The 57671-nt window shown below is 59.0% G+C and carries 45 protein-coding genes and 1 pseudogene (1 of these 46 running past the window's edge); 29 read left to right on the forward strand and 17 right to left on the reverse strand.

The features are described 5' to 3' along the window. Positions 1–96 precede the first annotated feature (96 nt). The 6 genes from recC (at position 97) to ACM6JQ_RS06600 (ending at position 11800) form a co-directional block, all read left to right on the forward strand. Complete coding sequence (recC, locus tag ACM6JQ_RS06575; RefSeq protein ID WP_414893420.1) at positions 97–3549, forward strand: exodeoxyribonuclease V subunit gamma; 3453 nt, start codon at positions 97–99, stop codon at positions 3547–3549. Continuing rightward, positions 3546–7235, forward strand: coding sequence for an exodeoxyribonuclease V subunit beta (gene recB, locus ACM6JQ_RS06580; RefSeq protein ID WP_414893422.1), 3690 nt, complete (start codon positions 3546–3548; stop codon positions 7233–7235). Before recC ends, recB begins: the two co-directional genes overlap by 4 nt. Beyond that, positions 7232–9340, forward strand: a complete 2109-nt coding sequence (gene recD, locus ACM6JQ_RS06585; RefSeq protein ID WP_414893423.1) for an exodeoxyribonuclease V subunit alpha — start codon at positions 7232–7234, stop codon at positions 9338–9340. Before recB ends, recD begins: the two co-directional genes overlap by 4 nt. A 119-nt stretch (positions 9341–9459) precedes the next feature. Continuing rightward, complete coding sequence (locus ACM6JQ_RS06590) at positions 9460–10035, forward strand: YfiR family protein (protein WP_007911622.1); 576 nt, start codon at positions 9460–9462, stop codon at positions 10033–10035. Next, complete coding sequence (locus ACM6JQ_RS06595; RefSeq protein ID WP_123375823.1) at positions 10032–11300, forward strand: diguanylate cyclase domain-containing protein; 1269 nt, start codon at positions 10032–10034, stop codon at positions 11298–11300. Before ACM6JQ_RS06590 ends, ACM6JQ_RS06595 begins: the two co-directional genes overlap by 4 nt. A gap of 47 nt (positions 11301–11347) precedes the next feature. Then, on the forward strand, positions 11348–11800 hold the full coding sequence (locus ACM6JQ_RS06600) for an OmpA family protein (RefSeq protein WP_414893478.1): 453 nt from the start codon (positions 11348–11350) through the stop codon (positions 11798–11800). Here ACM6JQ_RS06600 and ACM6JQ_RS06605 read toward each other — a convergent pair. After that, the gene (locus tag ACM6JQ_RS06605; RefSeq protein WP_095114176.1) at positions 11797–12744 is read right to left on the reverse strand and encodes a LysR family transcriptional regulator; all 948 of its coding nucleotides are present in this window, start codon (positions 12742–12744) and stop codon (positions 11797–11799) included. The genes ACM6JQ_RS06600 and ACM6JQ_RS06605 overlap by 4 nt on opposite strands. A gap of 149 nt (positions 12745–12893) precedes the next feature. Between ACM6JQ_RS06605 and ACM6JQ_RS06610 the strand changes: the two genes are divergently transcribed. Together ACM6JQ_RS06610 and mmsB are read left to right on the forward strand one after the other, a co-directional pair. Next, positions 12894–14420 (forward strand): CoA-acylating methylmalonate-semialdehyde dehydrogenase, encoded by a 1527-nt coding sequence (locus ACM6JQ_RS06610; RefSeq protein WP_095114177.1) that lies wholly within the window; start codon positions 12894–12896, stop codon positions 14418–14420. Between the two features lie 9 nt (positions 14421–14429). Next, the gene (gene mmsB, locus ACM6JQ_RS06615; RefSeq protein WP_007911617.1) at positions 14430–15332 is read left to right on the forward strand and encodes a 3-hydroxyisobutyrate dehydrogenase; all 903 of its coding nucleotides are present in this window, start codon (positions 14430–14432) and stop codon (positions 15330–15332) included. 161 nt (positions 15333–15493) lie between these two features. Here the strand turns inward: mmsB and ACM6JQ_RS06620 are convergent, their stop codons facing one another. The 4 genes from ACM6JQ_RS06620 to ACM6JQ_RS06635 all read right to left on the reverse strand — a co-directional run bounded on the left by ACM6JQ_RS06620 (position 15494) and on the right by ACM6JQ_RS06635 (position 17872). Then, positions 15494–15844, reverse strand: coding sequence for a cupin domain-containing protein (locus tag ACM6JQ_RS06620; protein WP_414893424.1), 351 nt, complete (start codon positions 15842–15844; stop codon positions 15494–15496). A 107-nt stretch (positions 15845–15951) separates the two neighbouring features. Further along, complete coding sequence (locus tag ACM6JQ_RS06625; RefSeq protein ID WP_038357439.1) at positions 15952–16323, reverse strand: MerR family transcriptional regulator; 372 nt, start codon at positions 16321–16323, stop codon at positions 15952–15954. 47 nt (positions 16324–16370) lie between these two features. Next, positions 16371–16946 (reverse strand): NAD(P)H-dependent oxidoreductase, encoded by a 576-nt coding sequence (locus tag ACM6JQ_RS06630; protein WP_414893425.1) that lies wholly within the window; start codon positions 16944–16946, stop codon positions 16371–16373. A 44-nt stretch (positions 16947–16990) separates the two neighbouring features. Continuing rightward, on the reverse strand, positions 16991–17872 hold the full coding sequence (locus tag ACM6JQ_RS06635) for a LysR substrate-binding domain-containing protein (protein ID WP_414893426.1): 882 nt from the start codon (positions 17870–17872) through the stop codon (positions 16991–16993). A gap of 233 nt (positions 17873–18105) precedes the next feature. Here ACM6JQ_RS06635 and ACM6JQ_RS06640 point away from each other — a divergent pair, with 233 nt between their 5' ends. Further along, a complete protein-coding gene (locus ACM6JQ_RS06640; RefSeq protein WP_414893427.1) occupies positions 18106–18870 on the forward strand; it encodes a sulfite exporter TauE/SafE family protein in 765 nt (254 codons plus the stop codon). Here the strand turns inward: ACM6JQ_RS06640 and ACM6JQ_RS06645 are convergent. Beyond that, positions 18860–19174 carry a putative quinol monooxygenase gene (locus tag ACM6JQ_RS06645; protein ID WP_414893428.1) on the reverse strand — a complete coding sequence of 105 codons (315 nt, stop codon included), beginning with the start codon at positions 19172–19174 and terminating at the stop codon, positions 18860–18862. The two genes, ACM6JQ_RS06640 and ACM6JQ_RS06645, sit on opposite strands and share 11 nt — an antisense overlap. 184 nt (positions 19175–19358) lie before the next feature. Here ACM6JQ_RS06645 and ACM6JQ_RS06650 point away from each other — a divergent pair, with 184 nt between their 5' ends. The 9 genes from ACM6JQ_RS06650 (at position 19359) to ACM6JQ_RS06690 (ending at position 28834) form a co-directional block, all read left to right on the forward strand. After that, a complete protein-coding gene (locus tag ACM6JQ_RS06650) occupies positions 19359–19949 on the forward strand; it encodes an NAD(P)H-dependent oxidoreductase (RefSeq protein WP_095114183.1) in 591 nt (196 codons plus the stop codon). Between the two features lie 108 nt (positions 19950–20057). Next, positions 20058–20969: a LysR family transcriptional regulator gene (locus ACM6JQ_RS06655; protein WP_095114184.1), complete on the forward strand. Its 912-nt coding sequence runs from the start codon at positions 20058–20060 to the stop codon at positions 20967–20969. A gap of 103 nt (positions 20970–21072) precedes the next feature. Beyond that, on the forward strand, positions 21073–21966 hold the full coding sequence (locus ACM6JQ_RS06660; RefSeq protein WP_414893429.1) for an NAD-dependent epimerase/dehydratase family protein: 894 nt from the start codon (positions 21073–21075) through the stop codon (positions 21964–21966). Between the two features lie 543 nt (positions 21967–22509). Continuing rightward, on the forward strand, positions 22510–24231 hold the full coding sequence (locus ACM6JQ_RS06665) for a carbamoyltransferase (RefSeq protein WP_414893430.1): 1722 nt from the start codon (positions 22510–22512) through the stop codon (positions 24229–24231). A 65-nt stretch (positions 24232–24296) separates the two neighbouring features. Beyond that, positions 24297–25472 carry an MFS transporter gene (locus tag ACM6JQ_RS06670; protein ID WP_095114187.1) on the forward strand — a complete coding sequence of 392 codons (1176 nt, stop codon included), beginning with the start codon at positions 24297–24299 and terminating at the stop codon, positions 25470–25472. Then, positions 25438–26148 carry an HAD family hydrolase gene (locus tag ACM6JQ_RS06675; protein ID WP_414893431.1) on the forward strand — a complete coding sequence of 237 codons (711 nt, stop codon included), beginning with the start codon at positions 25438–25440 and terminating at the stop codon, positions 26146–26148. Before ACM6JQ_RS06670 ends, ACM6JQ_RS06675 begins: the two co-directional genes overlap by 35 nt. Then, entirely contained in the window at positions 26145–26783 is a 639-nt protein-coding gene (locus ACM6JQ_RS06680; RefSeq protein WP_414893432.1) for a YdcF family protein, read from the forward strand. Before ACM6JQ_RS06675 ends, ACM6JQ_RS06680 begins: the two co-directional genes overlap by 4 nt. Before the next feature lie 26 nt (positions 26784–26809). Further along, the gene (locus ACM6JQ_RS06685) at positions 26810–28267 is read left to right on the forward strand and encodes an N-acyl-D-amino-acid deacylase family protein (protein ID WP_414893433.1); all 1458 of its coding nucleotides are present in this window, start codon (positions 26810–26812) and stop codon (positions 28265–28267) included. Positions 28268–28465: 198 nt separating this feature from the next. Next, on the forward strand, positions 28466–28834 hold the full coding sequence (locus ACM6JQ_RS06690) for a glyoxalase superfamily protein (protein WP_007911550.1): 369 nt from the start codon (positions 28466–28468) through the stop codon (positions 28832–28834). A gap of 401 nt (positions 28835–29235) precedes the next feature. Here ACM6JQ_RS06690 and ACM6JQ_RS06695 read toward each other — a convergent pair whose 3' ends face one another. Both ACM6JQ_RS06695 and ACM6JQ_RS06700 read right to left on the reverse strand, forming a co-directional pair. After that, positions 29236–29601 carry a DUF6124 family protein gene (locus tag ACM6JQ_RS06695; RefSeq protein ID WP_414893434.1) on the reverse strand — a complete coding sequence of 122 codons (366 nt, stop codon included), beginning with the start codon at positions 29599–29601 and terminating at the stop codon, positions 29236–29238. Between the two features lie 514 nt (positions 29602–30115). After that, entirely contained in the window at positions 30116–31132 is a 1017-nt protein-coding gene (locus tag ACM6JQ_RS06700; protein ID WP_095114193.1) for an AraC family transcriptional regulator, read from the reverse strand. A 207-nt stretch (positions 31133–31339) separates the two neighbouring features. Here ACM6JQ_RS06700 and ACM6JQ_RS06705 point away from each other — a divergent pair, with 207 nt between their 5' ends. The 8 genes from ACM6JQ_RS06705 to ACM6JQ_RS06740 all read left to right on the forward strand — a co-directional run bounded on the left by ACM6JQ_RS06705 (position 31340) and on the right by ACM6JQ_RS06740 (position 42222). Next, complete coding sequence (locus ACM6JQ_RS06705) at positions 31340–32935, forward strand: FAD-binding oxidoreductase (protein ID WP_414893436.1); 1596 nt, start codon at positions 31340–31342, stop codon at positions 32933–32935. Between the two features lie 5 nt (positions 32936–32940). After that, positions 32941–34533 carry a glycerol-3-phosphate dehydrogenase/oxidase gene (locus tag ACM6JQ_RS06710; protein WP_414893437.1) on the forward strand — a complete coding sequence of 531 codons (1593 nt, stop codon included), beginning with the start codon at positions 32941–32943 and terminating at the stop codon, positions 34531–34533. Between the two features lie 20 nt (positions 34534–34553). Then, complete coding sequence (locus tag ACM6JQ_RS06715; protein ID WP_414893438.1) at positions 34554–36122, forward strand: FGGY-family carbohydrate kinase; 1569 nt, start codon at positions 34554–34556, stop codon at positions 36120–36122. Positions 36123–36350: 228 nt separating this feature from the next. After that, entirely contained in the window at positions 36351–37640 is a 1290-nt protein-coding gene (locus ACM6JQ_RS06720) for a phospholipase (RefSeq protein ID WP_095114197.1), read from the forward strand. Positions 37641–37686: 46 nt separating this feature from the next. Then, positions 37687–39645 carry a DUF1302 domain-containing protein gene (locus ACM6JQ_RS06725; protein ID WP_414893439.1) on the forward strand — a complete coding sequence of 653 codons (1959 nt, stop codon included), beginning with the start codon at positions 37687–37689 and terminating at the stop codon, positions 39643–39645. A 163-nt stretch (positions 39646–39808) separates the two neighbouring features. Then, positions 39809–41182: a DUF1329 domain-containing protein gene (locus ACM6JQ_RS06730; RefSeq protein ID WP_414893441.1), complete on the forward strand. Its 1374-nt coding sequence runs from the start codon at positions 39809–39811 to the stop codon at positions 41180–41182. A gap of 159 nt (positions 41183–41341) precedes the next feature. Next, positions 41342–41695, forward strand: coding sequence for a type II toxin-antitoxin system HigB family toxin (locus ACM6JQ_RS06735; protein ID WP_228759094.1), 354 nt, complete (start codon positions 41342–41344; stop codon positions 41693–41695). A 53-nt stretch (positions 41696–41748) separates the two neighbouring features. Further along, on the forward strand, positions 41749–42222 hold the full coding sequence (locus tag ACM6JQ_RS06740; RefSeq protein ID WP_007911534.1) for a helix-turn-helix domain-containing protein: 474 nt from the start codon (positions 41749–41751) through the stop codon (positions 42220–42222). A gap of 147 nt (positions 42223–42369) precedes the next feature. Here the strand turns inward: ACM6JQ_RS06740 and ACM6JQ_RS06745 are convergent, their stop codons facing one another. Both ACM6JQ_RS06745 and ACM6JQ_RS06750 read right to left on the reverse strand, forming a co-directional pair. Beyond that, the gene (locus ACM6JQ_RS06745) at positions 42370–43233 is read right to left on the reverse strand and encodes a methyl-accepting chemotaxis protein (protein WP_371748303.1); all 864 of its coding nucleotides are present in this window, start codon (positions 43231–43233) and stop codon (positions 42370–42372) included. Continuing rightward, positions 43228–44289, reverse strand: a pseudogene (locus tag ACM6JQ_RS06750) (methyl-accepting chemotaxis protein); the annotation flags it as partial. The pseudogene ACM6JQ_RS06750 and the gene ACM6JQ_RS06745, both read right to left, overlap by 6 nt. A gap of 253 nt (positions 44290–44542) precedes the next feature. On the opposite strand from ACM6JQ_RS06750, the gene ACM6JQ_RS06755 reads away from it, so the two are divergent. Both ACM6JQ_RS06755 and ACM6JQ_RS06760 read left to right on the forward strand, forming a co-directional pair. Next, the gene (locus ACM6JQ_RS06755; protein ID WP_414893442.1) at positions 44543–45214 is read left to right on the forward strand and encodes a histidine phosphatase family protein; all 672 of its coding nucleotides are present in this window, start codon (positions 44543–44545) and stop codon (positions 45212–45214) included. Further along, positions 45211–46032, forward strand: coding sequence for a phosphatase PAP2 family protein (locus ACM6JQ_RS06760; RefSeq protein ID WP_414893443.1), 822 nt, complete (start codon positions 45211–45213; stop codon positions 46030–46032). The genes ACM6JQ_RS06755 and ACM6JQ_RS06760 overlap by 4 nt, the downstream gene beginning before the upstream one ends. Before the next feature lie 62 nt (positions 46033–46094). Here the strand turns inward: ACM6JQ_RS06760 and ACM6JQ_RS06765 are convergent, their stop codons facing one another. From ACM6JQ_RS06765 to ACM6JQ_RS06780, 4 genes are all read right to left on the reverse strand, one after another. Next, positions 46095–47534 (reverse strand): ArnT family glycosyltransferase, encoded by a 1440-nt coding sequence (locus tag ACM6JQ_RS06765; protein ID WP_414893444.1) that lies wholly within the window; start codon positions 47532–47534, stop codon positions 46095–46097. Positions 47535–47602: 68 nt separating this feature from the next. Beyond that, a complete protein-coding gene (gene rimJ, locus ACM6JQ_RS06770) occupies positions 47603–48190 on the reverse strand; it encodes a ribosomal protein S5-alanine N-acetyltransferase (protein WP_414893445.1) in 588 nt (195 codons plus the stop codon). A 248-nt stretch (positions 48191–48438) separates the two neighbouring features. After that, positions 48439–48813, reverse strand: coding sequence for a DUF6124 family protein (locus ACM6JQ_RS06775; RefSeq protein ID WP_414893446.1), 375 nt, complete (start codon positions 48811–48813; stop codon positions 48439–48441). A gap of 239 nt (positions 48814–49052) precedes the next feature. Continuing rightward, positions 49053–49976: a hypothetical protein gene (locus ACM6JQ_RS06780; RefSeq protein WP_414893447.1), complete on the reverse strand. Its 924-nt coding sequence runs from the start codon at positions 49974–49976 to the stop codon at positions 49053–49055. A gap of 216 nt (positions 49977–50192) precedes the next feature. Here ACM6JQ_RS06780 and ACM6JQ_RS06785 point away from each other — a divergent pair, with 216 nt between their 5' ends. Continuing rightward, on the forward strand, positions 50193–51233 hold the full coding sequence (locus ACM6JQ_RS06785) for an EamA family transporter (RefSeq protein ID WP_414893448.1): 1041 nt from the start codon (positions 50193–50195) through the stop codon (positions 51231–51233). 262 nt (positions 51234–51495) lie between these two features. Here the strand turns inward: ACM6JQ_RS06785 and ACM6JQ_RS06790 are convergent, their stop codons facing one another. From ACM6JQ_RS06790 to hsdR, 3 genes are all read right to left on the reverse strand, one after another. Beyond that, a complete protein-coding gene (locus ACM6JQ_RS06790) occupies positions 51496–53847 on the reverse strand; it encodes a restriction endonuclease subunit S (RefSeq protein WP_414893449.1) in 2352 nt (783 codons plus the stop codon). Beyond that, positions 53844–55313 (reverse strand): N-6 DNA methylase, encoded by a 1470-nt coding sequence (locus tag ACM6JQ_RS06795; protein ID WP_414893450.1) that lies wholly within the window; start codon positions 55311–55313, stop codon positions 53844–53846. Before ACM6JQ_RS06795 ends, ACM6JQ_RS06790 begins: the two co-directional genes overlap by 4 nt. Positions 55314–55401: 88 nt before the next feature. After that, a protein-coding gene (hsdR, locus tag ACM6JQ_RS06800; protein WP_414893451.1) for an EcoAI/FtnUII family type I restriction enzme subunit R crosses the window boundary here: on the reverse strand, positions 55402–57671 show its 3' portion. 97 nt of this gene lie beyond the right edge of the window; the window shows 2270 of its 2367 coding nt (coding positions 98–2367); the start codon falls outside the window, past its right edge — the gene reads right to left on this strand; its stop codon occupies positions 55402–55404.

A 57671-nucleotide genomic window follows, 5' to 3' on the forward strand; every position in this document is an offset into this window, starting at 1 on the left:
GTTCTTACAGCATTCACGGACGCCGTCCGGCTGTCATAGCCTGCCGACAATGCTAAGGTTCTGCCCTGGCTTTTGTACTTCTCCAAGGAAACCCTTATGCCGGACGCCCAGTCCCTCAACGCTGCATTCATGGTGGTCCAGAGCAATAGCCTGGACGAGCTGCGCAGCCTTGTGATCAGCATAATGCGGCGCTATCCACTGGCCCCGCTGGAAAACGAAATCGCTCTGGTGCAGAGCAACGGTATTGCCCAGTGGCTCAAATTGGCTTTGGCTGAAGATCCAGAGGACGACGATCTCGGAGGTTGCGGCATTGCGGCGGCGATTGATGTGCAACTGCCGGGCAGTTTCATGTGGCAGCTTTATCGCATGGTATTAGGCCGAGATGAGATTCCTCCCAAATCCCTGCTCGATAAGGCCCCGCTGACCTGGCGTCTCATGCGCCTCCTCCCACAGGTCATTGATCGCCCGCATTTCGAGCCATTGCAACGCTTCCTTACCCACGACGCCGACCTGCGCAAACGCTATCAATTGTCCGAACGCCTGGCGGATCTGTTCGACCAATATCAGGTGTACCGGGCCGACTGGCTTGAAGACTGGGCCGAAGGTCGGCATCAACTGCGCAACGTCAGGGGAGAAGTAAAGCCACTGCCCCCGACCAGTTGTTGGCAGGCAGAACTGTGGCGTGCGCTGCTGGATGACGTGGGCGAGCAAGGTATGGCGCAGAGTCGTGCCGGCGTTCATCAACGGTTTATCGAACGCATCAACAACCTCACCGAAGCGCCTGCGGGATTGCCATCGCGAGTGATCGTTTTCGGGATTTCTTCACTGCCAGCCCAAGTGCTTGAGGCGCTGGCCGGGCTTGCGCGTTTCAGTCAGGTCCTGCTGTGTGTACACAACCCCTGCCGGCACCACTGGGCCGATATTGTCGCCGACAAAGATCTGCTGCGGCATCAATACAAACGGCAATCGCGCAAGACTGGAATGCCCGCAGTGCTGGACCCTGAAACGCTGCATCAACACGCCCATCCACTGTTGGCTGCGTGGGGCAAACAAGGCCGGGACTACATAAACCTGCTCGACAGCTATGACGATCCCAATAGCTATCGGTCGGCTTTTCGCGATGGCCGCATAGACCTGTTCAGCGAAACTCAACCACACAATCTGCTCAATCAACTACAGGACGATATCCTGGAGTTGCGCCCACTCAACGAAACACGTGAACATTGGCCTGCTGTCGATCTGGCAAAGGACGAGTCGATCCGTTTTCACATTGCCCACAGCGCTCAACGTGAAGTTGAAATACTGCACGACCAGCTTCTCGCGCGCTTTAGTGCCAACCCGCATCTGCGTCCGCGCGATGTGATCGTGATGGTGCCTGACGTCGATAGCTACGCACCGCATATCCGCGCAGTATTTGGTCAGCTTGATCGCCATGATCCGCGATTCATACCCTTCACATTGGCCGATCAGGGGCAGCGCGGCCGCGATCCACTGCTGATCGCAGTCGAACACCTGCTCAAGCTTCCCGACAGTCGTTTCCCGGTCAGTGAAATCCTCGACCTGCTCGACGTTCCCGCACTTCGCGCGCGTTTTGGTGTGGAAGAGCGCGACCTGCCAACACTGCACCGCTGGATCGAAGGTGCGGGCGTGCGCTGGGGCATGAACGCCGAGCAACGCGCGGGCCTGGGGTTACCCGACGAACTAGAGCAAAACAGCTGGCATTTTGGTCTGCGCCGCATGCTTCTCGGTTACGCCGTCGGCAGTGCCAATGCGTGTGAAGGAATTGAACCCTACGATGAGGTCGGCGGACTCGACGCCGCACTCATCGGGCCGTTGGTGGCTCTGCTCGATGCCCTGGAACTTGCCCACCAACAGCTCACCCAACCCGCTCAACCCAAGGAGTGGGGATACCGTTTGCAGGCGCTGATGCAACTGTTCTTCAAGGCTAGTAACGAGCATGACGATTATTTGTTGACCCAACTCGAGGAACTGCGCGAAACCTGGCTGGAAACGTGTGAGGCCGTCGGTCTGACGGATGAGCTACCACTGACCGTGGTTCGTGAAGCCTGGCTCGCGGGGCTGGACCAAGGGCGATTGTCTCAGCGGTTTCTGGCTGGCGCCGTGAACTTCTGTACGCTGATGCCCATGCGTGCCATTCCGTTCAAACTGGTCTGCCTGCTGGGAATGAACGACGGCGACTATCCACGGGCGCAGCCGCCGCTGGACTTCGACCTCATGGGCAGCGACTACCGTCCGGGAGATCGTTCGCGGCGTGAAGATGACCGCTATCTTTTGCTCGAAGCACTTTTGTCAGCGCGCAATCAGCTGTACATCAGTTGGGTCGGCCGCAGCATTCGCGACAACAGTGAACGACCGGCTTCCGTGTTGATCGGCCAGTTGCGCGATCACCTCGCCAGCGGTTGGCGATTGCTCGACGAAAGCGGTGATCTGTTAAGTGCCATGACGCAAGAGCATCCGCTGCAACCGTTCAGTGCGCGCTATTTTCATGACGGCGATCAACTCTTCAGCTATGCCAGCGAATGGCAGGTTCTGCATCAACAGCATGAGCCTCAAAACGAAACTCAGCTACTTACCCCTTATGTGCAGGAGGAGCCGTTGAGCCTGGCTTTGTTGCAGGATTTTTTACGCAATCCGGTTCGGCATTTTTTCACCCAGCGCCTCAAGGTGTATTTCGAGGCTGCCGAAGCACCGCTGGCTGACGAAGAACCCTTCGTATTGGACGCATTGCAGCGCTATACGCTCAGCGACAGCCTGCTCGAAGCCGCTCTCAGGCAGCCGGACAATGTCGATCAGGCTTTGACTGCCCAGGCCCGCCGTCTGCAGAACAGCGGTCTGCTGCCAATGGCCGGGTTCGGCGAGTGCCTGCAACGAGAGCTGATCGAACCTTTGCCGGATTTGCTGCAGCGTTATCAACAATTGCTGACACTCTGGCCGACCCCTCTGAACAGTGCGATGCCGATCAATCTAGAGTTGCAGGGTTTGCGTCTTGAAGGCTGGCTTGCCGGTTTGCACCAGCGCACCGACGGTGGCCTGTTGTCGGTCACGACCATTCCCAACAACATTGGCTCGATCAAAAGCCGCAAATGGCATCGCCTGACCAAGCCTTGGATCAATCATCTGGTGGCCTGCGCCAGTGGACTTTCGCTGACGACAGCATTGGTCGCCAGCGACGATACCTTGCTGCTTGAACCCATGGAGCCAGCACGGGCGATACGTTTTCTTGGCGACTTGCTCCTCGCCTGGCAGGCAGGCATGCGACAGCCACTGCCAATCGCGGTAAAAACCGCTTTTGCGTGGCTTTCCCAGACCGACCCTCTGAAGGCCGAAGCCGTGGCACGTAAAGCGTATGAAGGTGACGGGCAGACCAGCGAAGGTGAGCGCCGCGAGAGCCCGGCGTTGTCCCGGCAATACGCCGACTTCGATGCATTGCTGGAGGACGAAACATTCTCCGGTTGGTGCGACGCGTTGTATCGCCCTCTGTTTGAAGCGCCTTGGCGTTCGCTGTCCACCGAAGGGACTCGCGCATGAGTACAAAGACACCCCTGGCACTGGCCTTTCCCCTACAGGGCAGCCAGTTGATCGAAGCCAGTGCCGGTACCGGTAAAACCTTTACCATCTCGGCTTTGTATCTGCGGCTTATCCTCGGGCATGGTGATGAGGCGAGTGGATTCGGCCGCGAATTGCTGCCACCACAGATTCTCGTGGTGACCTTCACCGATGCCGCGACCAAGGAGCTGCGTGAGCGCATACGTACGCGTTTGGCCGAGGCAGCTCGATTCTTTCGTGACGAAACGGCTGCGCCCGATGCATTGATCGCCGAATTGCGTGACCAATTCGACACCCAACAATGGCCCGGTTGTGCCAACCGCCTCGATGTCGCCGCGCAGTGGATGGACGAGGCCGCCGTCTCAACCATCCACAGTTGGTGTCAGCGCATGTTGCGTGAGCATGCGTTCGACAGCGGCAGCTTGTTCACCCAATCCCTGGAAACCGATCACAGCGACTTGCTCGGCGAAGTGCTGCGCGATTACTGGCGACTGTTCTGTTACCCGATGCAGGGCGATGCCTTGAATTGGGTTCGCAGCAATTGGGGGGGGCCGGCGGCGTTATTGCCTCGCGTGCGCGGGCTGTTCGCCAGTGAGCGTGACAGCGACGAGGGCAAGGCGCCTGCGGAGCTTATAGATGAGTGTCTGCAAGAACGCCGCGTGGCGTTGATCGAACTGAAAATGCCCTGGCGCCAGTGGGCAGACGAATTGCTCGCCATTTGCCAGCAAGGCGTCGCGAGCAAAACCGTCGACGGGCGCAAGATGCAGGCGCGTTACTTTGAGCCGTGGTTCGAAAAGCTCAAGGCATGGGCCGAAGACGAGACCTTGGAGCAACTGGATATCGGTACTGGTTTCACTCGACTGACCCCCGACGGGATGGCGGAAGCGTGGAAAGGCCAGGCTCCAGGTCACCCGGGTCTGGATGCCATGTCAAAGCTCAAGTCGAGCCTCGATGCATTGCCGACCCCCGATGCCGCTGTGTTGCAACATGCTGCCAAATGGGTCGGCGCACGCTTTGAAGAAGAGAAGCGGCGTCGCGCCGAGATGGGCTTTGACGACATGTTGTTGCGCCTTGATGCCGCTCTGCAATCCGACGGAGGCGAACGTCTTGCGACGTTGATTCGCGAGCAGTTCCCGGTCGCACTGATCGACGAATTCCAGGATACCGATCCGGTGCAGTATCGAATCTTCGAAAGCATCTATCGCATCGAAGACAACAGTCCCGAGACCGGCCTGTTCCTGATCGGTGACCCGAAGCAGGCGATCTACGCTTTCCGCGGTGCAGACATCTACACCTACCTGCGCGCGCGTCAGGCCACCACTGGCCGATTGCATACACTGGGCACCAACTTCCGCTCCAGCCATGGCATGGTCAACGCGGTCAATCATGTATTCGAGCGCGCCGAGTCCCGAGAGCAGGGACGCGGCGCGTTTTTGTTCCGCGAGAAAAACGGCGACAACCCTGTGCCGTTCCTCCCCGTCGAATCTCAAGGTCGCAAGGAACAGCTGCAAGTTGCCGGGCAAGCTGTTGCGGCGTTGAATGTCTGGCACTTGTCCAGCGACCAGCCACTGTCCGGCGTGGTCTATCGCCAGCAATTGGCAGCAGCGTGCGCCAGCGAAATCACCGCGCTGCTCAATGGCGGACAAAGCGCTGACGCGGGGTTTGTTCAGGACGGCAAAGACTTCAGAGGTCTGAGGCCGTCCGACATTGCGATTCTCGTGCGCGACGGCAAAGAAGCCCAGGCCGTTCGCGCTGAACTCGCCGCCCGAGGTGTGCGCAGCGTTTATCTGTCGGACAAGGATTCGGTATTCGCGGCTCAAGAAGCTCACGATCTGCTGTCCTGGCTCAAGGCCTGTGCCGAGCCGGATGTCGAGCGCTCCCTGAAAGCCGCATTGGCCTGTATCACCCTGAACCTGCCATTGGCCGAGCTGGAACGTCTGAACCAGGACGAACTGGTCTGGGAAACCCGGGTCATGCAGTTCCGTGGCTATCGCGAGCTATGGCGCAAGCAAGGTGTGCTGCCGATGTTGCGCCGCCTGCTGCACGACTTCCACCTGCCGCAAACCTTGATGAAACGCACCGATGGCGAGCGTGTACTGACCAACCTTTTGCACTTGTCGGAGTTGATGCAGCAAGCGGCTGCGGAACTGGACGGTGAACAAGCGCTGATTCGCCATCTGGCCGAATTGTTGGCAGTGTCCGGCCAGGCCGGCGAAGAGCAGATTCTGCGTCTGGAAAGTGATGAGCAGCTGGTCAAGGTCGTGACCATCCACAAGTCCAAAGGCCTGGAGTATCCATTGGTGTTCTTGCCGTTCATTTGCTCGGCAAAACCCGTGGATGGCAGTCGCTTGCCACTGCATTATCACGACGCCGAGGGCAGGGCTCAGGTGAGCCTGAAACCAACTGCCGAGTTGGTAGCGCAAGCGGACGATGAGCGTCTGGCCGAAGACTTGCGCTTGCTCTACGTTGCGTTGACTCGCGCACAACATGCCTGCTGGTTAGGCGTGACGGATCTCAAACGGGGCAATAACAACAGCTCGGTGCTGCACCTGTCGGCGCTGGGTTATCTGCTTGGTGGTGGCGCATCGCTTGGCGAGTCCAGCGAACTGAAACGCTGGCTGCAAGACCTGCAACAGGATTGCCCGGCTATCCATATCGATGAAATGCCCCAACCCACCGACGAGCATTACCAGCCCCCGCGCAACGATGCCGTGCTGAGTGCGACACTGCTGCCCAAGCGCAAAGCCAGCGAAAACTGGTGGATCGCCTCCTACAGCGCTCTGCGCATCAGCGATGTGTTGAGTATCGGCAGCGATGAAGCACCGGACAGCCCGCAAGCGCAAAAGCTGTTTGATGACGAACGCCTTGATCCCGACGCGCCGCGCGACATCATTGCCGGCGGTGCCGATATCCACCGCTTCCCGCGCGGTCCCAATCCGGGAACGTTTCTTCACGGATTGCTGGAATGGGCCGGTGACGACGGCTTCGCCGTTTCCCGCGAAGCGCTGGAAGATGCGATTGCCCGGCGCTGCAATTTGCGCGGCTGGGAGGGCTGGATCAATACTCTGAGTGACTGGCTGCAACATTTACTGCAGTCGCCATTGCCGATTGCAGGTGGGCAGCCGCCAGTTGTTCTGGAGCAACTGAAGCAGTATCGGGTCGAGATGGAATTCTGGTTCGCCAGCCATAAGGTCGATGTAGTCAAACTCGACGAACTGGTGCGGCAGCACACTCACAGGGGCGTGGCCCGTGTGGCGGCAGAACCGGTGCAACTCAACGGCATGTTCAAAGGTTTTATCGACCTGACCTTCGAACACAATGGCCGTTACTACGTGGCCGACTACAAATCCAACTGGCTCGGCGTGGACGACCTGGCCTACACCGAGCAGGCCATGGAACAGTCGATCCTCGACAACCGTTATGACCTGCAATACGTGCTGTACCTGTTGGCGTTGCATCGCCAGCTCAAGGCACGACTGCCTGATTACGATTACGACCGGCATGTCGGCGGCGCGTTGTATCTGTTCCTGCGTGGCACACGTGCTGACAGTCGCGGGGTGTATTTCGCCCGGCCGCCACGTGAGCTGATCGAACGTCTCGACCGAATGTTTCAAGGGAAACCTGAACCCAAGACCGAGCCCGCCTGGGAACAGGGAGTCCTGCTATGAGCCGCACCTTTGCCGATCTGCTCCCCACGCCGCTGGCAGCCGACAGCCTGTCGAGGCTTTCGCCGCTGACCAGCGCCGATGATCTGTTGATCTTGCTCACTCGTTGGGTCGAGCGTGGCTGGCTGCGTGCGCTGGACAAAGCATTCGTCGCGTTCCTTCACGAACTCGAGCGCGATACGGATCCGCTGGTGCTGCTCGCTGCCGCCCTGACCAGTCATCAACTTGGCCACGGTCATGTCTGTCTCGATCTGTATGAAACCCTGAAAGCTCCTGACTTCGCGCTGTCGCTGCCCCCCGAAGGAGACGTGCAAGGTGGTGTGTTGCTGCTGCCTTCGCAATTGCTCGAGGCGCTCGATGGCGCTCACTGGTGCAAGGTTCTGGCGAGCAGCTCCCTGGTCGCACTGGCGGCGGACACCCGTGATAGCGCAGAGCAACGCCCGCTGGTGCTGTCGGGCAAACGCCTGTATCTGCGACGCTACTGGACCTACGAACGGCGCATCGACACGGCGTTGCGCGAGCGTCTGCAACAAGTCGAGCCGACTCCGGACGATCTGCCGCAGCGGTTGAATGAGTTGTTCGGATCAGCGAGAACCGGTGAGGTGATCGACTGGCAGAAACTCGCCTGTGCCATCGCGACCCGTGGCGCCTTCAGCATCGTCACCGGCGGCCCGGGCACTGGCAAGACCACCACAGTGGTGCGGTTGCTGGCTCTGCTGCAAGCGCCGGCAGTCGCCACCGGTCATCCGCTGCGGATTCGTCTGGCGGCACCGACGGGAAAGGCTGCGGCGCGGCTGACCGAGTCCATCAGCCAACAAGTGCAGTCGCTGAAAGTCAGCGAAGAGGTGCGGGCGAAGATCCCTTGCGACGTCACCACCGTGCACCGTCTGCTGGGCAGTCGTCCCGGCACCCGGCACTTTCGGCATCATGCAGGCAATCGCCTGCCACTGGATGTGCTGGTGGTCGACGAAGCTTCGATGATCGACCTGGAAATGATGGCCAATCTGCTCGATGCCTTGCCAGCCCATGCACGACTGGTGTTGCTCGGTGACAAGGATCAATTGGCTTCTGTTGAGGCCGGCGCAGTGCTAGGCGATTTGTGCCGGGATGCCGAGGGTGGCTGGTACAACCCGCAGACCCGAAAGTGGCTGGAATCGGTCAGCGGTGAGTCGCTGCAGGACAGTGGCTTGCATGAAGACGTCGAGGGTGCTCACCCGCTGGCCCAGCAAGTGGTCATGCTGCGTCACTCCCGGCGTTTCGGCGAGGGCAGCGGGATCGGTCAGCTCGCGCGTCGGGTCAATCAGCAGCTGCCGGATGAAGCGCGTCAGTTGCTCGCGGCCGGGCACTATGACGATGTGTATTCGTTGCCGCTCAAGGGCGAACAGGATCATAAACTGGAGCGCCTGTTGCTGGAGGGGCACGGCGACGGCCCGCAGGGTTACCGCCATTATCTGAGTGTTCTGCGTGATCAGCGTCCACCGTCGGGCAGACCCCTCGAACATCCGGACTGGATTATTTGGGCCCGCGAAGTCTTGCAGGCGTTCGATACATTTCAGCTGTTGTGTGCAGTGCGCAAAGGGCCATGGGGCGTTGAAGGTCTGAATCAACGGATCACCGCCGCGCTGCTGAAGGCCCGTCTGATCGAAAGCGATCAGCAATGGTACGAAGGTCGGCCAGTCCTGATGACTCGCAACGATTACGGTCTGGGCTTGATGAACGGCGACATCGGGATCGCCCTCAAGCTGCCCGAGCGCGAAGGACCCGACGCGGGCAAACCGGTGTTACGCGTGGCGTTCCCGCGCAACGATGGCCAGGGCGGCGTGCGTTTCGTATTGCCCAGCCGGCTCAATGACGTCGAAACCGTCTACGCCATGACGGTGCACAAGTCTCAGGGCTCGGAGTTTGCCCACACCGCGCTGATCCTGCCCGACGCCTTGAACCCGGTGCTGACCAAAGAATTGATCTACACCGGCATCACCCGGGCCAAGCATTGGTTCACCCTGATTGAATCCCGGCCGGGGGTATTTGAGGAAGCGGTGCAGCGAAAGGTCAAACGCCTGAGCGGGCTGATGCTGGAACTGGAGGAAGGGGGCGTGCCCGCGAGGTGAGAATCCCGACGATGGGTGGCGATTACTGACCAACCGGTCAGTGGTCACTGTCTCGCTGGTGTTTCACTGCTGTGCTATCGTTGCGGCATCATTTCGCTACGATCCAAGAGAATCCCTGCATGAAGGTGTCTGTCTGGGCGACAGGGCGCGTAGTTGTCTGCAAGCACGCGTTGCTTGTCGGTCTGCTCTGGTTGTTGACGGGGGCGGCTGTCGCACAGTCGCAAGCGCCGACGGGCATGGCCGAACAACGGGCCAAATCTGTCACTCAGGTCGTTCTTGGCATTCTCAGCTACGCGCGCTGGCCGGTGGAGCCGGCGCAATTGCGCCTGTGCATCGTTGGCCCGACCGAATACACCGACGACTTGGTCAAAGGCACCACGCAAGCCACTGGCCGGCCGGTCACCGTACGTCGCCTGCTGGCCGACAACCCGGCCATCGTCAGCGAATGCGATGCGGTGTACATCGGCAAACTTACGGCGGATGAACGCACTCGCTTGTTCGCTTCGCTGATTGGTCATCCAGTACTGAGTATCAGCGAAGGTGGCGATCAATGCACGGTCGGTAGCCTGTTCTGTCTGCGCGTTGGCGATGAGCAAGTGTCCTTCGAGGTCAATCTCGACTCCGTTGCCCGCAGCGGCGTGCGCATTCACCCCAGCGTGCTGCAGCTGTCGCGTCGCAAACCGGCGGCACCATGAACCTGTTCAGATCGAATAGCCGCCCAACGCTGGGTTCGGTCATTGGCCGAGGGCATTTGACGGTCGCACTGGTGGGCGTGGCGATGGCCAGTGTTTCGCTGACGTTGCTCGGCGTACTGGCGTTACGGGTTTATGCCGATCACAACCTGCATTTGATCGCCCGTTCGATCAGCTACACCGTGGAAGCCGCAGTAGTGTTCAACGACAAGACGGCCGCCAACGAATCGCTGGCGCTGATTGCTTCTGCCGAAGAGGTCGCTGATGCCCAGGTCCTGGACAGCCAGGGACAACTGCTCGCGCATTGGCAACGTCCGGAAAACGGTTTGTTTTCTGAGCTGGAAATGCAGATCACCCGCGCCGTCCTGGAAAAACCCATCAGCCTGCCGATCGAGCATCAGGACCGTGAAATCGGTCGTGTACTGCTCACCGGTCATGGCGGCAGCCTGATGCGTTTTCTGCTCAGCGGTCTGGCAGGAATCATCCTCTGTACCGCGATCAGCGCCTGGGTCGCGCTCTACCTGGCGCGGCGCCAGTTACGCGGAATCACCGGCCCCTTGCGCAGCTTGGCCGCCGTGGCCCACGCCGCACGCAGCGAACGAGCGCTGGACCGCCGTGTACCACCGGCGCAGATCGCTGAGCTGGACAACCTCGGCAATGACTTCAACGCCTTGCTCGACGAACTGGAGTCGTGGCAAACCCATCTGCAAAACGAAAACGAAACCCTCGCTCACCAGGCCAGTCACGACAGCCTGACCGGTCTGCCAAACCGAGCGTTTTTCGAAGGACGCTTGATCCGCGCGTTGCGCAATGCCAGCAAACACGATGAGCGCGTTGCCGTGTTGTTTCTCGACAGCGACCGCTTCAAAGGCATCAATGACAACTTCGGCCACGCGGCCGGTGATGCGGTGCTGGTGGCGGTGGCCAATCGCGTTCGTGCGCAGTTGCGCGAAGAAGATCTGGTGGCGCGGCTGGGTGGCGACGAGTTCGCCGTGCTGCTCACGCCGCTGCACAAGGTCGAAGATGCCGAGCGTATTGCCGACAAGATCCTCGCCAGCATGGACATGCCCATCGCGCTGCCGGGCGACACCAGTGTGGTGACCTCGCTCAGTATCGGCATTGCGGTTTTTCCCGATCATGGCGCTACGCCCGGGGCCTTGCTCGATGCTGCCGATGCGGCGATGTATCAAGCCAAGCGCCTGTCGCGCGGCGCCCAATTCACGGCCGGGGCGGAGCACCCGGTCGATTCCGTTCAAACCAGGAGCTGACTCTCGTGTTCACACTGTCCATTCGATCTTTTTACGCCGTGTTGTTGATGGCCGTTCTGGCCCTGACTGGTTGCCAGACTGCGCCACAAAAAGGCCTGAGCCCGGCGCAAGTCGCGGTCCTCAAGCAACAGGGCTTTGAGCTGACCGACGAGGGCTGGGAGTTTGGCCTGTCCGGCAAAGTGCTGTTTGGCAGCGACGTCGAAAGCCTGAATACGCAAAGCACCGAGATCGTCGAACGCATCGGCAAGGCATTGCTGGGTGTCGGCATCGAGCGCGTGCGCGTCGATGGTCATACCGACGCATCAGGCAAGGAAACCTACAACCAGCAACTGTCGCTGCGCCGTGCCAAGAGTGTCGCCAGCGTGCTGGGCACGGTCGGCATGAAACAAGAGAACATCCAGTTGCAGGGCTTGGGCAGCAAAGAGCCGGTAGCGTCCAATGATACGGCGGCCGGTCGCACGGAAAATCGCCGGGTCTCGATTGTGGTCAGCGCCGACTAGTCGGCGAACTGCATTTCGCGCGTCTTGCCCATCAACAGATCCTGATTTCGCTCAGTCACCTCACGGATGTAGTCCCACAACAGGGTGATCCGTTTCAGCTTGCGCAGATCCTCCCGGCAGTACATCCAGAACTGCCGGGTGATGTCGATTTCCTCCGGCAGTACCGGCAGCAGGCGCGGATCCTGAGCGGCGAGGAAGCACGGCAGAATCGCTAGAGAACGCCCTTGCTGCGCGGCGACAAACTGTGCGATCACGCTGGTGCTGCGCAAGTTGGCGCTGGCACCGGGCAGCACATTCGCCAGGTAGAGCAGCTCCGAGCTGAACGCCAGGTCATCCACATAACTGATGAATTGATGCTTGCCCAAGTCTGCCGGGCGGCGGATCGGTGGGTGTTGGTCCAGATAGTCCTGGGTCGCGTAGAGCTGCAAACGGTAGTCGCAGAGTTTGCAGCACACGTACGGCCCATGCTCAGGGCGTTCCAGAGCAATGACGATATCGGCCTCGCGCTTGGACAGGCTGATGAAGTGCGGCAGCGGCAGGATGTCCACCGAGATGGCCGGATAGGCGTCGACGAAATGGCTCAGCTGCGGGGTGATGAAAAAGCTGCCGAAACCTTCGGTGCAGCCCATGCGCACATGTCCAGAGAGTGCCACACCGGAGCCGGAGACTTGCTCGCAGGCCATGTGCAATGTGCTTTCGATCGACTCGGCATAACCGAGCAAACGCTGGCCTTCGGTGGTCAGGACGAAGCCGCTGGTTCGCGACTTCTCGAACAGCAAAGTGCCCAATGCCGCTTCCAGCGAACTGATCCGCCGCGACACGGTGGTGTAGTCGACAGCCAGCCGTTTGGCGGCGGTACTGGCCTTGCGGGTGCGGGCGACTTCGAGGAAAAACTTGAGGTCGTCCCAGTTCAGCGAGCCTAGCGAGGTGATGTTTTTTTGCATGATGGACGGGCTTATATGTGCGTTCTTATTAGAAGTTTGCACATCTATACTCCAAAAACAGTCCGACAACCAATTCGTGACACACGCCTCATCTCAAGGCGAACCTTTCGCCTTGGCTCCTACGATAAAAACAAGTTTCGGAGACCAGCATGAACGCATCGCTTACGCCCAACGAAACCACGGTCCAGAAGGTCAAGCTGCTGATCAATGGCGAATGGGTCGAGTCGCAGACCACCGAGTGGCACGACATCGTCAACCCGGCGACCCAGCAAGTGCTGGCCAAAGTGCCGTTTGCCACTGCCGCAGAAGTGGATGCCGCCGTCAGCGCTGCACAGCGCGCCTTCCAGACCTGGAAACTGACCCCGATCGGCGCGCGGATGCGCATCATGCTCAAGCTGCAAGCGCTGATTCGCGAACACTCCAAACGCATTGCCGTGGTGCTCAGCGCCGAGCAGGGCAAAACCATTGCCGACGCCGAGGGCGATATTTTCCGTGGCCTGGAAGTGGTCGAGCACGCTTGCTCGATCGGCAGCCTGCAAATGGGCGAGTTCGCCGAGAACGTCGCCGGCGGTGTCGATACCTACACCCTGCGCCAGCCAATCGGCGTGTGCGCCGGCATCACGCCGTTCAACTTCCCGGCGATGATTCCGCTGTGGATGTTCCCGATGGCCATCGCTTGCGGCAACACCTTCGTCTTGAAGCCGTCCGAACAGGATCCGCTGTCGACCATGTTGTTGGTCGAGCTGGCGATTGAGGCCGGCGTTCCGGCGGGCGTGTTGAACGTGGTTCATGGCGGTAAAGATGTGGTCGATGGCCTGTGCACGCACAAGGACATCAAAGCCGTGTCCTTCGTCGGTTCGACCGCTGTCGGTACCCACGTTTACGACTTGGCCGGCAAGCACGGCAAACGCGTGCAATCGATGATGGGCGCGAAGAACCACGCCGTGGTGCTGGCCGACGCCAATCGCGAGCAAGCGCTGAATGCGCTGGTTGGCGCCGGTTTCGGTGCGGCCGGGCAACGTTGCATGGCCACCTCGGTGGTGGTGCTGGTCGGCGCGGCGAAACAATGGTTGCCGGATCTGAAAGCGCTGGCGCAGAAACTCACCGTCAACGCCGGCAGCGAGCCGGGCACCGATGTCGGTCCGGTGATCTCGAAAAAAGCCAAAGCGCGGATTCTCGACCTGATCGAAAGCGGCATCAAAGAAGGCGCCAAGCTGGAACTGGACGGTCGCGACATCAAGGTGCCGGGCTACGAGCAAGGCAACTTTGTCGGTCCGACCCTGTTCTCGGGCGTGACCACCGACATGCAGATCTACACCCAGGAAATCTTCGGCCCGGTGCTGGTGGTGCTGGAAGTCGACACCCTCGATCAGGCGATTGCGCTGGTCAACGCCAACCCGTTCGGCAATGGCACGGGTCTGTTCACCCAGAGCGGTGCGGCGGCGCGTAAATTCCAGACCGAAATCGACGTCGGTCAGGTCGGTATCAACATCCCGATTCCAGTGCCGGTGCCGTTCTTCAGCTTCACCGGTTCGCGCGGTTCGAAACTCGGCGACCTCGGCCCGTACGGCAAGCAAGTGGTGCAGTTCTACACGCAGACCAAAACGGTCACGGCGCGCTGGTTCGATGACGACAGCGTCAACGACGGCGTGAACACCACTATCAACCTGCGCTGAGGAACTGCCATGAAAATCGCATTTATCGGTCTGGGTAACATGGGCGCGCCAATGGCGCGCAACCTGATCAAGGCCGGCCATTCGCTGAGTCTGGTCGACCTGAACAAAACCGTGCTGGCGGAGCTGGAGCAACTGGGCGGCAGCATTCGTGCTTCGGCGCGTGAGGCTGCCGAGGATGCCGAACTGGTGATCACCATGCTGCCGGCCGCTGTGCATGTGCGCAGCGTCTGGCTCGGTGAGGACGGTGTGTTGGCTGGTATTCGCCAAGGTGTGCCGGCAGTGGATTGCAGCACCATTGATCCGCAGACGGCCCGCGATGTGGCAGCGGCTGCGGCGAAACAAGGCGTAGCCATGGCCGATGCGCCGGTGTCCGGTGGCACTGGCGGTGCAACGGCGGGGACGCTGACCTTCATGGTCGGCGCCACTCCGGAACTGTTCGCCACCCTGCAACCGGTGCTGGCGCAAATGGGCCGCAACATTGTGCATTGCGGTGAAGTCGGCACCGGGCAGATCGCCAAGATCTGCAACAACCTGCTGCTGGCCATCTCGATGGTTGGCGTCAGCGAGGCGATGGCGCTGGGCGATGCACTGGGCATCGACACGACTGTGCTGGCCGGGATTATCAACAGTTCAACCGGGCGCTGCTGGAGTTCGGAGATGTACAACCCGTGGCCGGGCATCGTCGAAACGGCACCGGCCTCGCGTGGTTATACCGGTGGGTTCGGTGCGGAACTGATGCTCAAGGATCTGGGGTTGGCGACCGAAGCGGCGCGTCAGGCGCACCAACCGGTGGTGCTCGGCGCGGTGGCGCAGCAGTTGTATCAGGCGATGAGTCAGCGCGGGGACGGCGGGAAGGATTTCTCGGCGATAATCAACAGCTATCGCAAGCCTGCAATAGAAGGACAGCGCTGAACAAACTGTGGGAGCTAGCCTGCTAGCGATGGCTGAGTGTCAGGCAACTCATTTTTGCCAGATTGATCGCAATCGCTAGCAGGCTAGCTCCCACAGGGATTTGAGTGAATCTGGGACATTTGCCGGGAAATCACGTCGGGTGATCTCCCGGCTTTTTTGCATCAGGCAAACACGAAATATTTGCGCACGGTCTCGACCACTTCCCACGTGCCTTTCATGCCCGGTTCAACCACAAAGATATCGCCAGCACGCAGGTGAATCGGCGCCATGCCGTCCGGGGTGATCACGCAGTAGCCTTCCTGGAAATGGCAGTACTCCCACTTCACATAATCAACGCGCCACTTGCCTGGTGTGCAGATCCACGTGCCCATGATCTTGCTGCCGTCTTCGCTGGTGTAGGCATTGAGGTTGACGGTGTGCGGGTCGCCTTCGAGTTTTTCCCATTTGCAGGCGTCGAGTATCGGCAGCGGGTGGGTGTCGCGCAGAACAGTGATAGGGGCGGTCGCGGTCATGAGGACTCCGGGCAGTGGGCTTGAGAAATGAACTCGCACCCTATAGCGCCCGGTCAGTGCTCAGTTGTCTGGGGTCGACATCGAACTGCTCAGAAACGCGCGCAGGCTCAGAGTTTTTCCAGCGGGCATTCGGCTCGGGCCTGTTCGAGGCTGGATTCGAATACCTCCAGTTGCGCGAATTGCCGGGTGAGTTCGGCCAGGGTGTTGCTGATTTCGCGTTTCTTCGCTTCGATGGCCTGCTGCGCACGTGCCCAAGGCATTGCCTCACCCTGATGGTCGGCGAAAATCACCTGCAGTTCCTTGAGACGAAAACCCATGTCTTTGGCGCATTTGATGAACACCAGCAACTCGACGGTCTGCTGATCGTAGAGGCGGTAATTGCCCTGCCGCCGGGGCTTGGGCAGCAGGCCGATCGATTCGTAATGCCGGATGCTTTTAATGGTGGTGCCGGAGCGTTGCGCGGCTTGGCCGATGTACATAAAAGTCCTTTTTCAGTGGGAAACAGCGCGCTGCATTATCAGCAGAGTCAGTGAGCGGCGATAGCCTGTGCCTGCCGTAGCCAGGCTTTTCGCTGGTGGTCACTTGAGCCAAGAACCGGGCCAAACGTCAGGGTGCGCAACGGTTTGATCCCGCAGAATTCCAGCGTGGTCTTGCGTACCTGATGCAGACCGGGCATGCGATAAAACCAGCGGTAGTACCAGGGCGGCGTGTCCATGGTCACCAGTAAATGCGCGGTGCGCCCCTTCAGCAGCTTATCGGGGAAGGCTTTGCCTTTACGGTATTTGAAGGCGAAACCGGGCAGGAACACTCGGTCAAAAAAGCCTTTGAGCAACGCCGGAATCCCACCCCACCAGATTGGGTAAACCAGCGTCAGGTGTTCGGCCCAAAGGATGTCGGACTGCGCCACGCTCAAGGCCTCTTCCAGCGCCTGGATCTGTCGATAACCTTCGCGCAGCACCGGGTCAAAATCCAGTTCGCCGAGGCGCAACTGACGAACTTCGTGGCCGGCGTCGATCGCTGACTGGACGTAACGCTCGGCCAGTGCGGCGCAGAAACTCGTGCCGGATGGATGGCCGAGAATCAGCAGAATGCGTTTGCCCATGTCGTTGTCCGTGCTGAAGAAAAGCCAAGGATGAAGTCTGCCCCTTAGGGGAGAGTCAAGGCGTGCAGCAGGGCTTTGGCGTAACCGGGCAGGGCGGTGAAATCCTTGGCGCACAGCATCAACGTGCGGCGCGCCCAGGGTTCGTTCAATGTCACGCTGTTGAATGAGCGCTGCCCCGCGCGTTCGACGGCGGCCAGCGGCACGATGGCCAGCCCGGCGCCACGGCCGACCATGCGCATTACCCCATCGAAACCGTCGGCACGGATACGCACCTGCATTCGCGCGCCGCTGTGCAGGGCTTGTTCCTCCAGGTAAATCGCCAGAGCGCTGTCGGCGCTGAGTCCTACGAAGTCATGGTGCAAAGCGTCGCTGAAACTGACCTCAGTGGCGTCAGACAATGGGTGGTCGAGAGGCAGAATCAGCACCAGCGGATCGTCGCGAAATGGCTGGGTCTGCAGGTCGCTGGTGTCCACTGCGTCGGACACAATCCCTAAATCCGCCGCACCCTGACGCAGGGCGTGGGTGATGCGCGCGCTGGGCAGTTCCTGCAAGTCGATGTCGAGATTGGGATGATCGCGCAGGAAGTCCGCGAGTACTTCCGGCAGGTATTCGGTGATCGCGGTCGTGTTGCACAGCAAGCGCACCTGACCTTTGACGCCTTGGGCATAGTCGGCCAGATCCTGCTGCAGGCGTTCGGCTTGTTGCAGAAGGGTGCGCGCATGCTGGGCGAGGGCTTTGCCGGCCGGTGTCGGCGTGACGCCACGGCGGCCGCGCTCGAGAAAATCGGTGCCGAGTGAGGCTTCCATGGCACGGATCCTGGCGCTGGCGGCGGCCAGGGATAAATGGCTGCGGGCGGCGCCGGCGGTGATGTTGCCGGTGTCGAGGATGTGCAGGTAGAGGCGCAGGTCGGTGAGGTCGAAGTGCATGATTGGCAGCCTCTGGTTTTTGTGGTGTCTGGGCTGGCCCCATCGCTGGCAAGCCAGCTCCCACAGGTTTCAGTGTTGATCTCAAAATGTGTGAACAACAAAAATACTGTGGGAGCTGGCTTGCCAGCGATGAGGCCAACAGCTTCAAAAAAATATCAGCCTCTTGTCCATTGAGAGGCACCCTCAGTATATGGCAGATTTTCAGCCAACCCCGACTGGCGCACAGTAGCGCCATGCACACACTCACAGATTTCTACCAACACCTCGGCCTAGCCCTGTCCCTGCTGGTCATCGTGACGTTCATGCTCGCCGGCCTGATCAAAGGCGTGATCGGCCTCGGCCTGCCCACCGTCGCCATGGGCTTGCTCGGTCTGGCTATGGCGCCGTCGCAGGCAGCCGCATTGCTGATCATCCCGGCAACCCTGACCAATGTCTGGCAACTGGCATTCGGCGGGTACTTGAAAGGATTGATCAAACACCTCTGGCCAATGCTGCTGATGATCTTCCTCGGCACCGGAATCGGCACCTTGTGGATCGGCATGGCTGGCGGGCATTGGGTGGTGCGCGGGCTCGGCGCGGCCCTGTTCCTCTATGCGTTGAGCGGTTTGTTTCTGCCAACGCTGAGCGTCAATCCACGCCATGAAGGTTGGCTGGGTCCGGCGTGTGGTTTGATCACCGGTGTCATCACCTCGGCCACCGGCGTCTTCGTGATTCCGGCGGTGCCGTACCTGCAAGCGCTGGGCTTGAATCGCGATCAACTGGTGCAGGCACTGGGCCTGTCATTCACCGTTTCGACGCTGGCATTGGCCGCTGGATTGCTCTGGCGTGGCGCCCTCGGTGGCGGCGAACTGAGTGCTTCGCTGCTGGCGCTGATCCCGGCCATTCTCGGTATGTTGCTGGGCCAATGGCTGCGCGAACGGATCAGCGCCGTGTTGTTCAAACGGGTGTTCTTTGTCGGTATGGGCGCGCTCGGCGCCCACTTGTTGATCAGCGGTTAGCCGAGGCTTCGCTGAGCATTTCGATCTGGCGGATATCGAAATCGCGCTCCAGATAGTCCATGCGCTGTTCAAAGAAAGCCTTCATGTGCGGCAAATTCGAATGCACGTCCAGGTGCGCCTGGGAGGCCCAGATCTCGTAGAAGATAAACAGCGTCGGATCTTCCTTATCACGCAGCATGTGGTACTCGATGCAACCTGGCTCGGCGCGGCTCGGTTCGACGTAGGCGCGAAACAGCGCTTCGAAAGCCTCGGCTTGTTCCGGGCGGGTCTTGGCGTGCAGGACAAAACCCAAGCGTTCACTCATCACAACGACTCCTCACATTCAGAATGCCGCGGATGTTATTGCAACAATCGGCGATTGATTCGTGCTTTTTGATCAAATGTATTTTGCGCAATCAGGCCTTATTCCGCGCGAGGCGGATCGTTAATCTGCCGCCATTCCAGTTTCCCTTCTCCATCCAGCCCAATGGCTGCGCCGAGGCTTTCTCATGAAAAAAGTGCTGTTGCTCAATGGCGGTAAAAAATTCGCTCACTCCGACGGTCGCTACAACACCACCCTGCACGAAGCTGCACTGAGCGTGCTGGATCGCGGCGGTGTCGACGTTAAAACCACCTTCATCGACGAGGGCTACGACGCTGCCGAAGAGGTGGCGAAATTTCTCTGGGCCGACGTGATCATTTATCAGATGCCAGGCTGGTGGATGGGCGCACCCTGGACGGTGAAAAAGTACCTCGACGAAGTCTTCACCGAAGGCCACGGCAGCCTCTACGCCAGCGATGGCCGCACCCGTTCCGACGCGTCGCAGAAGTACGGCAGTGGCGGTCTGATTCAGGGCAAGCAATACATGCTGTCGCTGACCTGGAACGCACCGCAGCAAGCCTTCGATGACCCGACTGATTTCTTTGAAGCCAAAGGCGTGGATGCGGTGTACTTCCCGTTTCACAAGGCCAATGAGTTTCTGGGCATGACCGGTTTGCCGACGTTCCTCTGTGTCGACGTGATGAAACGCCCGAACATCGAGGCTGATGTGGCGCGCTATGAACAGCATCTGACCGAGGTGTTTGGTCTCAAGGCCTGAATGGTTTCGGGCTACTATCGGTGGTAACAGCAAAAGATCGCAGCCTGCGGCAGCTCCTACAGCGCGTTGCAGTCATCTGCGATCTTGGCGATTTCAAAGAGGACACCCGTGAAAGCCAGATCCGATGAGTTGCAGATTTTCGTCTGCGTGATCGAATGCGGTTCGATTTCCGCCGCCGCCGAACAGGTCGGGCAGACGCCGTCGGCGGTCAGTCGCACGTTGTCGAAGCTGGAAGCCAAGCTCGATACCACGCTGATCAACCGCACCACGCGGCGCATGGACCTGACCGAGGAGGGCAAGTATTTCTTCGAGCAGGCCAAGCTGATTCTCGATCAAATGGATCAACTCGAAGAACGCCTGTCCTCGCGCCAGCAAACCCCGTCCGGGCGCTTGCGGATCAATGCCGCATCGCCGTTCATGCTCCACGCGGTGGTCCCGTATATCGACGAATTCCGCCGCCTCTATCCGGACATCCAGCTCGAACTCAACAGCAACGACCTGATCATTGACCTGCTGGAACAAAGCACCGACGTCGCCATCCGCATCGGCACTCTCGCCGATTCGACGCTGCACGCGCGCTCGCTCGGCTGCAGTCCGCTGCTGATCGTCGCCAGCCCGGCCTATCTGGAAAAGCACGGCGCGCCGCAGCAAGTCGCCGACCTGAGCGAACACACCTTGCTCGGCTTCACCCAGAACGAAGGCCTCAACCAATGGCCGCTGCGCTATGTCCACGGCGATCGCTGGCCGATCACCCCGGCAATCAGCGCCTCCAGCGGCGAGACCGTGCGCCACCTGGCGCTGGAAGGGCAGGGCATCGCCTGTCTGTCGCACTTCATGACCATCGACGACATCCGTGCCGGGCGCCTGAAAGTATTGCTTGGCGAATTCAACAGCGGTTATCGCCAGCCGATCAACGCCGTTTACTACCGTAACTCGCAACTGGCGTTGCGCATTCAATGCTTCCTCGATTTTATCCAGAGCAAACTCGCCGCCTACGCCAGCGCTGATTTCAAGGGCTGATTCGTGACCTCTGCGCAAGAGTGAATTGGGCGGGGGCGGGTTTTTCCCTTCGGCTCGCGGGCCGATACTCGTCCCATCACTTACTCACGCAGGGAGTTTCTCCATGAACGTATTCGTCACCGGCGCTGCCGGTTTTATCGGCGGCTCGATCGCTACCGGTCTGGTCAAGGCCGGGCACAAAGTCACAGGCCTGGTGCGCAGCGTCGAACAGGCTGAAGAACTGAAAGCGCTCGGCATGACTGCGGTCATCGGCACCCTTGATGACAAAGCCCTGCTCGCCGAACAGGCCCGCGCTGCCGATGCGGTGATCAACGCCGCCAGCAGCGATCATCGCGGCGCAGTCGAAGCGTTGCTCGATGCCTTGCGCGGTTCCAACAAAGTGTTCCTGCACACCAGCGGTTCGAGCATCGTTGGTGATGCGTCGGGCGGCAAATCCAGTGACGTCATCTACTACGAAGACAACCTGCCAGAGCCGACCGTCGACAAAGCCGCGCGTGTGGCCATCGACAACCTTATTCTCGCGGCGGCAAAGGACGGCGTGAATTCCGCCGTCATCTGCAACACGCTGATTTACGGCCACAGCCTGGGCGTCAATCGTGACAGCGTGCAATTACCGCGACTGCTCAAACAAGCACGCAAAAGCGGCGTAGTGCGCCACGTCGGCACCGGCCAGAACATCTGGTCCAACGTGCACATTGAAGACGTCGTCGCCCTGTACTTGCTGGCGCTGACCAAGAACGTCCCGGGCACTTTCTACTTCGTCGAGAGCGGCGAAGCGTCGTTTATCGACATGACCACCGCCATGGCCGAAGCCCTGAACCTGGGTCAACCACAAGACTGGCCGCTGAAAGACGCCGAAGCGGAGTGGGGCTACGAAATGGCCAACTACGGCCTAGGCTCCAACAGCCGAGTGCGCGGCAAACACGCCCGCGAACTGCTGGGTTGGGTGCCAAAGCGCACCTCGGTGGTTGAATGGATTCGTAACGAAATGGTGTGAGTTCACCCCTTCCGAGTGATCACCCCCGAAACCTGTGGGAGCTGGCTTGCCAGCGATAGCGGCCAACCATTCAACGCGCATGTTGAATCAAAAAACCGCTTCGCCAGCACGCTCGCTCCCGCAGGTTTTTTCAGGTCTACGGCTGTCCCGGAAAACCATGGCACGGCAGATCGCATTTAATTTTTAGGTCAACCTGAACCGTTTTAGCCGGAAATTTCCTATTAGGCTGTCATCCGGCTAAACAGCTCGGCGCCCCTCGCGTCGCCCTCTGGATAGCCACATCAACGGGCTGTAACGGCATGAAGCCGGTTCTGCAGCTCAATGCTTGTGGAGTTTTTATGCAAAAGGATTTTGCGATGACAGCACGCTACTGATGCCTTTTCGTAAAGGTGTATCCCGGGCCGACAGATTCACTTCGCCTTCTCGCGGTTAATGGCTGTCGACCATTGCTGCCGCACCTCCTTCAAACAGTCCCGCCTGCGCTTCGCGTGTTCAGGGCGTGGGTAACGTCATCACTGAAATTGGCAAAAACAAGGAATAGTTATGATCATTTTGGGTGTTACCAACAACGATTTATCGGGAGCTTGCCTGGTGCGCGACGGCCTGATTCTTTCAGCGGTCAGCGAGGAGCGCTTCACTCGTATCAAGGACCACAAGATCTGGCCCGCCCAGTCCATTGAGTTCGTCTTGAGCCATGCGGGTTTGTCTCTGGAAGATGTCGACTATGTCGCCTATGGATGGAACGCCGGATTCAGTGCCGACAAGCACCTTGAGTTGTATTTCGATCGCATTGTTGAGGAGGTCAGGACCAACCCTCAAGGCCTGATGCAATTCCGCCAACGGGTTACCGATGAGGTCAGGAACGATAAAGAGAAACGCGCCGAATTTGACCAGTTCATCGCGGCCAATGGTTTGCTGGGCAAGGCGTACTACATCGATCACCATGAATGCCATGCCCTCGGTGCCTACGTCTGTTCGCCGTTCGATGAAGCGCTGACGTTGACCTGTGACGGGCGCGGCGACTTCCAGTCGCTGACCGTGACCTGGTACAGCCCGACTGAAACCACCGTGTTGCAACGGGAGACCAGCATCGACAGCCTGGGATATTTTTACGGGCGGATCACCCATTTGCTCGGTTACAAGCCGAACCGCCATGAAGGCAAGGTCACGGGCCTGGCAGCCTTCGGCGATCCGCAGAAACTGCTGGGGGTGATGCAGCAGATGATCCGTTTCGAGGACGGGCGTATCAAAGCGTATTGCGGCGATCTGTTCCTGCCGTCCTACAACAATTACAGCGATCCGCTGCAAGCGCTGTTCGCTGAGGAAACCCCCGAGGACATCGCGGCCGCCGTACAACGGCATAGCGAAGACTTGCTGGTCGCGGTGGTCACCCATCATCTGGAACAACGCGGCAGTAGCAATCTGTGTCTGGCCGGCGGCGTGTTTGGCAACGTGAAGCTCAATCAGCGCCTGCGCGAGATTGCCAACGTCAAGAATGTCTATGTGTTGCCTTGCATGGGCGATGGTGGCCTGGCATTGGCGGCAGCGGTCGGTGCCGCTTATCTGCAAAACGGCACGCGTTTCAAGACCCCGACCATGGCGCTCGGTCCGGAGTCGCGCAGCGTTTCGCAGAACATCAATCTGATCCATCGCGACTACCCGGAACTGGGTTACCACACGCCTGCCAACCTCATCGAGGTGCTCACCGAGGCGCTGCTGGAAAATCAGGTGCTGGGTATGTTCAAAGGCAAGATGGAATTCGGTCCGCGCTCGCTGTGCAATCGCAGCATCGTCTATCACGCCCAGGATGCCGAGGTTAACGACTGGCTCAACAAACGCATGCACCGCACCGAGTTCATGCCCTTCGGGCCGGTCACTGCGATTGAACAGGCCGCCGCCTGCTACGTCGGTTGGGACGAGGAGCAAGTGGCGGCAGACACCATGACCATGACCTACGATTGTCATCCAGCGTTCATCGAGGCGAGCCCGGCGGTGGTGCACATCGATGGCACCGCACGGCCGCAGATCATTCGCCCGCAAGCCGACCCGTTCATGCACCGTCTGCTGAATGCCTGGCACGCGAGGACCGGTCAGGCAGCGTTGATCAACACCTCGTTCAACCGTCACGAAGAGCCCATCGTGTGTTCTTCTCAGGATGCCCTGGATGCCTTGAAAGAAGGCATGGTCGATCTGGTGGTCATGAGCGAATCGCTGATCGTCTGGCGCAAGGGCAAAAACAGCTTCACCCAAACACGCTTCGAGTAATGAAGTGATGTGGGGCAGGGCTCCGCTGGAGCCCTGTTTTGGCGTATCGAGCGTATGGATGTCGAATGTATCTAATCTTCTTCGGATTCTTTGCGGCAGAAGGGATCATCTATCCGTTCTGGCCAACCTGGCTTGATTCACTGGGCTTGAGCGCCAGTCAGATCGGCCTGCTGATTGCGGCGGCGTACTGGCCACAGGTGTTCAGCGGGGTGTTTATCACCTACGTGGCCGACTGGCGCGTAGACCAACTGCGTCTGGCGGCATTTCTCGGGTTCTCGGCGGCGTTGTGCACCGCACTGTTTTATTTCGTGCCGGTGCATTTGTGGCTGTTTGTCGGACTGAGCATTCTGTTTGGCGGGCTGTGGATGGTGGTGTTGCCCTTGTCCGAGGCCTATCTGCTCAAGCGCGATAAACAGGCGCTGCAGAACTATGGCTGGGTACGGGCGGTGGGGTCTTCCGCGTTTATTCTGACCTCGACCCTGGGCGGTTTTCTGTTTGCCCAGTACAGCCAGTCATGGGTGCCGATCGTGGTTGCCGCGTGCATGTTGTTTACCGCCATAGCCTGTCTGCGCTTGAAACACCAGGTCTCGCGCACGCAAGCGGAACCGCTCAGGCGCGCAATCAAACGGCCGGACTGGAAGGCGTTGCTGGCGCAAAAAAGTCTGTTGATCGCGATTGCCGCCGCCAGTTTCATTCAACTGAGTCACACTCTGTATTTCTCTACCGCGTCGATCGGCTGGGGCGTGAAGGGCTACTCTTCTTCGGCCATCGGGATGTTCTGGTCGGTGGCGGTCATTGCCGAAATCAGCTATTTCGCCCTGTCCAACAAAGTCCTGTCGTGGTGCTCGCCGTTATCCATCGTGATGTTTTCCAGCATCTGTGCCGCGGCGCGCTGGGCGCTGTTTTCCAATAGCGATGCGCTGCCAGTGATCGTGCTCGGGCAGTGCCTGCATGCGTTGAGTTTTGCCGCGTATCACGCGGCGATCATGCGCTTTATTCGCGATCACGCGCCGCAGGATATTCAGGTCTTTACTCAAGGCGTTTATTACTCCCTGGCGGTGGCCTTGCCTATGGGGCTGGCGACGCCCTTCGCCGGGTATTTGTACGAAACTCACCCGCAGTGGTCCTATTACGTGATGGCGCTGTTTGCCCTGGTGGGCACAATGCTGGCATTTCTCGCTCATTTGAAAATGCGAAGTTCAACTCATGACACAACGAACCTTTACCGCCGTCTGCTTTGATATGGACGGCGTGCTGATCCAGTCTCGCGAGGTCATTGAAGCGGCCTGGACCACAGTCGCGCGCCAGTACGGCATCAAAGTCGACCAGGCGTTCATCCACGAGCACATTCACGGGCGCCCGGGCGGCTACACGCTACAGGCCTTGTTCGGGCAGTTTGACGAGCAGGAACGGGTGGTAATCAAGCAAAAGGTCGATACCCTTGAAGAGCTTTCCGACTGTTCGCTGGTGCCGGGCGTCGCGGCATTTATCACGCTGCTCAAGGATTGCGCGGTGCCCCTGGCCCTGGTCACCAGCAGCTGGCGGGCACGTGTCGAGCATGTTCTGCAGCAACACCATCTGACGTCGGTCTTTGACTGCATCATTTGCCGAGACGACGTACGCAGTGGCAAACCGGCCCCCGATCCCTATCGCCTGGCGGCGGCTCAATTGGCGCGTCAGAGCGATGAATGTCTGGTCTTCGAGGACTCCGTCAGCGGCGTGCAATCGGCGATCAGCAGCGGCGCCTTGTGTATCGGCATTGGCGATGACCCAACCCTGACCGCGCACGGTGCGCTGTGTGCGTATTCCGATTTCACCGCACTCGCGATCTCGCGGACAGAGGCGGGGCCACACGCTTACACCGAGGGCGGCCTGCGCATCAGTGGACACATTGCACAGAGGTTCGCCCGACCATGACCCAGACCCTGCAACACGCTCGCGTTCTTTGGGAATTCCTTGGCGCCAGGCGCACGCACAATCAGTGTGAACTGATCGTGGTCTGCGGCTCCTACGACCTCAGAGTGTGCGATTACGCCTGTGAATTGCTGAGCAAAGGCATTGCTGAGCATCTGCTGTTCACCGGCAATACCGGCAACTGGACCAAGCATTTGTGGGACCGCAGCGAAGCCGATATTTTTGCCCAGAGGGCCATGGCGCTGGGCGTCAGGCCGGATAAGTTCACCCTGGAATCGCGCGCCACCAACTTTGCTGAAAACATTGCCTTTGCCAAGGCGCTGTTTCCCGACGTGCGTCGAGCGACCTTTCTGACCAAACCGAATTCGATCCGCCGCGTGGCATTGACCTTGCCCGTTCAATGGCCCGAAGTTGAAGCTTGGGTTGACGCGCCGTCGTTCAGTTTTCCTGACGAGATCAGCAATCTGATCGGGGTCTTGGGAGTGATCGACGAAATGGTCGGCGATGTGCACCGGATCATGGTTTACCCTTCGCTGGGTTTTCAGGCCCCGCAGGTGATTCCCGAAGCGGTTGAGGCGGCCTGGCGATACCTGATAGAACAAGGCTTCGATCACCATTTGATCAAGGGCAGACATTGATACCAGTCTGCCGCCGGGAGGCTGACATGCAGTACGACACGCTGATCCGCAATGCGCTCATCATTGATGGCAGCAACGTGGCCGGCTACCCCGCCGATGTGGCAATCCGCAAGGGTCGCATCGAGCGTATCGGCGACTTGCAGGATGCTCACGCAACAGAAGAAATCGATGCGGCGGGGCGGGTGCTGGCACCCGGTTTTATCGACGTGCACACCCACGACGACACCGTGGTCATTCGCCAACCCGAGATGCTGCCCAAGCTCAGCCAGGGCGTGACCACCGTGATTGTGGGCAACTGCGGGATCAGCGCCTCGCCAGTCAGTCTGAAAGGCAATCCACCGGACCCGATGAACCTGCTCGGCACCGCGGCGGCGTTTGTTTATCCACGCTTCAGCGATTACCGCGCGGCGGTCGAAGCGGCGAATACCACCCTGAACGTGGCGGCACTGATTGGCCATACGGCGCTGCGCAGCAATCATCTGGACGACCTGTTCCGCACCGCGACGCCGGATGAAATTGCCGCGATGCGTGAGCAGTTACGCGAAAGCCTTGAGGCCGGTGCATTGGGTTTATCCACAGGTCTGGCGTACGCCAGCGCCTACAACGCTTCCACCGATGAAGTGATGCAACTGACTGAAGAACTGACGGCGTTCGGCGCGGTGTACACCACGCATTTGCGCAGCGAATTCGAACCGGTTCTGGAAGCGATGGACGAGGCGTTTCAGATCGGTCGTCACGCCAAATCGCCAGTGATCATTTCCCACCTCAAATGTGCAGGCGTGGGTAACTGGGGGCGCAGTCCCGAGCTGCTCGCTTCATTGGAAGAGGCTGCGAAAACCCACCCGGTCGGCTGCGATTGCTACCCGTATGCGGCGAGTTCTTCGACGCTGGATTTGAAGCAAGTCACCGATGCGCATCGCATCACCATCACCTGGTCGACGCCGCACCCGGAAGTCAGCGGTCGCGACCTGATCGACATCGCCGCCGAATGGAATCTGCCGCTGCTCGATGCCGCCAAACGCCTGCAACCAGCCGGCGCGGTGTACTACGGCATGGATGAGGCCGATGTACGAAGAATCCTCGCCCATCCGTTATCGATGGTCGGTTCTGACGGACTGCCTGAAGACCCGTTCCCGCACCCACGCCTGTGGGGCGCTTTCCCACGGGTGCTCGGACATTTTAGTCGTGATGTCGGCCTGTTTCCGTTACACACCGCGGTGCACAAGATGACCGGTTTGTCGGCGGCGCGATTTGGGCTGAAAGAGCGCGGCGAAATTCGTGAAGGCTATTGGGCTGATCTGGTGTTGTTCAATCCGGCGACGGTGCGTGATGTGGCGGATTTCAATGATCCGCAACGGGCTGCGCAGGGGATTGACGGTGTGTGGATCAATGGAGTGTTGAGCTATCGCGATGGACAGGCAAACGGTCGCCGGGGAGGGCGCTTTCTCGCTCGCGATGGGAATTTACGCGACGGGTTTAAGTGATTCTGCTGACGTCAAAAGATCGCAGCCTTCGGCAGCTCCTACATGGGAATGCGATCTTCTGTAGGAGCTGCCGCAGGCTGCGATCTTTTGAACTGCGTCTCATAGTGGCACTGTGCAATTAAAGAAACGCCAGCCCAAGCCGAATTGCTGACATCCACCCCGTCTACACTGTGGGGCCAATCAGTCAGGGAGCACCCCATGAGCTTCGGCAAAACCACCCCGATCCTGCGGATCTTCGATGAAGCCAAAGCTGTCGAGTTCTACGTCGATTTTCTGGGTTTCAAGATCGACTGGCAGCATCGCTTCGAAGCGAATTTTCCGTTGTATCTGCAGGTGTCTCGCGGCGAGTGCGTGCTGCATTTGTCCGAGCATCATGGCGATGCGTGCCCGGGTTCGGCGCTGCGTATCGAGACGGATGAGTTGGAGGCGTTTCAGCAGCAGTTGGTGGCCAAGGATTACAAGTTTTCGCACCCGGGGATTCAGGCGATGCCTTGGGGGAGTCAGGACATGACCATCGTTGATCCGTTTGGTAATCGGTTGGTGTTTACCAATGCGATTTGTCTCTGAGCTGAAAAGCCCCTCACCCTAGCCCTCTCCCAGAGGGAGAGGGGACTGACCGAGGTGTCTGGCGCTATACATCGACCTGCAAGATCTGCAGCGATTAAGGATTCACGGCAGCACTTTCAGGTCGGTGTATTTAGCGAACATCTCACGGTCGTCCCTTCACCCTCACCCTAGCCCTCTCCCGGAGGGAGAGGGGACTGACCGAGGTGTCTGGCGCTATACATCGACCTGCAAGACCGAGTCGATTATGGATTCACAGCAGCACTTTCAGGTCGGCGTATCTAATCAATATCCCCCGTTCGGCCCCCTCTCCCTCCGGGAGAGGGCTGGGGTGAGGGTAAATGGCACACCGCAAAAAGAAGCCCGCCACCTAACCATCACAGTTGGGGTCGCGGGCTTTTTCGTTAGTCGGTCGGCACTAACCTGTCCAACACGCGATTGACGGCCATTTCCGCCACCATCACCACTTGCGCAATACCCTGCAAAGTCTTGCGGTGTGTGCCTTCAACCTGCGCGGCATGGTTGTTGAGCATGACCGTCGCCGAGCCCAGGGTTTCGCTGGCGTCGGCGAGCAGGGATTCGGTACCTGCCTCGGGGTTGGCCATGTACAGCGTGTTGGGGGTGTAGGGCGTGGCCATGAGGTCGGCGTTCGTCGGACCGAGGTAGTGGTCGAGCGCGCGCTCGGCGGCTTCGTGGAATTTCTTTGAGTCGGGGGATTCGTAGGGGGAGGCCGGGTCGGTGACCGGCGGATTTGGCGTTATCTTGAACATAGCTGTGTTCCCTTTGTTGAGCGGCAACCCTTTGGCTACTAAACGAAAGGGTGGCAGCTGTACGCAGGTTAGTAGACCGGGGAACTCAGCTAAAAGCCGGCGCGCCGAAGCGCCCTGCGTACAGCCACCATCAAGCTCAGGTACGCGAGTACCTGTGATGAATGTACGACCAGCAGAATTACCGCCGGGCTACTAAACCCGATCACTGGGAATCAGTGACGCAATCAAGTTACGCAGCATGCTCAGGGCGCACAAGCCGGCGGATTCTGGCTTAGGCGTAGGTTACGGCGCAAGGATTTGTGGGCTGTTTCGCGTAACGCTGAGTGTCTTTAAACACCTGTGGTGCGGGATGTTTATTGCGTTCAAGTATCGAAGATTTACCTGTAGGAATTCTGGGCTGCCACTGACGCCATCGCTGGCAAGCCAGCTCCCACAGGTTTATGTGCAAGTAATAGATTTTGTGGACGACTCGGACACTGTGGGAGCTGGCTTGCCAGCGAAGGGGCCAGAACAATCACCCCCGATGCATCTGCCGAAACTCCCCCGGTGGCATCCCGCGTCGACTCTTGAACGTGCGATGAAACGACCTCGGTTCGGTAAACCCCAGATACTGCGCAATGTCCTGAATCGGCAGCGTGCTGTTGAGCAAATAATGCTCAGCCAGCTCCTGACGCAAATCATCGAGAATCTGCTGATACGATGTCCCTGCCTGATGCAACTGCCGCTGCAACGTCCGCACGGAAACAGCGAGCTGCTCGGCGACCTGTTCCTTGCGCGGCAAACCCTCCTTGAGCAACTGCCGCAGGATGTTCTTCACCTGCTGCTCAAGCGACGCATCCTCCAGCGTCGCCATCAATCCCAACGCATGTTCTTCCAGCGTCCGCAGCAACTGCGCATCCGCCTGACGCAACGGCAACTGCAAATACGCCAGCGGCACGACCAACGCCGAATACAGCTGATCAAACAGCACCGGGCAACCGAAAAACGCCTCGTACTGCGCCGGCGTGGCCTCGGCCGGGCATGAATGCTCGAGCCAGACTGCGGCCGGCGACATCTGCGTATCGGCGATCCAGCGCGCATAGTGCAGCCACGAACCGAGGACGTTTTCCACCAGATGTCGACGGATCCGTGGTCGCTGATAACGGCAGGTCCAGATCAGGTGCACGTGGTCATCCAGCACCTCGGCGCGACTGATGCCCATGTCGCCCACCAGTTTCTCGAACGGCATGATCCGGCTCATCGCATCACCGAGCGTCGCGCAGTTCATGGTGATGTAACCGAGCACGCTCCACGAATTGGGCAGGACGAAATTCGCCGCGTTAAGCCCGAACAGCGGATCGCCCGAGTGTTCGCAAAAATAATCCAGCAAGCGTTCATGCGCTTCACCGGGCAAACGCAGGGTGTTGTCGCTCAACTGCTGCGCCTGCAAACCCGCCGCCGCCAACGCCGGCTCGATGGCCATGCCCAGCTGTTCGGCATGGCGCAGGTATTTGAGCAGCGGCGGTACCGAGGTGAAGCCAAGCGATTGCATGATCCCTTCCTTTGATCGAGGACGCGTGGGCGGATGAAGGCCTGAAAGGTAATTTGAAACCCCGACTAAAGTAAATGGCTGACGCTTGCGCGACGTTTGACTCAATTGGCTACACGAACTGGCCGGATGCGACCGTGACACTTTGCGGCCGCTGGCTAGTATGGAGGCCTGAAATATCACTGATCCGACGGTTAAAAGGACACACGCATGCGACGCTGGAACGGCTGGGGAGATGCAAGCACGGTGGTCGAACTGCCGGCCCAGGGCGCGGAGTTTCTTCATGAGCGACTGGGCGAGGGGCGCGCGCTGCCCGATGCGACCCTTGAAGCGGCATTGGCGCGTGTGCCTACCTCGCGATTGCCTGCGCACACGTTGTACAGCGTCGATGCCCACGACCGCTTGTTGCATGCGCGGGGCCAGAGCCTGCCGGACTGGCTGGCGTTGCGTGAAGGTGCTTTGGGCAATTATCCCGATGCGGTGGCGTTCCCCGAGACCGCCGAGCACATCCGCCAATTGCTGGCGCTCGCTCACGAGCAGGACCTGTGCCTGATCCCGTATGGCGGCGGCACGTCGGTGGCCGGGCACATCAATCCGCCGGATTCGGCGCGGCCAGTGGTGACGGTGTCGCTGGCGCGGATGAACCGCCTGATCGACCTCGACGAACAGAGCCTGCTGGCGACGTTTGGTCCCGGTGCGAGTGGGCCGCAGGTGGAAAGTCAGCTGCGGGCGCGGGGCTACACCCTGGGGCATTTTCCGCAGTCTTGGGAGTTGTCGACGCTGGGCGGTTGGGTGGCCAGCCGTTCCAGCGGTCAGCAGTCGTTGCGCTATGGCCGCATCGAGCAATTGTTTGCGGGCGGAACCTTGGAAACCTTTGCCGGGCCTTTGGAAATTTCGACGTTTCCGGCCTCTGCCGCCGGGCCTGATCTGCGCGAGGTGGTGCTCGGTTGCGAGGGCCGTTTCGGGATCATTTCCGAGGTCAAGGTGCGGGTCAGCGCATTGCCTGCTGATGAGCGTTTCTACGGCGTGTTTCTACCCAACTGGCCGCAAGCGCTAAGGGCGATCCGCCAATTGGCCCAGGCACGCGTACCGCTGTCGATGCTGCGCCTGTCCAACTCCGTGGAAACCGAAACGCAACTGGCGCTGGCCGGTCATCCGCAACAAATCGCCTGGCTGGAAAAGTACCTGAAGCTAAGGGGGGCGGCAGAGGGCAAATGCCTGCTGACCTTCGGCGTCACCGGTAATCGCCGGCAAAACGCGCTGTCGCTAAAACAGGCGAGACACCACCTCAAATCATTCGGCGGCGTCTTCACCGGCACCCTGCTCGGCAAGAAATGGTCGCAGAACCGCTTCCGTTTCCCCTACCTGCGCGAGAACCTGTGGAACGCCGGTTACGTGGTCGACACCCTCGAAACCGCCACCGATTGGAGCAACGTCGACAACCTGCTCAACCTCATCGAAACCAGCCTGCGCGAGGCATTGGCCGCCGAAGGGGAACGCGTGCATGTGTTCACCCATCTGTCCCACGTCTATGGCGAAGGCTCAAGCATCTACACCACTTACCTGTTTCGCCCGGCGGCGGATTACCCCGCGACGCTGGCACGTTGGAAAGCGCTCAAACACGCGGCCAGCCAGACCATCGTCGACAACCACGGCACCATCAGTCACCAGCACGGCGTCGGCAAGGATCACGCGCCGTACCTGCTGCGCGAGAAGGGCGCATTGGCGATGGATACCTTGCAGGCGCTGAGCAAACACTTCGATCCGGCCGGGCGCCTCAACCCCGGCACGCTGCTGCCGGAGTGACGGCCATGAGTCAGGATTGGAACGCCGCATGGCGCCAGCAGATTCTGCCGGCGCTGGCCGAGGAAACCTGGGATCTGATCGTCATTGGCGGCGGCATCAGCGGCGCCGGAATCCTGCGTGAAGCCGCGCGCCGAGGCTGGCGCTGCCTGTTGCTTGAGCAACGTGATTTCGCTTGGGGCACCTCAAGTCGATCATCGAAAATGGTCCATGGTGGTTTGCGTTACATCGCCAAGGGCCAGTGGCGCCTGACCCGTGATTCGGTGCGCGAACGTCAGCGCTTGCTCGACGAAGCGCCGGGGCTGGTCGAGCCGATGAGTTTCCTGATGCCGCACTATCGCGGCGGCTTTCCCGGGCCTCGTGTACTGGGCGGTTTGCTGAGCGTGTACGACGCCTTGGCGGGACGGCGCAGCCATCGCTTTCATGATGCGCAACAACTGCGTTATCTGGCGCCGGGCGTGAAGGAAATCGGCTTGCTCGGTGGCACCTGTTTTGTCGATGCGCTGACCGATGATGCGCGGCTGGTGATGCGTGTGTTGAGCGAAGCACGCGCCGATGGTGCTGTCGTGGTCAATGGCGTTCGCGTCGAACATTTGCTGCGAGAAAAGGGGCGGGTGTGCGGCGTTGAAATCGAAGATTGCGAGGGCGGCGCTACCCTGCAATTGCGCTGCGGTGTGCTCGCTGTGGCGACTGGCGCGTGGGCTGAGCGTTTGCGGCCGACTGAGGCGCCGCGACAATTACGACCGTTGCGTGGCAGTCATGTATTGCTGCCGGGTTGGCGTTTGCCGGTGGCGCAGGCATTCACTTTTCTGCATGAGCGTGATCGGCGTCCGGTGTTTGTTTTTCCGTGGGAGGGCGCGACGGTGGTCGGCACTACAGACCTCGACCATCGCGACGATCTGGATCAGAGCGCGAGCATCAGCGGCGAGGAACTCGACTATCTGCTGGCGGCCTGCACGCAACAGTTTCCCGGCGCAGTTGTGACGGCTAATGATGTGCTGTCGACCTGGTCCGGCGTACGTCCGGTGGTGGGCAGCGCGGGTGCGCATCAAGACAAGCCGTCGAACGAAACCCGCGAGCATGTGCTGTGGCAGGAGCCCGGTTGCGTGACGTTGGCCGGCGGCAAGCTGACCACGTTTCGCCCGCAAGCCATCGAAGTGCTCAAGGCCTGCGCGAGCATGCTGGATCGTCCTTTCATCGATGACGCCGCGCCAGTGTTTGCCGCTGTGCCTGCGCTGCCGATTGCTGAATTGAGCAGCCATCAGTGGCGACGTCTGGCCGGACGGCATGGCCGAGAACTGCCAAGGCTGGCGCAATTAATCAAAGAAATCGGCCACGCCACAGTCGGCGCCACGGACACCTTGTGGGCGGAATTGGCCTTCGCCTGCGAAGCGGAAATGGTCTTGCACCTCGACGATCTGCTGCTGCGCCGCACGCGTCTAGGCCTGCTGCTGCCCCATGGCGGTGAAGATTATTTCACCGCAATGCGTCAACTCTGCCAGCCGCGACTGGGCTGGAGCGACGAACACTGGCAGCAAGAAATTCAGCGTTATCGGGCGTTGTGGCAACGCCATCACGGTTTGCCGGATGCCACGCCTTGATGCCCCTTGAAGAGAGCTCCATGGATAACCACCCGAACAAGCGTTACCTGCTGGCCATCGACAACGGCACCCAGAGCGTGCGCGCGCTGCTTTTCGATTTGCAGGGCAATCTGCTCGGTAAAGGCAAGGTTGAATTGCAGGCGTATTACTCGGCGCAACCGGGCTGGGCCGAGCAGGATCCGGAGTATTACTGGGCGAAACTCGGCGAGGCGTGCCAGCAAGTGTGGGCGCAGACCGGCATTGATCGTTCGCAGATTGCCGGGGTGTCACTGACCACTCAGCGCGGCACGGTGATCAATGTCGATGCCGAGGGCAAACCGCTGCGTCCGGCGATTCTGTGGCTCGATCAACGGCAGAGCGAAGTCGAAGGCGGGATCAAAGGACCGTGGGGCTGGTTGTTCAAACTGGTCGGCGCGCAAGGCACCGTGGATTATTTTCGCGCTCAGGCAGAGGCGAATTGGATCGCTCAGCATCAGCCAGAAGTGTGGGCGGCGACGGATAAGTTTTTGCTGTTGTCCGGGTTTCTCACGCATCGCCTGTGCGGGCGCTTTGTCGACTCGGTGGGTTGCTGCGTCGGCTATCTTCCGTTCGATTTCAGACGGCTGAAATGGGCTGCGCCGAGTGACTGGAAATGGCAGGCGCTGGCGGTGCGTCCCGAGCAATTGCCGAGCTTGCAAAAACCCGGTGAAACCCTTGGCTACATCACCGCTGAAGCCGCTCGCCACACCGGCATTCCCGAAGGTTTGCCGTTGATTGCTGCCGGCGCCGACAAGGCTTGCGAAGTGGTCGGTGCCGGCGTGGTCGATGCGAATACGGTGTGCCTGTCTTACGGCACCACGGCGACGATCACCAGCACCCGCTCGCGCTATCTGGAAATCGTCCCGTTGATTCCGCCGTACCCGTCAGCGGTGCCCGACCAGTACAACTGCGAGGTGATGATTTATCGCGGTTACTGGATGGTCAGCTGGTTCAAGAACGAGTTTGGTTTGCGTGAGATGCAGCAGGCCAAAGAGCAGGGCATCGAGCCGGAGCAGTTGTTCGATGCGCTGGTCGATGCCGTTCCACCGGGATCGATGGGTTTGATGCTGCAACCGTACTGGTCGCCGGGGATTCGCGAGCCGGGTGTCGAGGCGAAAGGAGCGATGATCGGCTTCGGCGACGTGCACACCCGCGCGCATATTTACCGGGCGATTCTGGAAGGGCTGGCGTATGCGTTGCGTCAGGGTATGGAGAATATCGAGCGGCGTTCGAATGTCTCAATCAAGCGTCTGCGGGTTGCTGGCGGTGGTTCGCAGAGTGATGCGGCGATGCAGCTCACGGCGAATATTTTCGGCCTGCCGGCGGAGCGTCCGCATGTGTATGAAGCGTCGGGTCTGGGCGCGGCGATTTGTTGTGCGGTGGGATTGGGGCTGCATGCGGATTTCCCCACGGCCATCGCGGCGATGACCCGGGTCGGCGCGGTTTTCACACCGCAGCCCGAGGCCCGGAAAATCTATGAGCAACTGTACAAAGAGGTCTACTTGCGCATGTACCGCCAGCTCAAACCGCTGTATCAAAGCATCCGCAAAATCACCGGATACCCCGCCTGAAAGAACACCATCAATCCCCTGTAGGAGCTGCCGAAGGCTGCGATCTTTTGATCTTGTTTTTTAAGATCAACGTCAAAAGATCGCAGCCTTCGGCAACTCCTACAGGGAGCGTATTGCGATTCGATGTGGCGCCATCGGAGAACTTTTCTGGTGAGATCGGACAGTGTCAGCGCCGGGGTCGGTTGTTAGGCTCATCCCCCACGGCACCGCCAATAAGAACGACAAGCAATGAAGCTGACCTTCCTCCTGTTGCTGCTTTGTGCAACGGCCCCGAGCGCCTGGGGCTGGTCGAACCATACGGTCGGCAGCTATCTGGCGTTGCAGGATCTGCCGGCGTTGCGTGATGCACCGCAGGTTGAAGTCGAGCCGCTGGAGCGGTTTCTCACCGAGCAATACCCGGCCGTGCTGGCGCTGCTGGAGCAACAGGAAAGCTTCGCCCGCGAGCACTTCGCGCAATACCCGCCACGCCCCGACAAGCTGAAATTGCCCGCAGTGCCGAGTGACAATCTGCGCCACGACTTCCTCACGGCGCTGCGCATCAGTCCCGAGATTTACCTGGCGATGGTCATCCAGCCATTGCCCGGCAAAGACCTGCCCGAGCGTGAGCATCTGCAGGCCAATCAAGTCATGGTCGAGCAAACCCTTTCGCCGTGGAATCGACAACGCTTCATCGTTGTCGCCGAGCACGAAAAAGTCGCAGCGCTGGCCGTGCTCGCCAGCGCCGCCGACGAACCGGATTACGGCCACGACATCAATCTGTTCAGCGACAACCCCGGCGCAGTCGGCGCGGTCTATGGCTTCGGCCCGCAGCCGTTCGGCGACGCGCGTTTCCAGTACAGCTCGCAGGCGCCGTTCCACATGGGTTTTTTCCACGAAAGCCCCGTGGTGTACGCCGCTGCAGGTTTCCTTGAACGCAGTTGGCCGGACTGGCGCGCCTATCAATACATGGGGCTGGCGCGATTGGCATTTGCCAGCGGTCATCCGTATTGGGGTTATCGTTTTCTTGGTTGGGGCCTGCACCACATTCAGGACCTGACCCAGCCGTATCACGCCAAGCCGTTGCCCGGTGTCGACCTGGCCAGTCTTCTGTTGCTGGAAGGCAAGGCAATCGCCGGTTTCGCCGAGGACAAACAAGCCTCGATCGAACGCGTCGCCACCCGGCACATGGAAGTGGAGAAGTATCAGTCGACCTGGCTGCGTCGCGTACTGCGCGCCGGTCAGCCGCACCCGATGCTGGCGGCTTACGCCGATGTGGCTCAGGACAAAACCTACCCGCCGTACTCGGTCGACTACCTGCGCGAAGTGGTCAGTGCCGAGTCGGTCAACGATTCCGCAGCGTTCGACGAGGCCATCGGCCAGTGGCTGGAAACCGCGCCCGTCAGCAGTGATTTCAGCCGCGGCAATCAACTTCATAGCGAAGATTTCGATCACCCGGCACTCAATCAGCAGCTGTTGAAGTTGCTAGGGCATTTCGGCGCGCACAGCCGGATTTACGTCAGCGCGGGATTGGCGCCGTAGCGCGGTAACGAACACCAAAACAATAAAAACAGGGAAGGAGGAACACATGATCAACTCTCGATTGCGCCTGACGGGCGCCGCGCTCCCCGGTGTCGGCCTGGCCGGGCTGCTGCAACTGTGCGCAGTCGATGCGGCGCACGCGGTGGAGTTCAGCCTGATGGACAAGCAGGTCACCGGCTCCCTCGACACGACCTTGTCCTACGGTCGTTTGTGGCGGGTGCAGGGCCGCGACAAGACTAACGATGACGTCAACACCAACGACGGCAATCGCAACTTCGACACCGGGCTGGTTTCCGAGGTGTACAAGATCACCTCCGAGCTTGAAACCAACTATCAGAATTACGGTTTGTTTGTGCGCGGCACCGCGTTCTACGACACGCAACTGATGGACAAGCGCAACGACTACTACGACAACAACAGCCCGTCGCAACCGAGCCAGAGCTACCCGCAGGACGATCATTTCACCAGTCAGACCCGCGACATCGCCGGCAGCCGAATCGAGATGCTCGACGCCTATGTGCACGGCAGTTGGGACGTTGCGCAGATGCCGGTGACCGCGCGCATCGGGCGGCAGGTGTTCAACTGGGGCGAGGGGATTTTCTATCGTGGCGGGATCAACACCACCAACCCGGTGGACGCCGCCAAGTACCGCCTGCCCGGCGCCGAAGTCAAGGAAGTGCTGGTGCCGGTCGAGGCGCTGAGCTTCAACATCGGCCTGACCGACTCGCTGACCATGGAGAGTTTCTACCAGACCAACTGGAAGGAAACCCGCATCGACCCGGTCGGCACCTTCTACTCGCAAACCGACTTGTTCGCTGACGGTGGCAACACCGGTTACAACAACTTCAGCGGCACAGCGCTCGACACGCCGGTTCCGGGGTTTGGCAACGTCATCGGTTTGTACAGCGCGTTGGGCAATAACCCGTTACTGAGCTCCGCCCTGCAAACCACTGGCCTGTACGCCAACGGCGTGACGCCGGCCTATGGCAATACGTTGAAAGTGGCGAGCATCGGCAAGGACTACAACGCGCGCAACGATGGCCAGTTCGGCTTTGCCTTTCGCTACATCGCCGAGCAGCTCAACAGCACCGAGTTCGGGTTGTACATGGTCAATTACCACGCCAAGGAACCGACCATCGCTGCCGATCTGGGCGGCTACAAAGGCATCGACATGGATGCGCTGACCAACCTGTTGTCCGGTGTCGCCGGCAGTCAGGCCGGGGCGCTGGCCAACGGTCTGGCGACGGCCGATGTGATGGGCAATATTCAGGCGCATCGGCGCTACGCCGAAGACATCCGCATGTACGGCTTCAGCTTCAACACCACGCTGGGTGAGGCGTCGGTATTCGGTGAAATCGCTTATCGGCCGAACCTGCCGATCGGTGTCGCGGCCACTAATGATTTGATTGGTGATTTGGCCAACGGTGCGGCAGTGGCGGTGACGGGGCGGTCGATCAACGTCGGCGGGCAGATGGTCAATCTCAACAGCGAGATCAACAACGCCGAACGCGTCGAAGCGTTCAACACCTCGCTCGGCACCATTTACAACTTTGGCCCGACCGCTTCGTTCGACTCGCTGTTCGGTATCTTCGAACTGGCCTCGGAGCACCTGCGCGGCAGCAGTCTGCAATACACCGCGTATGACGGCAGCCGTCGCTTCTACGCCGGCACCGGTAACTATTCCTATGTCTCCGGCGGTGATCGCGACGATCAGGTCAATCGCAATTCCTACAGCTATACGGCGATGCTCAACGGCACCTGGAACGACGTGTACGCCGGGGTCAACGTCTCGCCCTACATCGTCTACAAGGACGATTTCGAGGGCAACAGCTATCAGGCCGGCAACACCATCGAAGGGCGCAAGGCCTACACGCTGGGGATCAAGGCCAACTACCAGAACAAGCTCGAAGCCGAACTGCAATACACCGAGTTCTATGGCGGCGGGCAAAACAACGGCATTCGCGACCGCGACAACGTCGGGTTCAACCTCAAGTATTTCCTTTGATACCCAGACCACAGGCGCCCCCCCTGTAGGAGTGAGCCTGCTCGCGATAGCGAATTTTCAGTCGCTGTAGGTGTTGTCTGACACACCGCTATCGCGAGCAGGCTCACTCCTACAGGGGATCTACGGTGATTTTCAGACCTCACTCCCGTTTCGGAGATCGATCATGTTTCACACTTCAAGATTGACCAAAGCTTCGCTAGGGCTTGTTTTAGGCCTTGCCGCCAGCACCGCTCTGGCCGCCATCACCCCACAACAAGCCGAACAACTGAAAACCACCCTGACTCCGATGGGCGCCGAGCGCGCGGGTAACGCCGCCGGCACTATTCCCGCGTGGACCGGCGGCATCACCCAGGCGCCGGCCGGCTACAAACCCGGCCAGCATCACCCCGATCCGTACGCGGCAGACAAACCGCTGTTCACCATCACCAAAGCCAACCTCGACCAGTACAAGGCCCACCTCAGCCCCGGTCAGATCGCCCTGTTCAACAGCTACCCCGACACCTTCCAGATGCCGATCTACCCATCCCGCCGCTCCGGTTCGGCACCGCAATGGCTGTACGACAACACCCTCAAGAATGCGATCTCGGCCAAATTGCTCGAAGGCGGCAGCGGCTTCTCCGATGCCTACGGCGGCGTACCTTTTCCGGTGCCCAAGGATGGCGTTGAAGTGTTGTGGAACCACATCACTCGCTATCGCGGCATCTACGTCGTGCGCCGCGCCTCCGAAGCACCGGTGCAGCGCAACGGCAGCTTCGCGCTGGTGACCTCGCAGCAGGAAGCGCTGTTCAATTACTACCGCCCGAACGGCCAGTTCGCGGACCTGAAAAACATCCTGTTCTACTACCTCGCCTTCGTGAAAAGCCCCGCACGCCTGGCCGGCGGTGCCGCACTGGTGCACGAAACCCTCGATCAACTCAAGGACGCACGCCAGGCCTGGATCTACGACGCCGGCCAACGCCGCGTGCGCCGCGCACCGAACCTCGCTTACGACACGCCGATCGCATCCTCCGATGGCCTGCGCACCGCCGACGACACCGACCTGTTCAACGGCTCACCGGATCGCTACGAGTGGAAGCTCAAGGGCAAACAGGAAATCTACATCCCCTACAACAACTACAAAGTCGCCAGCCCCGAGGTGAAATACGCGCAGTTGCTGACCCCCGGCCACCTCAATCCGCAATACACCCGCTACGAGTTGCATCGGGTCTGGGTGGTGGAAGGCAACCTGAAACCCGGGTCGCGGCACATTTACTCCAAACGCGTGCTGTTCCTCGATGAAGACAGCTGGGGCGCGGCACTGGTTGATCAATACGACGGGCGAGGGGAGTTGTGGCGGGTGTCGATGGCTTACCTGAAAAACTTTTATGACCTGCCGACGACGTGGAGTGCGCTGGATGTTTTCCACGATTTGCAGGCGCGGCGTTACTACGTGCAGAACCTTGATAACGAAGAAGCGGAGACGGTCGATTTCGCGCAGCCGGTGCCGGAGGATGCGTATTTTATGCCGTCGGCGTTGCGGCAGCGTGGGACGCGGTGATGGCTGAAGTTTAAGTCCGCACCACTGACAGAAAAAAGCCCGAAGCCACTGATACATTTGGCTTCGGGTTTGTTCTGTGGAGCTAAATATATCTACTTTACAGATATCTGTATTTGAGATAATTTGGGCGCATGTAGGGATACCAGAACCGAAAATTGTATGAGAGTGATCACAAAAGCGGCGGTTGCGCGGGCCATTGAGACTCATGGCCAGTGGAGAGATCCTCTCACCTTGTGGCTAACCATCTTCGACAGAGCATCGCTGCGCTTCGAGTCGTTTGAGAAGCTTCGTCAAGACTGGGCCAGCGCCTCAGGTTGGAACGTTGATCGTATCCCTCACTCGAAGCTGAGGCTGACGAGCAAGAAAGGTCCGCTTGATATTTACGTTTTTGATATCAAGAAAAACGAGTGCCGTGTCATTACGTGGATCAACACGAAGACTGGCACTATCTATATCAAGGACATTCTTCCCCATGCCGGATATGACAAATGGTGGAAGGGTGATGTCAAGTAGTTGGCCAGAATGAAATACGCTATTTATGTTTAACGAAAATAAAGGTGATCTCAATGAAGCGTAATAAAGTCGAAGCGACAGGACTGGATTCCTTCATAGCCGATATTTCACCCATGCTTGAGGGGCTGGGCGATCAGCTAGCGACTTTGTCCAAGTTGTTGTCTGCCTGCCATGATCCGATAAAAAATGATGACGATCTGCAAGTGCGAATGGCCCTGATTGATGAGCTTTATTCCCACGCGAACACCGAGGATCATGCTGCGGCACGGTTTGCGGAGTTTGTGGCTGATCGGGTTTATGAGTACGAAAATGAAACGGTGTTGATTGCTTATTCGTCCCAATCTGAAGCGCTGGCGTTTCTGCTGTCGGAAAGAGGCGTTAAACAGAAGGACTTGTCTGAGATCGCAACTCAGAGTGCTGTTTCAGAGATATTGAATAACAAGCGAAAAATGACCGTTGCCCAGATAAAGGGATTCGCCGAGTTCTTTAAAGTACCGGTTGAGTTTTTTATGCACGGTGTGGTTTGACGGGATGCCGTGACAGGTCTAACGCAATCGCGAGCAGGCTCACTCCTACAGGGAAATTGGCGTCGCCCACATAATCTGTGATCGACGCGTTACCTGTAGGAGTGAGCCTGCTCGCGATGCGGTTGTAGCGTCAGCGCTGAATCAAGATCAAACGCGGAAGTGGCTGACCATCTGTTGCAACTGACCACCCAGACGCGCCAGTTCAACACTCGACGCTGCCGTCTCATCACTCGCCGCTGCGGTCTGTTCCGACACGTCGCGTACGTTGATGATGCTGCGGCTGATCTCTTCAGCCACGGCGCTCTGCTGCTCAGCCGCTGCGGCGATCTGCTGGTTCATCGACTGGATGTTCGACACCGTGCGGGTGATGTTTTCCAGCGACGCGCCAGCCTTGCGGGTCAGGGCGACGCTGCTGTCGGTCAGGGCGCGGCTGTTGCTCATCACGGCGGAGACTTGCTGGGTGCCGTTCTGCAGACCGGCGACCAGGCCTTCGATTTCCTCGGTGGATTTCTGTGTGCGCTGAGCCAGGCCACGAACCTCGTCGGCGACCACGGCAAAACCACGACCGGCTTCACCGGCGCGCGCGGCTTCGATCGCAGCGTTGAGGGCCAGCAGGTTGGTCTGCTCAGCAACAGCCTTGATCACGTCCATGACGCTGCCGATCTTGTCGCTTTCCTGTTGCAGCACGCTCATGGCTTCGGTGGAGCGCACCACTTCGCTGGCCAGACGTTCGATTTGCGCGATGGCTTCGTTCACCACTTTGTCGCCTTCACGGGCTTCACCGTCAGCGGCGGCGGCCGCTTGCGAGGCTTCTTCGGCGTTGCGTGCGACTTCCTGCACGGTGGCAGTCATCTCGTGCATCGCGGTGGCAACCTGATCGGTTTCGACCTTCTGGCTGTTCACGCCGGCGCTGGTTTGCTCGGTCACGGCCGAGAGTTCTTCAGCGGCGCTGGCGATCTGGGTGACGCCGTCGCGGATGCCGCTGATCAAGTCACGCAGGGTCACGCCCATGCGTGCGATGCCTTGTTGCAGCACGCCGAGTTCGTCGCGGCGGGTGACGGTAACGTTCTGGGTCAGGTCGCCGCTGGCGATGCGCTCGACCACGGCGAGGGTTTCTTGCAGCGGACGGGTGATCTGACGGGTGATGATCACCGCAGCAATCACGCCAACCAGCAGGGCGAGCAGGGTGCTGATCAACTGGAAGGTACGCGCCTGGGCGCTTTCCGCGTCACGGCGATCGAGCTGGATCTGATACAGCTGCTCGCTCAGGGCGACGATGGTGGTGCCCTGGTCGGTCATTTCCTTACGCGCCTGCACGGCATCGGTGTTGGCGTTCTTGTACGCCATCAACGCGCTGCGATAGCTGGTCAACGCAGATTCCAATTGGCGCAAGGCATCCTGCTGAGTCGCAGCAAATTGCGCATTCAATGACTTGAGGCTGGCGATGGCCGCGTCGATCTGGCCGACGGCTTTCTGTTCGGTTTCGGCGTTGGTGGTGGCGGTGTAACCGCGCACTTCGTAACGCGCGAGGATGAACGCTTCTTTGGCGGCGGTGATCGCCTGGAACTGTTCGAAACGCTGTTCGCTCATGTCCATCTGCTGCACGCGTTTGCTGATCGATTCGATCTGGTTGTACGCGGTCTCGGCACTCACGCTCATGCTGTCGCGGGCGCTGTTGCCGGTGCGATAGGCGTTACGCATTTTGTTCAGCGACGTCTGGTATTCAGCGATGGTCGCTGCCTGCTCCTTGAGCAGTTTGACGTTTTCCGGGCTCTTGAAGCTGTTGATCAGCTTCTGTTGCTGCGCGGCGAAGCTTTCGAGGGTGGTCTGCACATTCTGCGCGGCGGTTTCATCGCCGTTGGTCAGCATGTACTGCAGGCGCACCACGCGCAGTTTGGTCAGACCGGCATTGAGCTGGGTGATATCGCTCATCCAGTTGCTGCGGTCGATCAGGCCACCGAGGCTGGTCCAGCCTGTCAGGGCCAGCACGCAGGTCAGGGCCAGCACCAGGCCGAAGCCCAGGCCTAATTTCATGTTCACGCTGATGTTGCCGAACCAGCTATTCATCAAAAATCCTCCAGAAACGTTGGGTTTCTTGTCGTCAGTTAGGCTGGAAGATTGTTGTTTTTTTGAGCCAGCAAGGGTGTTAGCAGGTTTGTATCGGCCGCATTTCCCAGAGCTGAAAGGATTTTGTCCTACGGAATTTGTAACATCGGATCCCAAGACTTTTTTCACATGGGTTTCACTGGCTGCCTACGCCCGCCTCTGTACCTTCGCCGCATCGAATGAACCCGTGATGCAGAGTGGCGAGGCGGTTTTTGTGGAATTGAGACTGAGTCTGTTCGGCGTCAAACGCTCGATCGATCTGAGCTTTTTGGCGCGTTTTCGCAACACTTGGGTGGTGTTGGCGGCATCGGTATTGGTGATGCCACTGACCCTGTGGTTGCTGGCGCCGGCGGCGGTGCCGGACCTGGCCCACGGCAACGTGGCGGGTGCGCAAGCGTTGGCGACGGGCTGGGCCAAGGGCGAGATGATCGTGCTGGTGCGTCACGTCGAGCGCTGCGATCACTCTAAAGCTGCCTGCCTGAGTGGCAACGACGGCATCACCGATCGCTCGCGCAGTGTCGCGGTGGCGGTCGGTGCACAGTTCGAACAACTGGGCCTGAACAACGCCGACATTTATAACAGCCCGTCGATGCGCACGGTGCAGACCGCCGGTTACATGTTCAACCATGCCGCCAGCGGTGACGATTGGTTGATCAACTGCCGTGGGCGCATGTTGCAGGATGCGCTGGCCCACAAGCTGCCCGGTCGCAATCTGGTCCTGGTGACCCACAGCGAATGCATGGCGCAAATCGAGAAAGACCTCAAAGTGCCGACCTCGGACATGGGTTATGGCTCGTCATTGTTTGTTTCCGCTGCCAGCCCGGCGGCTCCCAAGATGCTCGGCTTTATTGAAGCCTCCGACTGGCGCACGGTGAATAGCCGATGAAATCCCGCTTCTACGCTTACAACTTTGGTATTCCGCTGGCCTGTGCGGCGCTGGTGTTCTTGATGTTCGACATGACCAAGATCGACATCGCCTTCAGCAACCTGCTGTTCGATCCGCTGACGCAGACCTTCCCACTCGACAAAATCCACTTTTTTGAAAAGCTCACCCACAAATGGGCGCGGATCATTCCCAACTGGACGGCAGAAATCGCCCTGATCGGCGCGCTGTTATCGCTGGTCTGGCCATTGGTCAATCCGCAGAAACGTCCGCGACTCGGTGCAATGCTGGAGCGCAGCAAAGTCGCGCCAGTGTTGCGATTTGCCGCTGATCACCGTAGGGATTTTCTGTTTGTGGTGGTCGCATTTGCGGTCTGCACCGGGGTGATTCATTTCCTCAAATCCCACACCAGCGTTTACTGCCCGATCGAGACCACGTTGTACGGCGGCAAAATGGTTCACGTTGAGTGGTACAGCAATTTTCAACTGTTCCATGAAGCCGGGAGTGGCCGGTGCTGGCCGGGTGGTCATGCGTCGGGCGGCTTCACCATGCTGGCGCTGTATTTCGTGGCGCGACGTTATCAATGGCGTTTTTCCAGTGCCATCTTGTGGGGCTCGCTGTTGCTGGGGTTCGTTTATGGCACTACTCGCGTCCTGCAAGGCTGGCACTACATGTCCCACACGTTCTGGGCCGGAATCTTCGTGTGGCTGGCGTGTTTACTGACGGCGTTGGCCTTCTACGGACGCGCGCGGCTGGATGTGCCGGTGCTGGGCAAGCGCGCACAGAAAGCTTTCAGTGCGCAGCCTGAGGTCTCTCTCTGAACCCGTTCAGATGAAATGAAAACCCGCCATCACGGCGGGTTTTTTATGGGCCTGCGCAGGTCTCAATAGCCGACGAAGTAATACGCCTGTCGTCCGACCATCATGGTCTTGAGCACTTTCAGTGGGGCGGCGGGTTCGCTGTCGCCAGCCATCACCACGACATGGGATGGCGAGGCCGCGAGGAAATCTCGCAACTGCACTTCGGTATCCAGGCCTTTGAGCACTTGCTGGGTATAGAAGACCGTAGCGCCACCGACCCGCTCATTGGCCTGAAACAGCGCGACTTGATGCCCAGCGGTTTGCAGCGTCTGAATTTCAGCGCTCAACGGCAGGAACGAAAGCTTTTTGTCGGCGTGGGGCAGTGCCCACTGCGCGGCGGCGAGGTAACTGCCGATCACCAGCGTGAGCACACCGACTGCCAGTGTCTGACGCTGCCGGGCGATTCGGCCTACGAATCCATTACCGGATTCGTACTGCTTCAATCGCTCAAACAGCACCCCTGCATACTCCGCAGCGATCACCGCGGCGGCCGGTGTCATCGACATCAGATACACCGTGCGTTTGCTCGACGCCAACGTCAGCATGATGAATTGCGCCACGATCCACAGGCTGAAAAACAGCAGGTAACGGTCGGCCTTCAATTGTTTGCGGAAATGCCAGAGCCCCAGGTACACCAGAATATTCCACGGCAGGAAGGCTTCCGGCAGTTTGGCCAGGTAGTAATAGAACGGTTCATAGTGCCCGGCTTCGACGAACGAACCGCTGAAGCGCCCGACGCTGTTGGTCAGCAGCACCTCTTTGACGGCCTGCGCACCGCCGTGCTGGAAGAGGATGACGAGCCAGATCAGCAGCGGAATCAAACCGACCAGTGTTAGTAAACCCGGGCGCAGCCAGTCGGCGATTTTCAGGCGCTTGTCCATCAGGCTGTCGGCCAGCAGATAGGCGAAAATCACCACGCCCGGCATGGCCAGCCCCAGCACACCCTTGCTCAATGTAGCGATGGCGATCCCAACGACAAACAACAGCGAGTTGCCCGCGGTCGACGCCCGTTGCGCCTGGAAAAAGGCCAGCAGCGCGGTGGTCACGCCGAGGGCGAGCAACGCGTCCTCACCGACCCCGCGCACGTTGCTCCAGTAACTGGCCATGGTCGCGAGCAGAATGCCTGCGGTCCAGGCAATCATTTTCGGCCGCTCGAAACGCCGCAACATGCCGTACAGCAGCATCACGCTGAGTAAGCCCGCCACCGCCGACGCCAGCCGCACGGCCCACGGTGAAACGCCGAACACACGCATGGCGCCAGCATCCAGCCACAGGCTTAACGGTGGTTTTTCCAGAAACGGTTCACCAAACAGACGAGGTGTCACCCAGTCGTCCTCCAGATGCATCTCCATGGCGATGCCAGCCACGCGGGCCTCGGTGGAGCCTTGCAATTGATGGCCGCCCAATGCGAAGAAAAACAGCAGGGCGGCAAGCAGAAACAGCGAAGTGACGGCACGCGACATGGGGTTCAGGCAACCGGAAGGGGCGGGAGGCCTGAGCATACGTCGGCAATCCTGAACAAATTGTGAAGCTAGGCCAGTTGTCGTGACCAACGCTTCTCCGGCGTTTCGAACAGCGGATTGACCAGCGCCGTCAGCACATGATCCTGCCAGCGTCCGGCAATGTTCAGATACGCCTTGGCGTAACCCTCGCGCTCGAAGCCCAGGCGTTCAAGCAAGCGCTCACTGCGCTCGTTGCCGGGAATGTAGTTGGCCATGATCCTGTGCAGGTTCTGTGTGTCGAACATGTAACCGATACCCGCCTCTAGCGCTTCCTGCATCAAGCCCTGACCCTGTTGGGCCTCATCGATGTGATAGCCCAGATAACACGCCTGAAAGGCACCACGAATGATGCCGCTGAAGTTGCACGCGCCGATCATCTGCTGGCCATCCGGCGTCAACAGCGCAAAATGCATGGCCAGCCCGGCCTCGAATGCGCTGGCCTGTATTTCAAGGCGCCGGCGAATCTGCTCGGTGGAAAAATATTCAGTGGTGCGGATCGGAGACCATGGCGCGAGGTGGCGCTGGTTGCGTCGGTAGAACTCGCTTTCCAGCTCGGCCTGCTCCGGTGCAAGTATCGCGAGCGTCAGGCGTTGGCAGGGCAGGGTCAACAGCGGCATCGGGCGCTCCGGCTTGTGGGATCTGCAGGCAGAGTCGCGCAATCACCGGGGTTACGGCAAGTCGTGGCGAAGACAGGACTTTGTTTCAGGCAAAAAAAAGCCCGCAGGAGCGCGGGCGAACCGTAGTTTCTTGAATGAGCGAGCGGACTGTACAAGGGTTGGCCGCGCAGCTGCAGTGAAGAAAAATTCATCTCGATGGGCGGCCCCAATGCAGTCCGATGCACAACCGAACGCTGGATTTTCGCCCGTCAATGGCGGGTTTCAGGCCCGGTAGTGTTCTGTGGTTTCTGCGGATCAAGATTGTCCCGTGCCCGACAAATCAGGATCTCGGCCAGTGCGCTCAGTTGCTTCATCGCCACCGCCACATGGCGCTTGGAGCCGTCGAACTCATCGGCAAAGTTTGCGCTGATGGCCGCGAGGGAATCGAGGATCTCGCTGGCGTGGGTGAGCAGGGTCAGGGTGTCGACATCGTCGCGCACCCTGATGAGTTGATTGAGCGGGATGCTACGGCGCCGTTTGTGCGCTTCGCTGTGTGCGCTGTTATTCGATTGCGGTTGGGTGCTGGACGTTGGCGCGTCGGACGGTGCCGGGCCAACCAGCGAAAGACGGGGGATTTTCTTCATGACGTAGCTCCGTGGAGTGAACATTCACTGCAATTGCGGCTGCCAAACCGTCCGCTGGATGGCAGTGGTCGTGGAGCGTAACGCCCTGAGGAACTGTGCACCAGTTCATCAAAGTCGACGCGTGTTGCAGGAATTTTCCTAGGACGTTCGATGTGGGAAGGCGGGCGTGGCGATAAAACCAAACGGCAGTCGCGGTGATCACGGATAGTCATTTCAAGACGTGTGGTCCGGACGGGAACTCAATACTCCGCCACCTTATCTTCGCGCAGAACCCACCCGGCCTCGCCCGTCACTAACGTGTATTGAACCTGGCGCATCTTCCCCGTGCGGCCTGCGCCTGCATCAGTGCTGTCATACACCGGGAAGCGCTGCACCAAGGCGTTTTCCACCACCGCAAACGAATCCTCGCCCTGATAGCCCTCGGCGATTTTCGGATTGTCGCTGACCGGGCGCAGGTAGATTTCGCTCAGGGATTTCTTGTTGTTGGCTGAATAGGCAATCAGCTCGCCCGGCATGCCGCGTCCGGGAATGCGGGTGAAAACGTAGATTTCGGGCGAGCCGTCGTTGTTCAGGTCGCCAATCTCGGCGCGAACGATATCGCCCTTGAGCGGCCGGGTGATCGCGCTGTTGTCGATTTCCAGGCCTTTGGGTTCAATGCGCAAAACGGCTTGGCGATGGCCCTGTACACGGCTGACATGAAAGCGGATGCCCTGCAATTCCAATGTCTGCTCGAACGGTTTCGTCCCGTCCACCGCATCGGCAGTGGCGAGCCTCAGAGACAACGCATAGTTGGCGACTTCATTGCGCCGTGCCGCATTGCGCATGAGGTATACCTGAACGGTGTACTCGCCATCGGAAGGTAAGGTGCCGGAAAAGTGATTGCCCATGATCGAGCCGTTGAACAGTGCGTAATCCGCGCCCTTGGCAGTAATATTGAAGTAAGCGGAGGTGTTGGATGGTTTGAAATCGACGGTGAGCATCTGGCCGGTCCTGGCGTTGAATCGGTACTCCGCCGTTTGGTCACCCTTGATCGACTGTTTGCGCTGGACACTGTCCGCGCTGGTTGTGAAAGCGATCGGTTCGACGCGCACAGCGCCAGCATCTGCTGCGTGGACAGGCAGGGAAATCAGTGCCGCCAGCGTGGCGGCGATCCAGATCTTCATCTTCAACTCCATTCATCTCGATGTTTGCAGCATAGAGGCTGCGTCGAGCCAGCGTCATGAAGTGCGAGGATTAAATGTTGCTGGATTTGAGCGTGTGCTTGAAGGGGCGGCCAGCGTTGGATGTTCGATCCATCAGGAAACCGTTCACATAATTCTCACCTGAGTTCTGCCATGATCATCACCGGCATTCCATCAGCCCGAGTGAGTGATTCCGTCATGAATGTGAGCGTTCTCTACGCTTTGGTTGCGGCAGCATTGTTTGGCGCCAGCACGCCACTCGCCAAGCTGTTGGGGGTACAGATTTCACCGATTCTATTGGCCGGGTTGCTCTATCTGGGCAGCGGGCTGGGTTTGACCGTCCTGCGTTTTGCCCGCGATCGAGGCTGGCAGCGCTCCGGACTCGGCACCGGCGAATGGCCGTGGCTGGTCGGCGCCATCGGCTTCGGCGGTGTACTGGCGCCAGTGGCATTGATGTTCGGTTTGACCAGAACGTCCGGCGCGAGCGCGTCACTGATGCTCAATCTGGAATCAGTGCTCACGGCGCTATTGGCGTGGGTAGTGTTCAAGGAGAACGCCGATCGGCGAATCGTGATCGGCATGCTCGCCATCGTGGCCGGCGGTGTCGTGTTGTCATGGCCGCAGGAGGCCGTGTCGGCGCAGGACTGGACAGGGCCGCTCGCCGTCGCCTTCGCCTGCTTTTGCTGGGCCATCGACAACAACCTGACGCGTAAAGTGTCTGCCTCGGATGCACTGTTTATCGCGGGCAGCAAAGGTCTTGTGGCGGGGTTGGTCAACTGCGGCCTCGCCTTGTTCATCGGCAAACAACTGCCCGCAGCCGACTCGCTGGTGCCCATCCTGCTGGTCGGGTTTCTCGGTTACGGCGTCAGCCTGGTGATGTTCGTCCTCGCCCTGCGCGGGCTGGGCAGTGCGCGCACCGGCGCGTACTTTTCCACCGCGCCGTTTCTGGGCGCAGCTATCTCGATTCTGCTGCTGGGCGAGTCGGTGTCGCTGATGTTCCTGCTCGCAGCAGCGTTAATGGCTGTGGGGGTGTGGATTCACCTGATGGAAAACCATAGTCATGAGCATCAGCACGAACGGCTCGAACATGAGCATCGCCATACCCACGACGAGCATCACCAGCATACGCACGGGGCTGACTGGGATGGAACGGAGCCGCACAGTCATCCGCATGTGCATACGCCGATGCGTCACCGGCATGCGCATTTTCCGGATGTGCATCATCGGCATGAGCATTGAGGTGTGTGGGGAGGGATTGGTTTTTGGCGGTAGGGGCTGGATGGGACGACCAGATGCGACAAAGCCCGCACTTGGCGGGCTTTGTCGTTGAGAGTTGGTGGAGCCGGGGTAATCTGAATTGGGTTCTTAGATGTTTGATTTATTTGACTAATGTGAGTGTGTAAATTTCTTTGGAATACCAACTGGAATACCGCGAGGAGTTGGATTGAGCAATATGCTTCGTATCCGTATCTTTCCGAGGACGGCCCAAAGCAATCTCTGTTTACTCGAAACCGGGCAAGCTAAGCATGCCTCCTGAGGTGCGCTTGCCAAAGCCGCTGGGCATGAGGATTTTGTGCTTCTTTATCTCTTCAAGTACCGCCAACCATTCGGTTTTTCCAAAGCGCAGCTTGGTGTCGTTCCAGCTATGCATGACTTCGTCCACGATTGCTTCATCGGAAACCGGGCGGACTTCGAGGATAAAGTCGTTCCAGGCGGCATAGAGCGTTACAGTCATTTCGCAACGATCCGTATCCCAGTCCCGCATTAGCTCGATCACCTGGTCAATGGTGACGCGCTCAACGGCCGACCAGGTGCTGCTATACGCCTGCCGATGTTGCCCTGCTTGGGAAAGCGGGCGGTAAGCATGGCCAACAGGCTCGCGCTCGACGCGCTCGTACCACTGTCGGTTTTGCAACTCACTTTCGATCTGATTCATCAACAGGCGATCGTGGGGACCCGCGGCATCGCGCAGGTAAGCGCCCTGGATAGCGGCAAGCTTAGCTGCATGCTCGGCCAGGTAAATCACTTTCTGTAGCTTGCGTTGGCCGAAGGTACGTTGGCTATGTAGCCGGTGAGTGATTTCTGCTGCGAGTAGGGTGCGAGCTATTTTCCGATCGGTGGCCATTGGAGCCTGCTGGCCATCTTCGGTAAGGGCTCGTTCGACGAGGGTGCTGGCCAACTGTTCGTTGAGCTGTCGGGCCTGGGTTAGGCGGGTTTTGAGTTGGTCGCAGAGGATCATCAGTTGATCGACTTTGGCGACGATGCGGTGTTGTTCAATAACTGGCGGCAGAGGAAGAACAGTCTCTTTAATTTTTCCCAAATTCAGATTCGGCTGCGCACCCCCAGCCGCGAGCAAACGAATATCGTCATAGCTCTTAACGAAGAAATATTTCACAAAACGCCGATGCGACTCGTCTTGATCAAGCAGCTGAATTGCGGCACATGCCTGATTCGTACAAGCATCTATCAAAAGCTCAGAAATCTGCCCTCGTGTTTTTCCTTGACCGTACATGGCGATGATCAGCGTATGCGGTGGGTAAATGGTTAGGTTTGTCTCCGTTAGTGCAAGAGGCGCAACCTTCTGCTCTGACTCATGGATATAGTCTTGCGATGTCTCGCCGCTTGTCACCCAGTTAATCGTTGCTGGCGCAAAATACTTAGGATTTGTTCTGAGTGGGGTTGCGCCTGTTCCTACTTGCGCAATTTCCTCTAAGCGTACCCACTCCCAGTTTTCCGGTAATTCAAACGATTTTTCAGTCTCCGTGATCGGTGCTGGCTGCCTTTGTTTCTTGAGCGTGCCCTCCGCTATCAGCCGCGCTTTCTCTTCTGAAATCCTCTTCAGAAACTTGCTGGCCGGCTCATCGCTGGGCTCTTGTGGAACTAGTTTGCCCATCAAGGCCAGTTGCAGCATTGTTTGCTTGAGGGCGTCGATGCTGGGTTCGGTGGTGAATAGGATGTGGAAGTGTTCGACCAGGCGCTGCCAGTTGGTGGCGAAGTCGATGGCGTCGCTAGCTTGGGTCAGACTGCCGAGCAGCGCTTGCACGAGTTGGGCGTGGGCGTTTCCGGCGTCGGCCTGCTGGGCCTCCAAGCGGTCGCACAGGGCCATCAATTCATCGACTTTTGCGACAATGCGGTGTTGCTCGTTGAGTGGAGGAACTGGAACAAACAGGCGGGGGATGTCACCTAGATTTAATTTGTTTGTATGGCTGCCTCCAGCCTTTATCTGATCGTACTGGCGATACATCAAGGGACTTGATAGCACGCAGTGAAAATACCGAGAAAACTTTGTTTTCTTAGGCAGTTTCAAGAGACCAACACTCACGAATAAGCTGAAAGGAACATCAGTATCTACGATAGTTGGCCGTCCAAGCGTACCAATCCGGCATAGCAAAATGTCTCCCTGTTCAGGATTGCAGCGCGAATTTATTGCTATGTGCTCTTCTTGTGAAATGTATTTGCAATCATCAAAAGAAATAGTTTTCCCATTAATGTCTTTCACAGAAATGAATGGGATGCCCGAGCTTATATACGTGGGCGTATGATGGGTCCCATCAGTGATGAGCAAGGTCAGCGTCGCTGTACTGGCCCACTCCCATCCTGCAGGCAACTCAAAGAGTTGCTTTTCTTCAGCCATCGCTGACAGTGATTTCTGCTTCTTGATTTGGCCATCAGCCATAAGCTGCGCCTTTTCCTCGGCTATACGCTTAAGCAACTCGCTGGCTGGTTCATCATTCGGGTCTTGCAGCACCAACTTGCCGCGTACTGCCAGTTCCAGGATTAACCCACGTAGTTTCTTAATGCCGTTGGGCGCACCGGCCAGGAGCGGCAGATTGTCGGTCAACAATACTGTCATGCCTGGCGCTCCAGGGCTTCGGCCAGCACAGCTTTAAGCTGGTCGCGCAGGTCGCCGATTTCGCCTTGCAGACTGGCGTAGTTGCGCAGCAGTTCGTCAAGATTGTGGTTGGTCTGCTCATCTATATGCGGGTTCTTGCAGTCTAGGTTCCACTTACGCGCCTGCAGTTCTTCGACGCTTACCTTCCAGGTAAATTCGTTCTCCACCCGTGTGGTAAAGCCATCGACCTCGCTGCCCCACCAGGCTTCTTCCACGGCGAATTCTTCGATGCGCATGGGGCGGGTCTTGGAGTAATTCTTAACCCCGGCCGGGTACTGGTGTTCGTAGAACCACACCTGTTTGGTTGGCGTGCCCTTGGTGAAGAACAGCAGGTTGGTTTTGATGCCGGTGTAAGGGTTGAATACACCGTTGGGCAGGCGAACGATGGTGTGCAGGTTGCACTCGGTCAGCAGTTTTTCCTTGATGCGGCTTTTGATGCCTTCGCCAAACAGAAAGCCATCGGGCAGTACCACAGCAGCGCGGCCACCGTCTTTGAGCAACTGCATGATCAGCACCAAAAACAGGTCTGCGGTCTCACGAGTGCGGAAGGCCGCAGGGAAGTTGGTTTCGATGCCGTCTTCTTCCATGCCACCGAACGGCGGATTGGCGACGATGCAGTGCACGCGCTCACTCGGTCCCCAACTGATTAGCGGTTTGCTGAGGGTGTTGTCGTGGCGAATCTGGTTCGGCACTTCGATGCCGTGCAGGATCATATTGGTGGTTGCCAGCAGGTGCGGCAGCGGCTTTTTCTCCACGCCAAAGATACTGGCCTGGAGGGTGCGTTCGTCTTCGGCGGTTTTTACATAGCGGCTGCGTTTGTGTTCGATGGCGCAGGTGAGAAAGCCGCCCGTGCCGCAGGCCGGGTCCATAACTTTTTCGTCCAGCTTGGGGTCGACCATGCGCACCATAAATTCGGTGACCGGGCGCGGGGTGTAGAACTCGCCGGCGTTGCCCGCGTTCTGCAGGTCGCGCAGCAGTTGCTCATAGAGATTGCCGAACTCGTGGCGTTCCTGGGCCTTGTTGAAGTCCACACCCTCTTGAATCTTGTTAATCACCTGGCGCAGCAACTGCCCGGACTTCATGTAGTTGTACGCATCTTCAAACACGCCGCGCACCACAAAGGCGGAGGGCGTGTTGCTGTACTCGTGCAGGTTCTGTAGCTGGGGGAACAGGTTATTGTCGATAAAGTCCTTCAGCGCATCGCCGGTCATGCCTTCCGGGTCGGCGGCCCAGGTGCGCCAGCGGCAACTGTCGGGAATGGGCGAACGATAGCTGTCGTCCATCAGCTCCCATTCCAGCTCGCGGTCATCGAAGATCTTCAGAAACAGCAGCCAAACTAGCTGGCCAATGCGCTGGGCGTCGCCGTCTACGCCAACGTCTTTGCGCATGATGTCCTGGATGGACTTGATGGTGGAGCTAATGGACATGAAGTTCTCTCAACGCATACCGCAAGGGGGGCGAAATTCTACAGGATAGTGTGGACAGCTGCTTTGGCAGGTCGTCGGTAGTTAGCCGTCAACTGGCATAAAGTTCGTCTTCCAGCTCGTGGATGGCCTGGTTGTAGCCAGCCTTGCCGCCGAAGGCTTTGACCAATTCCATGGGCGCACCGAACTGGCTGAAAGGGTCAAGCTGGAGGATTTTGATGTCCTCGATATGCTCGATACCGGTATCGGCATATTTATCCAGCAACGCCTCCAACACTTGGCGGGCGGCGCCGGAATACTTGGCGAAATAGTTGCGCTTTTTCACCTGCTCGGCTCGCTCGCGGCGTGACAGGGCGGGCTGATCGAAGGCGACATGGCAGATCAGATCGAACGGATCGAGCGGTTTACCCTGTGTCTTCTCCACTTCCTCGGCCAAGGCTTCCCACATCACACCTTGGACGGCCATTTCCTCGATGATGACTTTCTTTTGCTCGGCATCACTCCAGCACCGGAGGAAGTCATCCAGGGAGGTGAATTGCTTTTTTACACAGGTGCGGGTGTAGTCGTGGAGCGATTCGGTGATGAGTCGACCATCCGGGCCGTAGTACTGCACGCGCTCGGCGACGACGTAAATCGGGACGGTATCGATCACGTACTTGATGCGTTTTTTGCCATCCTCCTCGCCGGTAAACTCCAGTCCATCACCGTTGTTATCGCCGCCTGCGATGATGCCGTCTTCATCTCCCTGCGGATCGTCTGGTGGCACGGGCGAGTCATTAGCGTCGGGGGCGAAGATCACCACTGGATCACCATCGAAGGCCGGGTCAGCAAATAGCTCGGTAGCTTTTTTGAAGTCCATGATGGTGAACCAGTACTTGCCGTAGTCCTCGTTAATGCGAGTGCCGCGACCGATGATTTGCTTGAACTCGGTCATCGATTTGATGTGCTGGTCGAGCACGATCAGCTTGCAGGTCTGAGCATCGACGCCGGTGGTCATCAGCTTGCTGGTGGTGGCAATCACCGGGTAGCGCTCTTCCGGGTTGATGAAGTTATCCAGCTCGGCCTTGCCTTCCTGGTCATCGCCGGTGATGCGCATGACGTACTTGCGATTCTCGGCCACACGCTCGGGGTTGAGGTTGACCAGTGCCTGGCGCATGCGCTCGGCGTGGTTGATGTCGTCGCAGAAGACGATGGTTTTCTGAAATGGATCGGTGGCCTTGAGGAGTTCGGTGACCTTCTGCGCCACCAGTTGGGTGCGCGCCTCGATAACCAGGGTGCGGTCCATGTCCTTGAGGTTGTAGATGCGGTCTTCGATCAGTTCGCCATTCTTATCGAGCATGCCTTTGGGGGGCCGCCAGCCTTGCAGGTCTTTATCGAAGTCGATGCGCACCACTTTGTAGGGGGCGAGAAAGCCGTCCTCGATGCCTTGCTTCAAGGTGTAGCTGTAAATCGGCTCACCGAAGTAAGTGATGCTGGAAACCTCTTTGGTTTCCTTCGGTGTGGCAGTGAGGCCGACATGGGTGGCGCTGGAGAAGTAGTCGAGGATTTCACGCCATGCGGAATCCTCGGAGGCGCTGCCACGGTGGCATTCGTCGATCACGATCAGGTCGAAGAAGTCGCGGGAGAACTGCTTGTAGATGTTCATCTCTTCATCGGTGCCGGTGACGGCCTGATAGAGCGACAGGTAGATTTCGTAGGAGGTATCGATCTGGCGTTTGGCGATTTTGGTCATCGCCTGGCCGAAGGGCTTGAAGTCGTTGTTCTTGGTCTGATCGACGAGGATGTTGCGGTCGGCCAGAAACAGGATGCGTTTCTTCTGTTTCGATTTCCACAGCCGCCAGATGATTTGGAAGGCGGTGTAGGTCTTGCCGGTGCCCGTAGCCATCACCAGCAGGATACGGTCTTGGCCGCGCGCCACAGCCTCGACGGTGCGGTTGATGGCATTCATCTGGTAATAGCGCGGCATGCGCCCGGAGCCGTCGTCGTAGTAGGGCGCTTCGATCTTGTGTTGGGCTGTTGTATCCAGCCCCTTCCACTGGCAGTAGCGGTGCCAAAGTTCGGCAGGGCTGGGGAATTGATCAAGGGTAAGTTCGGTTTCTACCTGGCCGCCTGTGCCACTGCGGTCGTGAAACAGGAAGCCATCGCCATTGCTGGAGAACACGAACGGTACGTCCAGCGCCTCTGCATAGCCCAGAGCTTGCTGCATGCCGGAGCCAACGGAGTGCTTGTTGTCCTTTGCCTCGATCACAGCGATAGGCAGGTTGGCCTGGTGGTAGAGGATGAAGTCTGCGCGGCGTGCTTCCCCACGGCTGTGAAGTTTTCCCCGGACGATAATGCGGCCTTTGGTAAAGCTGACTTCCT

It is taken from the genome of Pseudomonas sp. IT-232MI5, from assembly GCF_949767845.1.
In the GTDB taxonomy this organism is placed as follows: Bacteria; Pseudomonadota; Gammaproteobacteria; order Pseudomonadales; family Pseudomonadaceae; genus Aquipseudomonas.

Excerpts from the sequence above, each read along its gene's own strand:
- recD (WP_414893423.1), top strand. The coding sequence starts at position 7,232 with ATGAGCCGCACCTTTGCCGATCTGCTCCCCACGCCGCTGGCAGCCGAC.
- ACM6JQ_RS06725 (WP_414893439.1), top strand. The coding sequence starts at position 37,687 with ATGATCAACTCTCGATTGCGCCTGACGGGCGCCGCGCTCCCCGGTGTC.
- mmsB (WP_007911617.1), top strand. The coding sequence starts at position 14,430 with ATGAAAATCGCATTTATCGGTCTGGGTAACATGGGCGCGCCAATGGCG.
- ACM6JQ_RS06625 (WP_038357439.1), bottom strand. The coding sequence starts at position 16,323 with ATGTACATCGGCCAAGCCGCGCAACGCTCCGGCACCACCATTAAAAGC.
- ACM6JQ_RS06600 (WP_414893478.1), top strand. The coding sequence starts at position 11,348 with ATGGCCGTTCTGGCCCTGACTGGTTGCCAGACTGCGCCACAAAAAGGC.
- ACM6JQ_RS06680 (WP_414893432.1), top strand. The coding sequence starts at position 26,145 with ATGACCCAGACCCTGCAACACGCTCGCGTTCTTTGGGAATTCCTTGGC.
- ACM6JQ_RS06635 (WP_414893426.1), bottom strand. The coding sequence starts at position 17,872 with ATGCACTTCGACCTCACCGACCTGCGCCTCTACCTGCACATCCTCGAC.
- ACM6JQ_RS06735 (WP_228759094.1), top strand. The coding sequence starts at position 41,342 with ATGAGAGTGATCACAAAAGCGGCGGTTGCGCGGGCCATTGAGACTCAT.
- ACM6JQ_RS06705 (WP_414893436.1), top strand. The coding sequence starts at position 31,340 with ATGCGACGCTGGAACGGCTGGGGAGATGCAAGCACGGTGGTCGAACTG.
- rimJ (WP_414893445.1), bottom strand. The coding sequence starts at position 48,190 with ATGCCGCTGTTGACCCTGCCCTGCCAACGCCTGACGCTCGCGATACTT.
- ACM6JQ_RS06650 (WP_095114183.1), top strand. The coding sequence starts at position 19,359 with ATGAAAAAAGTGCTGTTGCTCAATGGCGGTAAAAAATTCGCTCACTCC.
- ACM6JQ_RS06710 (WP_414893437.1), top strand. The coding sequence starts at position 32,941 with ATGAGTCAGGATTGGAACGCCGCATGGCGCCAGCAGATTCTGCCGGCG.
- ACM6JQ_RS06640 (WP_414893427.1), top strand. The coding sequence starts at position 18,106 with ATGCACACACTCACAGATTTCTACCAACACCTCGGCCTAGCCCTGTCC.
- ACM6JQ_RS06620 (WP_414893424.1), bottom strand. The coding sequence starts at position 15,844 with ATGACCGCGACCGCCCCTATCACTGTTCTGCGCGACACCCACCCGCTG.
- ACM6JQ_RS06760 (WP_414893443.1), top strand. The coding sequence starts at position 45,211 with ATGAAATCCCGCTTCTACGCTTACAACTTTGGTATTCCGCTGGCCTGT.
- ACM6JQ_RS06595 (WP_123375823.1), top strand. The coding sequence starts at position 10,032 with ATGAACCTGTTCAGATCGAATAGCCGCCCAACGCTGGGTTCGGTCATT.
- ACM6JQ_RS06720 (WP_095114197.1), top strand. The coding sequence starts at position 36,351 with ATGAAGCTGACCTTCCTCCTGTTGCTGCTTTGTGCAACGGCCCCGAGC.
- ACM6JQ_RS06765 (WP_414893444.1), bottom strand. The coding sequence starts at position 47,534 with ATGTCGCGTGCCGTCACTTCGCTGTTTCTGCTTGCCGCCCTGCTGTTT.
- ACM6JQ_RS06660 (WP_414893429.1), top strand. The coding sequence starts at position 21,073 with ATGAACGTATTCGTCACCGGCGCTGCCGGTTTTATCGGCGGCTCGATC.
- ACM6JQ_RS06605 (WP_095114176.1), bottom strand. The coding sequence starts at position 12,744 with ATGCAAAAAAACATCACCTCGCTAGGCTCGCTGAACTGGGACGACCTC.
- ACM6JQ_RS06590 (WP_007911622.1), top strand. The coding sequence starts at position 9,460 with ATGAAGGTGTCTGTCTGGGCGACAGGGCGCGTAGTTGTCTGCAAGCAC.
- ACM6JQ_RS06630 (WP_414893425.1), bottom strand. The coding sequence starts at position 16,946 with ATGGGCAAACGCATTCTGCTGATTCTCGGCCATCCATCCGGCACGAGT.
- ACM6JQ_RS06610 (WP_095114177.1), top strand. The coding sequence starts at position 12,894 with ATGAACGCATCGCTTACGCCCAACGAAACCACGGTCCAGAAGGTCAAG.
- ACM6JQ_RS06695 (WP_414893434.1), bottom strand. The coding sequence starts at position 29,601 with ATGTTCAAGATAACGCCAAATCCGCCGGTCACCGACCCGGCCTCCCCC.
- ACM6JQ_RS06715 (WP_414893438.1), top strand. The coding sequence starts at position 34,554 with ATGGATAACCACCCGAACAAGCGTTACCTGCTGGCCATCGACAACGGC.
- ACM6JQ_RS06665 (WP_414893430.1), top strand. The coding sequence starts at position 22,510 with ATGATCATTTTGGGTGTTACCAACAACGATTTATCGGGAGCTTGCCTG.
- ACM6JQ_RS06795 (WP_414893450.1), bottom strand. The coding sequence starts at position 55,313 with ATGTCCATTAGCTCCACCATCAAGTCCATCCAGGACATCATGCGCAAA.
- ACM6JQ_RS06740 (WP_007911534.1), top strand. The coding sequence starts at position 41,749 with ATGAAGCGTAATAAAGTCGAAGCGACAGGACTGGATTCCTTCATAGCC.
- recC (WP_414893420.1), top strand. The coding sequence starts at position 97 with ATGCCGGACGCCCAGTCCCTCAACGCTGCATTCATGGTGGTCCAGAGC.
- ACM6JQ_RS06790 (WP_414893449.1), bottom strand. The coding sequence starts at position 53,847 with ATGACAGTATTGTTGACCGACAATCTGCCGCTCCTGGCCGGTGCGCCC.
- ACM6JQ_RS06780 (WP_414893447.1), bottom strand. The coding sequence starts at position 49,976 with ATGAAGATCTGGATCGCCGCCACGCTGGCGGCACTGATTTCCCTGCCT.
- ACM6JQ_RS06745 (WP_371748303.1), bottom strand. The coding sequence starts at position 43,233 with ATGGGCGTGACCCTGCGTGACTTGATCAGCGGCATCCGCGACGGCGTC.
- ACM6JQ_RS06775 (WP_414893446.1), bottom strand. The coding sequence starts at position 48,813 with ATGAAGAAAATCCCCCGTCTTTCGCTGGTTGGCCCGGCACCGTCCGAC.
- ACM6JQ_RS06675 (WP_414893431.1), top strand. The coding sequence starts at position 25,438 with ATGACACAACGAACCTTTACCGCCGTCTGCTTTGATATGGACGGCGTG.
- ACM6JQ_RS06700 (WP_095114193.1), bottom strand. The coding sequence starts at position 31,132 with ATGCAATCGCTTGGCTTCACCTCGGTACCGCCGCTGCTCAAATACCTG.
- ACM6JQ_RS06645 (WP_414893428.1), bottom strand. The coding sequence starts at position 19,174 with ATGAGTGAACGCTTGGGTTTTGTCCTGCACGCCAAGACCCGCCCGGAA.
- ACM6JQ_RS06685 (WP_414893433.1), top strand. The coding sequence starts at position 26,810 with ATGCAGTACGACACGCTGATCCGCAATGCGCTCATCATTGATGGCAGC.
- ACM6JQ_RS06670 (WP_095114187.1), top strand. The coding sequence starts at position 24,297 with ATGTATCTAATCTTCTTCGGATTCTTTGCGGCAGAAGGGATCATCTAT.
- ACM6JQ_RS06730 (WP_414893441.1), top strand. The coding sequence starts at position 39,809 with ATGTTTCACACTTCAAGATTGACCAAAGCTTCGCTAGGGCTTGTTTTA.
- recB (WP_414893422.1), top strand. The coding sequence starts at position 3,546 with ATGAGTACAAAGACACCCCTGGCACTGGCCTTTCCCCTACAGGGCAGC.
- ACM6JQ_RS06690 (WP_007911550.1), top strand. The coding sequence starts at position 28,466 with ATGAGCTTCGGCAAAACCACCCCGATCCTGCGGATCTTCGATGAAGCC.
- ACM6JQ_RS06785 (WP_414893448.1), top strand. The coding sequence starts at position 50,193 with ATGAATGTGAGCGTTCTCTACGCTTTGGTTGCGGCAGCATTGTTTGGC.